We start from the raw sequence: 55907 nt of genomic DNA, 5'->3' as shown, positions 1-55907 counted from the left end.
CCACCCGGGTGACCCGGAAGGTAACGGGTACGCCCCCACCCTGCTACAGCCTCCGACGCGTCCCCGGGCAGGGATGGTAGGGGCTACCGTCCTCGGCTAGCGTGCCGCACATGGGTGCGTACGGGGAGCACAGCGAGGACAGAGAGCACAGCGAGGGACGCGGCTTCGATCTGGAGGGCAGTGGGGCTTCACCACTGGCGCCGGACGATCCGCGGCGGATCGGTCCGTTTCCGCTGCTCGGCCTGCTCGGCGCAGGCGGGATGGGCCGGGTGTATCTCGGGGTCGCGTCGGGCCGCTACACCGCGGTCAAGCGGGTACTTCCGCTGGTGGCCGAAGACCCGGACTTCCTGCGGCACTTCGGGCACGAACTCGACAACCTGGCCAGGCTGCCCGCAGGTGTGAGCGTCCCGCTGCTGGCCACCGACCGCACCGCGAACCCGCCGTGGTTCGCCACCGAGTACATCCCCGGGCTCACCCTGTCCGAGGCGCTGCGGCTGCACGGCGGCCCGCTGCCCCGCGAGACCCTCTGGCCGCTGCTGCGCGATATGGCCGGCCGCCTGGAGGCGCTGCACGCACTGGACATGGTGCACCGGGATCTCAAGCCCTCCAATGTGATGCTGACCCTCGACGGCCTCACCCTGATCGACTTCGGCATCGCGCGGGCCGCTGACCAGAGCCGGCTGACCAAGACCGGCATGATTCTCGGCACGCCCGAGTACATGGCACCCGAACAGACGGAATCCGCCCGACCGTTGACCGGTGCGGCGGATGTGTTCGCCCTCGGGAGTCTGCTGGTCTACGCGGCGACCGGCCACTCGCCCTTCGGCAGCGGATCCGGCCTGGAGGTCCTCTACCGCATCGTGCACAGCACGCCCGACCTCTCCGCGGTGCGCGCCATGGACCCCGGTCTGGCCGATGTCGTCGCTGAGTGCCTCGCCAAGTCACCGGCCGACCGTCCCACTGCCGCTGACCTGCTCGAACGCGCCCAGGCGCATGCCCGCGAACGTGACCTTGCCGCTGCTCCCCCCTGGCCCGCGGCCGTCGCCGAGCAGCTCGAACAGCGGGCCGCCTTCGCGGCGACCGTGCCCGCTCTCGCCGAACTCGACTCGGCCACCGCGGACTTACGGCCGAAGTCGGGCGGAGAGCCCGAAGCCGGCCCGGCGGCGGGGCCCGAGAAGGCAGGGGTGCTGGGGCCGGAAGCGGAGCCGGGGGCAGCGGCACCCGAAGCCCACGTGGTCACCAGTGATCGCCCGAGTGGTCCCCCGGAAGGCGGGCGTGCGCCCGGATCGCGCAAGCGCCGCAACCGCATCCTGATCACGATCCTGCCGGTGGTCCTGACCGTCGGAGGACTCACCGCCGTCCACCTCCTTCCGTACTCGTCGTCGCCGGACGCCGGCGGGAAGCCGTCCACTGTGGTGTCCCCTTCGGTCTCGCCGTCCGCGGGGCGCAGCGGGTCTGCGTCGCCGGTGCGGCCGGCTCATGCGGCACCGTCGAAATCCGCGCACGGCTCGGCTCCGGCCGGGCCGGGAGGCGCCGCTCAGGGGCCGAAGCCGGGGCGGGCCGGCACCGCGGGCGGGACCACAGGCGCGGCGGGCGGGACGTCGTCGAGCGGGTCCAGCGGTGGATCGAAAGGCGGGTCGTCGAGCGGCTCGAAGGGTGGCTCGAAGGGCGGATCCACGGGCGGGACAGGTGGGACCGGCGGAAAGGGCGGGACGAGTGGGGCGGGCAAGATCGGCTCAGCGGGTACGTACCGCATCAAGGACGCCGCCGATGGCCGCTGCCTGCAACACGACACGAGCAGCGGTGCTCCCAGCGGATACGCGGTGAGCGGTTCCTGTGCGTCGGAGTCGAACCCCTACTTCGAATGGACCTTCTCGCCCGGCCCGAGCGGCACCTTCAAGGTGATCAACAAGGGCAGCGGCGACTGCCTCACCGCGTTCATGGCGAACGGTTACGCCAACATGGACTCTTGCGACGGCAGGTCGGGCCAGTACTGGAAGATCGGCGCCAGGACATCGTCAGGCAGCACGCTCGAAAGCACCCAGTACTGGCAGTGCCTGCGGATCAGCAGCAACGCGGTGGTGGCCCCCTGCGACAGCTCCGAAGCGACACAGCTGTGGAACGGCGCCGGGTGAGGCCGGGTGCGTGACCTGTGGGGGCCTGGCGCCCGTAGGCTGGACGGGTGACGGAGGATGCCACCGGGGGCACGACCACCCGGAACGACGACGACCAGAGCGGGCAGCCCATGGGCGAGCAGCGGCCGGAGGCGCGGCTGGAGAAGGCCGTACGCGCCGCCGAGCAGGCACTGATCGAGTTCGAGATCGCGGTGGAGACCTTCCGGGTGGAAGTGGAGAACTTCTCCCGGCTGCACCACCAGAGACTCGGTCCGATGTACGCACGTCTGGACGAGCTGGACGCGCAGCTCGCCGAGGCCAGGGCCGCGCGCAGCGGCGACCCGGAGGACCTGGCGAAGGCCCGGGAGGCGCGGGCGATGGTGATGCCCATGCCCGGCGTCGACGAGCTGTTCCACGACTGGATCGACTCCGAGGGGCTGCCGCCCGAGGCACAGGCGATGCTGAACAAGCAGCCGGTGCAGCCGCCGAAGCGGGTACGGCCCAGCGAGGAGGCCCGCAAGCTCTACCGCGAGCTGGTCAGGCAGGCACACCCCGACCTGGCGCAGGACGACGCGGAACGGGACAGGCGCGACGAGTTCATCACACGCGTCAACGCCGCCTACGCGCGCGGTGACGAGGCGGCGCTCCGGGAGCTGGGCGATGAGTGGGCCGCCGGTCCGGTCCAGGAGACCGCGGAGCCCAGCGAGAGCGACGAGCTCTACGCCAGGCTTGAGTGGCTCTCCCAGCGCAAGGAGCTGCTGTCCCTGGTCGCCCAGGAGCTGGAGGAGAGCGCGATCGGCGCGATGCTCCGGATGGCACCCGACGACCCCGACCGGCTGCTGGAGGAGATCGCGGAGCAGCTGCTCGCCCAGGTCTCCGAGCGTGAGGCCGAGCTGGCCGAGGCGGTGCAGTAGCGTTTCGGGTGACCCCCGGCCCTGTTTGTACGAGCTGTACGAGAGAAGGCATGACCCATGAATTTCGCCTCGCTGCCCCAGGTGGATATCGCGGCGGTACCGGCCGACGGTCTGCTGCTCGACGTCCGGGAGGACAACGAGTGGGCGGCCGGGCACGCCGAGGGGGCGCTGCACATTCCGATGAGCGAGTTCGTGGCGCGCTTCGGTGAAGTGACCGAGGCGGTGGCCGACGGCGGTCGGCAGGCGTTCGTGATCTGCCGGGTCGGTGGCCGTTCCGCCCAGGTCACGCAGTACCTGGTGCAGCAGGGCATCGACGCGGTGAACGTCGACGGCGGCATGCTCGCCTGGGAAGGCGCCGGGCGCCCGATGGTGACGGACGGCGAAGACCCGGCGTACGTACTCTGACTGACGCGGCCCCCGCCCGGCCCGGGCCCACTGTCGCCGGGGCGGTCGGGTGGTTCGGGGCAGCCCAGTGGGCCGGCTCGGCGGGCCGGGTGGCTCGGGGGGTCAGTCCAGTGGGCCGGGCCGGGTGGCGTGGGGTCAGCCGCCCAGTGGGTGGGCGGCCAGCAGGTCACCCAGCGCCTCCTCGTGAGCCGCTGCCGGGCCGAGTGACAGCTCCAACTGCTTGGCCCAGGCGTGGTACCGGTGCAGCGGATAGTCCGTGTCCGCCCCGAAGCCGCCGTGCAGGTGCTGTGCGGTCTGGACGACACGGCGCACGCCCTCGGAGGCCCAGATCTTGGCCACCGCGATGTCCCCGGCTGCGGGAAGCGGGCCGCCCGCGCTGGTGGAGAGGCGCCAGGCCGCTTGCCAGAGCGTCACCTCCATGGCGCGGAGGTCGATGTAGCGGTCCGCGGCCTGGACGGCGACCGACTGGAAGGTGGCGACCGGGAAGCCGAACTGTTCCCGCTTGCTCGTATAGGCGCTGGTCATCGTCAGCACCCCCTCGCCCAGGCCCAGCGCGAGCGCGCAGGTCCCGGTGGTCAGCAGATCCCGCAGCAACTCCCAGGCGCCGTCGTCCTCGACGACATCGCGTCCCGCGACACGGACCGAGTCCAGCCGCACCTCCGCGAAGCGCTCTCCACTGGTGGATATCTGCTCGGCCAGAGCAAGCCCGCTGGCCCCGGCAGTCCCAGCAGCCCCAGCAGCTCCAGCGGTCTCGGTGGCTCCAGCTGCCCCGGTGGCCTCTGTGGCTCCTGCGGCCCCGCGCGGCTCACGGGGGATCAACGCCAGCACGGTGCTTCCCGTGGGCGTGTGGGCCGGCACCGCGATCCGGTCCGCGGTCTGCGCCCAGGGCACCCCGCTCTGCACCCCGTCGAGGACCCAGCCGTCCCCGTCGCGCCGTGCGGTGACGGCGAGTTCGGCGGGATCGTGGCCGGTGCGGCCATTGGCGCCGACGGTGAGGACCAGCTCACCGCGGCCCACGGCGGGCAGGACCGCCTCCCGCAACTCCGCACTGCCGTAACGCTGTACGACCATGGCGACCGCGCTGGTCTCCAGCAGCGGCACCCGGGCCAGCACCCGGGCGGACTCACGCAGAACCAGACAGAGCGCGATCGGTCCGAGCCCGGCCCCACCGTGCTCGGACGCCACGACCAGGCTCAGCAGATCCGCCTCCGCCAGCTTCCCCCACAGGGTTCGGTCGAAGTCCTCGGCCACCGCGCCCGCGGTGAGCGCCGGGCTCGGTACTCCGTCGGGCGCGACGCCCGAGAAGACCGCCTTTGCCGCCTCAACCGCCGCCTGCTGCTCTTCGGTGAAGGTGAAGTCCACAGCCCTGTCCTCCCGCGCCGACCTGTTCAGACTGCTCGGCCCGCTCAGTCCGCTCAGCCTGTCCAAGTTTCTGATGGGGCGTCAGGTTAGGTCAAGGGGCCGCGATACGGAACACCGGCGACGCACCGACCCGGCAACCCAGTGACACGGCCGAACGACTCCCCCGCCAACACACGCCCCAACAGCGCCCCAACCCGCGCCACAACGCAGGTCCCAACACAGTTGCCGGCGAACGCGATTGCTCTCAGCGGTCGAAATCCAGCTCCACTTCCGGCGTCAGCGGATGCGACTGACAGGCCAGCACATAACCCGCCTCGGTCTCCTCCGGCTCCAGCGCGTAGTTGCGGTCCATCCGTACCTCACCCGAGACCAGGAACGCCCTGCATGTCCCGCACACTCCGCCCTTGCAGGCATACGGCGCGTCCGAACGGCTCCGAAGGACCGTTTCGAGAAGCGAATCCCCTTCCCGCACCGGCCATTTGCCCGAGCGTCCGTCAAGGGTGGCGGTCAGCGTGCTGTGGGCCGGAGCAGCAGCCGACGCCGGAGCGGCGGCTGCCGCGACCGCGGAGGTGCCGTCGTCGACATGGAAGATCTCCTGATGGATACGGTTCCTGGCCACCCCCAGCCCGTGCAGTGCCCGTTCCGCCCCCTGCACCAGGCCGAACGGGCCGCACAGGAACCAGCCGTCCACATCCGCGACCGGCAGCAGCGCGGGCAACAGTCCCGTCAGCCGTTCCTGGTCCAGCCGGCCCGAGGGCAGACCTGACTGCTGCTCCTCCCGGGAGAGCACGGTCACCAGCTGGAAGCGGTCCGGCCAGCGGTCCTTCAGGTCGGCGACCTCGTCGAGGAACATGGTGGAGGCCGCGGTCCGGTCGCTGCGTATCAGGCAGAACCGCGCATCCGGTTCGCGGGCCAGCAGCGTCGCCGCGATGGAGAGCACCGGTGTGATGCCGCTGCCCCCGACGATCGCCGCGAACCGGCCGGGGCGCGGCTCGAAGACGAAGCGGCCCATGGGCTCCATGACCTCGACGGTGTCCCCGACCCCCAGCTCCTTCAGCGCGTACGTGGAGAACTCGCCGCCCTCCACCAGCCGCACCCCCACCCGTACGACCGGTTCGCCGGGTGCTTCGACCGCCGGGGTACAGATCGAGTACGTACGCCGGATCTCCGCACCGCCCACGATCCGCCGAAGCGCCACATGCTGGCCTGGGGTGTGCCGGAACGCCTCACGCAGCTCGGCGGGTATGGCGAAGGTGATGGCGACGGCGTCATCCGTGAGCTGTTCGACCGCGCTCACCCGGAGCGGATGGAACATCTACAACTCCTTGAAGTGGTCGAAGGGTTCGTGGCAGGTGGCGCAGCGGCGCAGCGCCTTGCAGGCCGTCGAGGAGAACCGGCTCAGCAGCTCGGTGTCGGTCGATCCGCAGTGGGGGCAGCGGATGGACAGGGCGAGGGCCACCGGGCCGGTCGGACGCGGGGGAGCTATCCCGAACTCGGCCAGCTTGCGCCGGCCCTCGTCGCTGATGTCGTCCGTCGACCAGGCCGGCGACAGCACGGTACGCACGGAGACATCCGGTATTCCGTGGTCGTGGAGGACCCGTTCGATGTCGGACGACATCGACTCGATGGCCGGGCAGCCGGTGTAGGTCGGGGTGAGCTCGACCTCGACCCGGCCGGGGCCCAGGATCTCCATCCGGCGCAGCACGCCCAGCTCCTCCAGTGTCACGACAGGGAGTTCGGGGTCGGGCACGGCTCCGGCGAGTCGGCGCAACTCCGCTTCGAGCGGTGTGGTGGTCACCATGTCGCCCCCGGGTGACTGCGGTGCAGATGCTGCATCTCGGCGAGCATCCGCCCGAATGGTTCGGTGTGCAGGCCCTGCCTGCCCGCCCCCGCCGACCAGGCGCCGGTCTGTGGGCCGGTCGGCACGGACAGTGTGGCCCGGGAGAGCAGCCCCGTTATTGAACGGGACCAGCTGTCCTCCAGGTCGGCCCAGTCCACGTCTTCCGTGGCCACCCCTTCGACGGGCTGGAACATCTCGCCGGTGAAACGCCACAGCGTGTCCAGCCCCCGCTGCATCCGCTCATGGCTCTCGGCCGTCCCGTCGCCAAGCCGCAGCGTCCACTGCTCGGCATGGTCCCGGTGGTAGGCGATTTCCTTGACCGCCTTCGCGGCGAGGGGCGCGAGCGGCCCGTTTCCACCGGCGAGCCGTTCGTACAGCAGGTGCTGGTAGGTGGAGAAGAAGAGCTGGCGGCCGATGGTGTGCGCGAAGTCGCCGTTCTCCTGCTCGACCAGCTGGAGGTTGCGGAAGGCGCGCTCCTCGCGGAGGTACGCCAGCTCGTCCTCGTCGCCCACCAGGGAGAGCAGGACCCGCGCCTGTCCCAGCAGGTCGAGAGCGATGTTGGCGAGGGCCACCTCCTCTTCCAGGACCGGAGCGTGGCCCGCCCACTCCCCCAGCCGGTGGGAGAGGACCAGTGCGTCGTCGCCGAGGGCGAGAGCCGCGGTCATAGGTGCTGCACCCCTTCCGGGATCTCGTAGAACGTGGGGTGCCGGTAGGGCTTGTCGCCGGCCGGTTCGAAGAACGAGTCCTTCTCGTCGGGGGAGGAGGCGGTCACAGCCGTGGAGGGGACCACCCAGATCGAGACGCCTTCGTTCCGGCGGGTGTAGAGATCGCGGGCGTGGTGCAGGGCCATCTCCGCGTCAGGGGCGTGCAGGCTGCCGCAGTGCGTGTGGGCCAGACCGCGCCGGGAGCGTACGAACACTTCCCACAGCGGCCAGTCGCCTGCGGCCGGGCCGTTCTCGGATGTGGCGGTCATGCGCGCGCCTTCCCTTGCTCTGCCGCGGTGGCGCTCTTCGCCGCACCGGCTGCTGTCTTCGCTGCGTACGCGGTCGCCGCCTCCCTGACCCAGGCGCCTTCCTCATGGGCCCGGCGGCGCTGGGTGATCCGCTGTTCGTTGCACGGGCCGTTTCCCTTGAGGATTTCCTTGAACTCGGTCCAGTCGATGCTGCCGAAGTCGTGCTGGCCGCGCTCCTCGTTCCACCGCAGATCCGGGTCGGGGAGGGTGAGCCCCAAGGTCTTGGCCTGGGGGACACAGATATCCACGAAGCGCTGGCGCAGCTCGTCGTTGGAGTGGCGCTTGATTTTCCAGGCCATGGACTGTGCGGAGTGCGCGGACTGGTCGTCCGGCGGGCCGAACATCATCAACGAGGGCCACCACCAGCGGTCCACCGCGTCCTGTGCCATCGCGTGCTGCTCAGGGGTCCCGCGGCTGAGGGTGAGCAGCAGCTCGAAGCCCTGGCGCTGGTGGAAGGACTCCTCCTTGCAGACCCGGACCATGGCCCGGGCGTACGGACCGTACGAGCAGCGGCAGAGCGGCACCTGGTTGGTGATCGCCGCGCCGTCCACAAGCCAGCCGACCGCGCCGATGTCGGCCCAGGTCAGCGTGGGGTAGTTGAAGATCGACGAGTATTTCTGGCGGCCCGAGTGGAGCTTGTCGAGCAGCTCTTCGCGGCCCGTTCCCAGGGTCTCGGCCGCGCTGTACAGATAGAGGCCGTGTCCCGCTTCGTCCTGGACCTTCGCCATCAGGATCGCTTTACGGCGCAGTGAGGGGGCCCGGGTGATCCAGTTGGCCTCGGGCTGCATCCCGATGATTTCGGAGTGGGCGTGCTGGGCCATCTGGCGGACGAGCGAGGCGCGGTACTCGTCCGGCATCCAGTCCCGCGGCTCGATCCGCTCGTCCGCGGCCACGGCGGCGTCGAAGGCGGCCTGGTTCGTCTGCTCGGACCCGGCCGAGGGCATCCCTGACGGGTCCGAGGCTGCTGAGGGCTGTGATGCCCCGTCTGTCCCGTACGCCACTGTCGCCATCGAGTGCCCCCTACCGACCGATCGTTCGGTTCATGGACTTCAATGGTGGGGCGAGGGCCCTTAGGGTGTCAACCCTGTGGATAACTGGCCTGAAGACCGGCGGGCACCAAAGGGGATCGGGGCGGGATGGATTCGTACGACAGTGGGGAGCCCGGGGCGAGCGGGCCAGAAGCGCCACGTCCGCCGCATTCGCCCCATCCGCCAGGCAGGCCCGGGGAGGCTCCCGGGGCCGTTGAGGCTCCTGGCACCCGTGAGACTCCCGGGGTCTGTGAGGCCCCCGGAACCGGTGATGCTCATGGACCGCACGAGGCTCCCGAGTCACCCGCGGTTCCCGCACCCCGTGCAGTTCCCGAGTCCGGTGCGGTCCCGGGGTCTCCTGGAGCGCCTGAGGCCACCGTTGCTCCTGGGGCTCCTGGGGCGCCGGAGCCCCCCGTCGCGCCCGTGTCCCGTGGGGCTGCCGGAGCGCCCCGTGGGATCGTCGCGCTCTCCTTCCCGTACCAGGTGGCCGCCGCCATCGCGCTCGCGCTGATCGGGGTGCTGACCGTCGTCCACCTCTCGATGGTCTTTCTGCACGTCGCGCCGTCGAACACCGTGAGCAAGCAGTACGGCAAGGCGGTGGACGACTGGATCTACCCCGAGTTCGAGCAGAACTGGAAGCTCTTCGCCCCCAACCCGCTTCAGCAGAACATCGACGTTCAGGCCCGTGCCGAAATACGCACGAAGAGCGGCGGGGTCACCACCACCGGCTGGACCGACCTGTCGGCCGAGGACGGGGCGTCCCTCCACCACAACCCCCTCCCCAGCCACGTCGACCAGAACGAGCTTCGCCGCGCCTGGGACTTCTTCACCGGCTCGCACAACAACGACAACCAGCCGATCGGGACGCGGGGCAACCTGTCCGAGCAGTACATCCGCCGCATCGTCACCCTGCGGATGAGCGAAGGGCTGCGGAGCGGCTCCACCGTTGAGCGGATACAGGTCCGCTCGGCGACGTCTTCGGTGAAGGCTCCCCCGTGGAGTCAGGAGAAGATCGACACACGGGTCTCCTACCGGGTTCTGCCCTGGTGGGCGGTTGTCCCCGCGGACCGTACGGAGGCCGGCCGGTGAGCTCAGTCAGCAGCAAGAGGGCCAGGATCGGGAACAGCAACAGCCACAACACCGGCACTCCCGGCACCGACACCCTGAGCAACGTCGGCAACATGGTCGCGCGTGGCATCCAGCGCATCACCGAAGCCTCGCTCGGCCGCTACCAGACCGCCGTCGTCAGGATCGGTTTCTCCGCCACATGGCTCCTCTTCCTCCTGCGAGAGCTGCCGCACCGCCGTGAGCTGTACGGGCCCCACTCCCCGTGGGACTGGGGCATGGCGAAACAGCTCATCGCCGGCAACCACGCGTTCACCGTGCTGATGTGGTCGGACTCCACGGTGTGGTTCGAGGTGGTCTACGCCCTCGCCGTGCTCTCCAGCGTGCTGCTGCTGCTCGGCTGGCACACCCGCTTCGCCTCCGCGCTGTTCATGATCGGCGTGCTGTCACTGCAGAATCGGTCCATCTTCGTGGGCGACGGCGGTGACAACGTCATCCACATCATGGCGATCTACCTGCTGGTCACGCGCTGTTCCCAGGTCTGGTCGCTGGACGCACGCCGGGCGGCCCGCGCCGCGAAGGCTGCCGGCGCCGGCAGCGCTCCCGTCCCCACCCCTTCCCAGGACCGGGGAGGACCCGTGCTCTGGTCCGTGCTCGGCGTCGCGCTCGTCGTCATCACCCTGCTCGGGAAGATGAGCGGTGGCTGGGAACTGATCTTCTGGGCGATGTGGCTGGTCCAGGGCTTGTGGTGGGTGGTGTGCCGGATCGCGCCGGGCGAGCCGCGCACCTTCCTCGACGTGGTCGCCAATCTCGCGCACAACGCCGGCCTCGTCGTGATCATGGCCGAGGTCTGTCTGATCTACTCGACGGCCGGCTGGTACAAGATCCAGGGTTCCCGCTGGGAGGACGGCACCGCCCTCTACTACCCGCTCCATCTGCACTACTTCTCGCCCTGGCCCGAGCTGTCCGCGCTGCTGGCCGGCAGCGGTGTGCTGGTGATGCTCCTGACGTACGGCACGGTCATCGTTCAGGTGGCCTTCCCCTTCACGCTGTTCAACCGGCGCGTCAAGAACGTGCTGCTGGTCGCGATGATCATGGAGCACGCCGGGATCGCGCTGCTGCTGGGGCTGCCGTTCTTCTCCATGGCGATGATCGCTGCGGACGCGGTCTTCCTGCCGACCGGTTTTCTGCTCTGGCTGGGCGGCCGCGCAGCGATGCTGACCGCCCGCACGCGAGCCGGTGTACGGAAGAAGCCGGAGGGCGAGCGGCGTACGGCCGAGGGGGAGCAGGGCGAACAGCCCCGTACGCTCGTGGGGTGACCAGCGAGCCCTCCCCCGAAGCACTCGATGTACCCGGTGCGTCCGACGTACCCGGCGTGCCCGTGCCCGACGTGCCCGATGTACCCGGCGGACGCCACGGAATCCGAGCAGAGGCCGAAGCGCCGGACGCTGCCGGGCAGCCGCCGCTCTCCACTGAGCCGGCTCAGTACGACGATGCCTTCGCACCCGAGGTCGGCGTCGGGCCGCACCCTCTGCCGTGGCCGGAGGGCGCGCAGTACGACCGGGAGCTGCTCGCCGCGGGGGACCGCCGCAATGTGGTCGACGTCTACCGGTACTGGACGCGGGAGGCGATCGTCGCCGACCTGGACACCAGACGCCACGATTTCCATGTCGCCGTCGAGAACTGGGGCCACGACTTCAACATCGGGTCTGTCGTCCGGACCGCGAACGCCTTTCTCGCCAAGGAGATCCACATCGTCGGACGGCGGCGCTGGAACCGGCGAGGGGCGATGGTCACCGACCGCTACCAGCATGTGCGCCACCACCCGGACACCGAATCCCTCACCGCGTGGGCCGAGGCCGAGGGCCTGCCGATCATCGGGATCGACAATCTGCCGGGTGCGGTGCCGCTGGAGCGGACCGAGCTGCCGCGGCGGTGCGTGCTGCTGTTCGGGCAGGAGGGCCCCGGGCTGACGGAAGAGGCCCGGAACCACGCGCAGCGGGTCTGCTCCATCGCGCAGTTCGGGTCGACCCGGTCGATCAACGCCGGTGCGGCCGCGGCGATCGCCATGCACGCCTGGGTGCAGAGGTACGCACAGATCGACTGAGCGGGGCCCCACCGGGACAGCTTGCGCGGCCCGGGTGGCGCCCGCCCCGTGCCTCACGCCTGGCGGCGGACCTCCACCGTGCGGAACCTGTTGGCGACGAACGCCCCGTCGCACAGTGCCGCGTTCGCCGCAGGGTTCCCGCCCGAGCCGTGGAAGTCCGAGAAGGCCGCGGTCTGGTTGACGTAGACGCCGCCCGTCAGATTCAGCGAGAGCTGGGCGCACTCCTCCAGGCAGACCTCCTCCACGGCCTGCTCCACCTCGGGCGATGTGGTGTACGCGCCCACCGTCATCGCGCCCTTGTCGCGCACCGTGCGGCGGAGCAGGTCGAGCGCGGACCTGGTCGATTCGACGGCCACCGCGAAGGAGACAGGTCCGAAGCACTCGGAGAGGTAGGCCGCGTCGGCGTCCGCCGTGTCCCAGTGCTTCCGGGCGCCGTCCAGCTTGACGATCGCCGGCGTACGGACCACGGCGTCCGGGAAGTCGGGATGGGCGATCTCCCTTGATGCCAGGGCCACTTCGCCGAGGCCCGCAGCCGCTTCGAGACGGGCCCGTACATCGGGGTTGACCAGCGCGCCCAGCAACGCGTTCGCCCGGGCGTCGTCGCCGAGGAGACCCGCCACCGCCGACGCGAGGTCGGCGACGACCTCGTCATAGGTCTTGTGTCCCACGTCCGTGGGGATGCCGTCGGCGGGAATCAGCAGGTTCTGCGGGGTGGTGCACATCTGGCCGCTGTACAGCGAGAGCGAGAAGGCCAGGTTGGAGAGCATGCCCTTGTAGTTGTCCGTCGAGTCGACGACGACCGTGTTGACCCCGGCCTTCTCCGTGTACACCTGCGCCTGGCGGGCGTTGGCCTCCAGCCAGTCGCCGAAGGAGGTCGAGCCCGTGTAGTCGATGATCCTGATCTCCGGGCGGACCGCGAGGGACTTGGCGATCCCCTCACCGGGCCGCTCGGCGGCCAGGGCGACCAGATTCGGGTCGAACCCGGCCTCGGACAGGACATCGCGGGCCACCTGGACGGTGAGGGCGAGGGGCAGCACCGCGCGTGGATGCGGTTTCACCAGGACCGGGTTCCCCGTGGCCAGGGAGGCGAACAGGCCCGGATAGCCGTTCCAGGTGGGGAAGGTGTTGCAGCCGATCAGCAGGGAGATGCCGCGGCCCACCGCGGTGAAGGACTTCCGCAGCTCAAGAGGGTCCCGCTTGCCCTGCGGCTTGGACCAGTCGGCCGACGACGGCGTCCTGACCTGCTCGGCGTAGGCGTAGGCCACGGCCTCCAGACCGCGGTCCTGGGCGTGTGGGCCGCCCGCCTGGAAGGCCATCATGAACGCCTGGCCGCTGGTGTGCATGACCGCGTGGGCGAATTCGGGTGTGCGGGCGCTGATCCGCGCCAGGATCTCCAGACAGACCATGGCCCTGGCCTCGGGGCCTGCCGCCCGCCAGGCCGCAGTGCCCGCGCTCATCGCGGGCAGCAGCACGTCCAGGTCGGGGTGTGGGTAGGTGATGCCCAACTCGACTCCGTACGGCGATACTTCGCCGCCCGTCCAGTCGTCGGTTCCCGGCTGGCCCAGATCGACGCGCCCGCCCAGCAGGGCGTCGAAAGCCGCCTTGCCGTCACCGCTGTACGCCTTGGGGTGCTCGGGGTGTGGTGTCCAGTACGCACGCGTACGGATCGCTTCGAGGGCCTGGTCGAGCGTGGGCCGATGGGTTTGGGACAGCTCGGTCAGCTGCATCGCGGGACAACTCCTCGTCGAGCTGCGCAGGACAGGTGGACAGAGTTAGAGTAACCGAACGATCGGTCGGGACAAGGGGGTCCGCTCAGACTGTGGATAACTCCGTACGGGAAGATCGCCCCATGACCGCCACCGCACACCTGCCCGCCCTGGCACCCAGCCGCACCGTCGCAGTCGTCGGGACCGGCACCATGGGCCAGGGCATAGCCCAGGTCGCCCTGGTCGCCGGACACCCGGTGCGGCTCTACGACGCGCTGCCCGGCCGCGCGGAGAAGGCCGCCGAAGCCATCACCGCCCGGCTGGACCGGCTGGTCGAGAAGGGGCGCATGGAAGCGCCGCAGCGGGACGCCGCGCGGGAACGGCTGCTGCCCGCCGCGGATCCGTCCGAACTCGCCGACGCCGCGCTCGTGATCGAGGCGATCCTCGAACAACTCCCGGTCAAACAGGAACTCTTCACCACTCTTGAGGAAATTGTCAGCGAGGACTGTCTGCTCGCGACCAACACCTCGTCCCTCTCGGTGACCGCCATCGCGGGCGTGCTGCGGCACCCGGGCCGTTTCGTCGGGATGCACTTCTTCAACCCGGCGCCGCTGCTCCCCCTCGTCGAGATCGTCAGCGGCTTCGCGACCGACGACGCGAGCGCCGCGCGCGCGTCGGCGACCGCCGGGGCCTGGGGAAAGACCCCGGTCCGCTGCACCGACACCCCCGGCTTCATCGTCAACCGCATCGCCCGCCCCTTCTACGCCGAGGCGTTCGCGGTGCACGAGGAGCGAGGCGCCGACCCCGCCACCATCGACGCGGTGCTCAGGGAGTCGGGCGGCTTCCGGATGGGCCCCTTCGAGCTGACCGACCTGATCGGCCAGGACGTCAACGAGGCGGTCACCCGGTCGGTCTGGGAATCCTTCTTCCAGGACCCCAAGTTCCGTCCCTCACTGGCCCAGCAGCGGCTGGTCGAGTCCGGGCGGCTGGGCAGGAAGAGCGGCCGCGGCTGGTACGCGTACGGCGAGGATGCCGTCCGGCCCGAGCCGCACACCGCCCCGGCCACGGAGGCCCCGTCCGGAATCACGGTGGAGGGCGATCTGGGGCCCGCGGCCGAGCTGGTCGCGATGGCCCGCGAGGCGGGGATCGCGGTGCGCGAGGACGAGGAGGACGCGGGGTGCCGGATCGTGCTGCCCAGCGGGGGCCAGCTGGTGCTCGCCGACGGGCAGACGTCCGCCGAGTTCCGTGATGTCGTCTACTTCGACCTGGCGCTCGACTACCGGTCCGCCACCCGGATCGCGCTGTCGGCGTCCGAGGTCACCGGCTGGGAGACGCTGCGCCAGTCGATCGGCCTCTTCCAGCGGCTCGGCAAGAAGGTCAGCGTCATAGGGGACGTTCCCGGGATGATCGTCGCCCGCACGGTCGCGATGCTGGTGGACCTCGCGGCGGACGCCCTGGCCAGGGGCGTCGCATCCGCGCAGGACATCGACACGGCGATGCGGCTCGGCGTGAACTACCCGCTGGGGCCGGTCGAATGGGGCCGCAGGCTCGGCCGCGCCTGGGCGCACGAACTCCTCGACGAGCTGCACGCGCGCGTGCCCAGCGGCCGCTATGCGCCGTCGCTGGCGCTGTACCGGCAGTCGTACGTCCATCCGGAGAAGGGCGGGACAGTCCGATGACCACCCCCAAGCGGGACACGTACACACCGGAGACGCTGCTGACCGTCGCCGTGCGCGTCTTCAACGAGCGCGGCTACGACGGCACGTCCATGGAGCATCTCTCCAGGGCTGCGGGCATCTCCAAGTCCTCGATATACCACCATGTCGCGGGCAAGGAGGAGCTGTTGCGGCGCGCGGTCAGCCGCGCCATCGACGGGCTCTTCGGCGTCCTGGACGAGCCGGGGGCGGCCCGGGGGCGCGCGATCCAGCAGGTCGAGTACGTCACGCGCCGTACGGTCGACGTGCTGATGGCGGAACTCCCCTATGTGACGCTGCTGCTGCGCGTGCGCGGCAACACGAAGACCGAGCGCTGGGCGATGGAACGGCGGCGGGAATTCGACCAGCGGGTGGCCGATCTGCTGAAGGCGGCGGTGGCCGAGGGCGACCTCCGCTCCGACGTGGACATCCGGCTGGCGACCCGGCTGCTCTTCGGGATGATCAACTCGCTGGTCGAGTGGGTCCGCCCGGCCCAGGGCGCCGGGCCCGACGCGGACCAGCTGGCCGAGACCGTCGTACAGCTGGCGTTCGAGGGGCTGCGCACGGTTCCGTCCCGCTGAGACCGGGTGCACCGGTGTCGGGTGTGTGGGGCCGCCGGGCACCGTCTCACCCCGCCGTGTTACTCCTCCCGGCCTCGGTCCTCCCGGCGTCCGCCCTGGTCGGACGGTTTGGCCGGATCCAGGTCCGTCTCCTCGAAGACCAGCAGGGTCCGGGTCGAGAGCACCTCGGGGATCGCCTGGATTTTCGTCAGGACCAGCTCACGCAGCGCTCTGTTGTCGGCGCTGTGCACGAGCAGCAGCACATCGAAATCGCCGCTGACCAGCGCGATATGGGCGGTGCCCGGCAGTTCGGTGAGCTGCTGGCGGACCGTGCGCCAGGAGTTCTGGACGATCTTGAGGGTGATGTAAGCGGACGACCCCTGGCCGGCCCGCTCGTGGTCGACCCGGGCACTGAACCCGCGGATCACACCGTCCTCGATCAGCCGGTTGATACGGGCGTACGCGTTGGCGCGCGACACATGGACGCGGTCGGACACGGACCGTATCGACGCGCGGCCGTCCTGCTGGAGGATCCGCAGGATGTCGCGGTCGATGGCGTCCAGCGGGCGTGCGGGAGGGCGCCCGCCCTCGTCGGCCATTTGTTCAGCTGCCACCTGCCCCCGCCTCTCCGTCATGGACGACCTGCTTCTATCCCAGGCTGTGGAGAACCGTTTGTCCACAGGCTGAGGGGGTCAGTAGCCAAAATGCGCTTTCGACCGAACAATCGGTAGGTGAGGCGCATCACACGACGGTGCGCCCTCCCGCTCCCCATGAGGAGGTGTCTGGCATGACGGTCCAAGAGCTGCCCGGTGCTACTGCCTACCCGGCATGGAAGCTCCGCACCGACCCCGCGCCGCTGCTCCCGGACCCGGAGCCGTACCGGGTGCTCGGTACGGAAGCCGCAGCCGGGCTCGACAGGGAGCTGCTGCTCCGGCTGTACGACGCCGTGGTGCACGGCCGGCGCTTCAATACGCAGGCGACGGCTCTCACCAAGCAGGGCAGGCTGGCCGTCTACCCGTCATCCACCGGACAGGAGGCGTCCGAGGTGGCCGCCGCGCTGGTCCTGGAGGAGCGGGACTGGCTCTTCCCCAGCTACCGCGACACCCTCGCGGCCGTGGCGCGCGGCCTCGACCCGGTCGAGGCCCTGACGCTGCTGCGCGGCGACTGGCACACGGGATACGACCCGCGCGAGTGCCGCATCGCCCCGCTGTCCACCCCACTCGCCACCCAGCTCCCGCACGCGGTCGGCCTGGCACACGCCGCCCGCCTGTCCGGGGACGACGTGGTCGCGCTGGCGATGGTCGGGGACGGCGGGACCAGCGAGGGCGACTTCCACGAGGCGCTGAACTTCGCGGCTGTGTGGCACGCGCCTGTCGTCTTCCTCGTACAGAACAACGGCTTCGCGATCTCCGTGCCGCTCGCCAAGCAGACCGCCGCCCCCTCGCTCGCCCACAAGGCCGTGGGTTACGGAATGCCAGGCCGGCTCGTCGACGGGAACGACGCTGCGGCGATGCACCAGGTGCTCTCCGAAGCGGTCCGGCGGGCGCGGACCGGCGGCGGCCCGACGCTGATCGAAGCGGTGACCTACCGGATGGACGCGCATACGAACGCCGACGACGCCACCCGCTACCGCGCGGATGCCGAAGTGGAGTCCTGGCGGGCGCACGACCCGGTCCGGCTCCTGGAGCGTGAGCTGACCGGGCGCGGGCTGCTCGACGACGAGCGCAAACGCGCTGCCGCCGAGGCCGCCGACGCGATGGCGGCGGATCTCCGCGGACGGATGAACGCGGATCCGCTGCTCGACCCCATGGACGTCTTCGCTCATGTCTACGACGCACCGACACCACAGCTGCGCGAGCAGTCGGAGCAGCTGCGCGCCGAGCTGGAAGCGGAGGCCGGGCGGTGAGCACAGTCGCGGTGAAGCCGGCCACGATGGCGAAGGCACTGCAGAGGGCGATGCGCGACGCGATGGCCGATGACCCCACCGTGCATGTCATGGGGGAGGACGTCGGGACGCTCGGCGGGGTGTTCCGGGTCACCGACGGTCTCGCGAAGGAGTTCGGCGACGACCGCTGTACGGACACGCCGCTCGCCGAGGCCGGCATTCTCGGGGCGGCGGTCGGTATGGCGATGTACGGGCTGCGGCCTGTGGTGGAGATGCAGTTCGACGCCTTCGCCTATCCGGCGTTCGAGCAGCTCGTCAGCCATGTGTCGCGGATGCGCAACCGCACGCGGGGCGCGTTGCCGATGCCGATCGTGGTGCGGGTGCCGTACGGCGGCGGGATCGGCGGAGTCGAGCACCACAGCGACTCGTCGGAGGCGTACTACATGGCGACTCCGGGGCTCCATGTCGTCACGCCGTCCACGGTCCCCGATGCGTACGGGCTGCTCCGTGCCGCCATCGCCTCCGACGACCCGGTCATTTTCCTGGAGCCGAAGCGGCTCTACTGGTCGAAGGCCGAGTGGTCGCCGGACGCGCCTGCCGCCGTGGAGCCGATAGGCCGGGCCGTGGTCCGGCGCGCGGGCACCAGCGCCACTCTCCTCACGTACGGGCCGTCGGTGCCGGTCTGTCTGGAGGCGGCTGAGGCGGCCCGTGAGGAGGGCTGGGATCTGGAGGTCGTGGATCTGCGCTCGCTGGTGCCGTTCGACGACGCCACGGTGTGCGATTCGGTGCGGCGTACGGGCCGGGCGGTCGTCGTGCATGAGTCGGCCGGGTTCGGAGGGCCCGGCGGGGAGATCGCCGCACGGGTGACGGAGCGCTGCTTCCACCATCTGGAGGCGCCGGTGCTGCGGGTCTCCGGGTTCGACATCCCGTATCCGCCGCCCATGCTGGAGCGGCATCATCTGCCCGGTGTGGACCGGGTGCTGGACGCGGTCGCGCGATTGCAGTGGGAGGCGGAGAGCTGATGTCGACTGCTTCTGGTGCTTCTGGTGCTTCTGGTGCTTCTGGTGCTTCTGGTGCTTCTGGTGCTTCTGGTGCTTCGGACGTGAACTGCCTTGAATTCAAGCTGCCCGATCTCGGGGAAGGGCTGACCGAGGCCGAGATCGTGCGGTGGCTGGTGGAGGTCGGTGACGTGGTCGCCATCGACCAGCCGGTCGTCGAGGTCGAGACGGCGAAGGCCCTGGTGGAAGTGCCGTGTCCGTACGGGGGCATGGTGACGGCGCGGTTCGGCGATGAGGGCGCCGAACTGCCGGTCGGTTCACCGCTGCTGACCGTGACGGTGGGGCCGGAGGTGGGTTCGGGCGCTGCCGGTTCAGCAAGTCCTGCAGGTTCGGTAGGTCTCGCAGATTCTGCCCGGGCTTCGGCTTCGGCAGCTGATGACGACTCGTCGGGGAATGTCCTGGTGGGGTACGGGACGGGCGGTGCGGTGGCCGCGCGGCGGAGGCGTGTGCGGGTCGCCGATGGCAACCGGCCGGCCCGGACGGAGCCTGTGGCGTCCGCCGCGCTCCGGGTGGGTCCTGTTCCGGTGATCTCTCCGCTGGTGCGGCGGCTGGCGCGTGAACACGGTGTGGACCTACGAGGGCTGACGGGCAGTGGCCCGGACGGACTGATTCTGCGCTCCGATGTGGAGCAGGCGATACGCACCCCCACCCCTGCGGCGGGCGGGGCCGACCGGACTGTTGCGGTTGCCCAGGCAGCTGGGACCGGAACTGCTGCTGGGACTGCTGGGTCTGGGGCTGCGACTGTTGCTGGGTCTGGGTCTGGGTCTGGGTCTGGGGCTGGGGCTGGAGGCGAGGCTGGGCCTGCGAGTTCGGGGAGCCGGGTTCCGCTGCGGGGGATGCGTGGTGCCGTCGCGGAGAAGCTGGCGCGCAGCCGTCGCGAGATACCGGATGCGACCTGCTGGGTCGACGCGGACGCCACCGAGCTGATGGCCGCGCGGGCGGCCATGAACGCGGCGAGCGGTCCGGGCGTTCCGAAGATCTCGGTGCTGGCGCTGCTGGCCCGTGTCTGTACGGCGGCCCTGGCGCGCTTTCCCGAGCTGAACTCGACGGTGGACACCGAGGCGAGGGAGATCGTGCGCCTGCCGTCCGTTCACCTGGGCTTCGCCGCGCAGACGGAGCGGGGGCTGGTGGTGCCGGTGGTACGCGAGGCCGACGGGCGTACCACGGAGTCGCTCAACGACGAGTTCATACGGCTGACGGAGGCAGCCAGGAACGGAGCGCTGACCCCGGGGGAGCTGACGGGTGGGACGTTCACGCTGAACAACTACGGGGTGTTCGGGGTCGACGGCTCCACGCCGATCATCAACCACCCCGAGGCCGCGATGCTGGGCGTGGGCAGGATCGTGCCCAAGCCCTGGGTGCACGACGGGGAACTCGCTGTGCGGCAGGTGGTGCAGCTTTCCCTCACGTTCGACCACCGGGTGTGCGACGGCGGCACGGCAGGCGGCTTCCTGCGGTACGTGGCGGACTGCGTGGAGCAGCCCGCGGTGCTGCTGCGGGGGGTCTAGACCGGGCCACCGGGCTCGCCCGATTGTGCTCAGAGCGGGAGAGATCGGCGGGTCAGGGTGTTCCGGAGGCCGGCCAGGCGCGTGGGTAGGGGACCCGCAACGACTGGGCGGTGACCGGGGTGTGTTCGGCGGCGGCGCGAATCCGGCCTTCGCGCAGGACAAGTGCGCCGTTGCCGAGCATCGAGGCGAGCAGATCGTCCACGAGTGTCTGGGGGGTGAGGTTCAGCAGTTGTGCCGCGTCCAGTAGCCAGGACCGTTGCAGCAGATACGCCTCGATCTCCTCGGACGGGAGTCCGTCGCGGATCATCAGCGCGAAGGCGAGGATCCGGCGGGCGCCGTACCAGACGGCGCCTTGCGGGTCGTCGGCGAGACGTTGGGCCCGGCGCAGGGCTGCGGTGAAGGCAGCCCCGGTGTCGGTGGGGATCGGGCCGTGGGAGGGGAGGATGACGCGCGGATCCAGGGCGGCGATCCGCTGGAGGGAGGCGAGCGCGGTTGTGGCCGCGTCGGGGCCGTCGAGGGCGAGGTTGACCCAGCCGACGTCGTAGTCGGACAGCGCGTCCCCCACCACGAGCAGCCGCTCGTCCGGCTGCCACAGGGCGAGATGGCCCGGCGTGTGGCCGGGGGTGCGTACGACCTGCCAGTCGGTGTCACCGAGCCGCAGCGCCTGGCCGTCGGCGAGCGCGATGTCGACGGTGTACGGGGCGACGGGCTGGTCCAGGTACTCGGCCGAGCAGCACCCCGCATCCCGGCGCCGGACGGCCTCGGCCTCCGGAGCTCCGGCCGCGATGGCGGCTCCCTGGGCCTGGAGGGCGGCGTTGCCACCGACGTGGTCGGAATGCCAGTGGGTGTTCACGACCAGGCCGATGGCGGTTCCGGCGTGGGCGCGGGCCCATGTGGCGGTGTCGTCGGCGTGGGCCACGAACCCGGTGTCGACCAGGGCCGGTTGCCGTCCGGGCAGAAGCAGGGTGTTGGCGTCCGGGAACGGCCGCTGCCACCACGTCGCCCAGGGCGGCAGCAGGGGGTGCCTGCTCAATGGGCCGGCCGGTTGGCTCACTGGCCGGGCCGGTTGACGCGGATCAGTGTCTGCTGGCCGTTGGCGACGAGCTTGCGCTCGCCGCCCTGCTGGACGCCGAACACCTCCAGCTGGCAGACGGTCAGGGTGCGTCCGGGCTTCAGGACCGTACCGATGGCCTCGATGTGGTCGCCGGTGGCGGGTGCGAGGAGGTTGATCTTGTATTCGACGGTGAGGACCTCGGTGTCCTCGGGGAACAGCGTGTATGCGGCGTAGCCGCCGGCGCTGTCCGCGATCGCGCTGGTGGCGCCGGCGTGGAAGTAGCCGTGCTGCTGGGTCACTTCGGGGCGGGCCGGGAGCACGATGTGCACGCGGCCCGGCGCGATGCGGGCTATCCGCGCGCCGAGATGAGTCATCAGTCCCTGGCGGTCGAAACTGGCCCGGATCCGCGCCTGCACCTCGGGGTCGGCCTGCTGTGCCTGCGTCGGGTCGTCCACGTGGTCTCCTTCGTCGTCACAGGCCGGTACCTGTCGGGTACAGGTCGGGTGCAGGCGGAACGGGTGCTGCGTCAGCCGGGCTGCGTCAGCCGTCAGGCGTTCCCACGAGGAGGAACCCGCCGACGGCGATCATCATGGCACCGGAGTATCGGGTGGCGTTGACGTCATGGGCCGCGGAGGGCCGGGTCCTCAGGACGGTCCGGGTTCAGGCCACTGATCCCTGCCCCTTGAGCAGGAGCTGTGTCCGGGAGGCGCCCATATTCTTCCCGGCGGTGGTCAGCGCGGTGGGGACGGCCGCCTCACGATCACCGAGCCGGCCGCCCACGTCCCGGGTGAGCGTCTCGCCCTGCCATCGCTGCCTGCGGGACCTGGAGCGTGACGGGGCGATCTGCGGCTTCCGCGCCGTGGTCGGCCCGGCCGCTGTTCGGCGACCCCCGACTACCTGCTGCGCGTCGCCACCACTGATCTGGCGGCCCTCCAGCGGCTCTATGACGACACGCTCGCCCGGCTGCCCGGCTGCCCGGCTGCCCGGGTCCAGTGCCTGACCTCCACCCTCGTCATGACACACGTCGTCGACGACCGCCCGCTTCCCGCGTAGCCGGCCGCTCCCGCGCAGCCGACCGGTCCTCGTTCCGGTCGGTGCCATTCCGTGGAGCGTCGGCGCGGCCCATACTCGCGGGATGACCTTGTATGACGCCGTGGTGCTCGCCGGAGGGGCCGCCAAGCGGCTCGGTGGTGCCGACAAACCCGGCCTGACCGTGGGCGGGCTGACGCTGCTCGACCGGGTGCTCGGGGCCTGTCGTGGGGCCGGGACCACCGTTGTCGTCGGGGGGCGGCGTGAGACCGTACGTCCCGTCGTCTGGGCCAGGGAAGAGCCGCCTGGCGGTGGTCCCCTCGCGGCGCTCGGTGCCGGGGTGCGTGGGGTGTCGGCCCGCACCGTGCTCGTACTCTCCGCCGACCTGCCCTTTCTGGGGGAGGGCACGGTGTCGGCGCTGCTCGGCGCTCTTGAATCGGAGTCCCGCCAGGGGGTGTTGATCACCGATCCGGGTGGCCGGGACCAGCCCCTGGTCGCCGCCTACCGGACCGACGCGTTGCGCCGAGGACTCGCGTCGCTCGCCGCCGAGCACGGTTCGCTCGCCGGGCTGCCCTTGCGGCGGCTCACCGCCGGGCTGGACGTTGCCCGGATCGCCGCGGACCCGCTGGCCTCGTTCGACTGCGACACCTGGCAGGACGTGGCATCGGCACGTGCCCGCATCAGGGAGCATGGGTACGTGCTTGATGAATGGATCACCGCAGTAAAGGCCGAGCTGGGCATCGAGCTGGATGTCGACACCGGCGTCCTCCTCGACCTGGCCCGCGATGCCGCACACGGCGTGGCCAGGCCGGCCGCGCCGCTGACCACCTTCCTCGTCGGCTATGCCGCGGCGAAGGCGGAGAAGGACGGGCCGGAGGCCGTTGCCGCGGCCGCACGCCAGGCCGCCGCGCTCGCCAACCGGTGGGCGGACGAGACCGGCGAGACGGCTGAAGAACCATCCGGGGCAGCAGCCGGTGAGACGCCCGGCCAGGCGCTCAGGGAGACGCCCGGGGAGGCGGCCGGACAGGCCAAGGGGACCGACGCCGGATGACCGGGCAGCAGGACCGCGACCTGGACGAGGCGCTCGCGCTCGTCGGCAGGGAGCCCCCCGCCGCACCGCGGCACTCCGTACCGGGAACCAACCGCGCCACGCCCTCGGAGCAGCCGACCGAAGCGGAGAAGCCGGAGAAGCCGGAGAAGCACCGTGCCGCGTCCTGGGCCGCCGCCCGCGCCCGTGCGGCGGGGGCGGGGCGCGCGGTGCCCGTGTCCGGGCGGCGCGCGCCGCTCGACCAGGCGCTCGGCCTGATCCTCGCCGGACCGCTGACCGCGCTCACCGATCTGCCGTCCTTCGACACCTCGGCCATGGACGGCTGGGCGGTCTCCGGTCCCGGGCCCTGGCGGATCAACGAGGGCGCCGGCATCCTCGCAGGTCACGCCGAGCCCGAGCGGCTCGCGGACGGTGCCGCCGTACGGATCGCCACCGGCGCCCGGATCCCGCGTGACGCGACCGCCGTGGTCCGCACCGAACACTCCCGGACCGACGACCGCGCCGAGCAGCTGTACGCGCAGCGCAACGTCGTCACCGGGCAGGACATCAGGCCCCGGGGCCAGGAGTGCCGCACCGGTGACCAGCTGCTGCCGACCGGCGGGCTGGTGACCCCTGCGGTGCTCGGACTGGCGGCCGCGGCCGGTTACGACGAGCTGCCGGTCCTCCCCCGGCCCCGGGTGGAAGTCCTGGTCCTCGGCGATGAGTTGCTGGCCTCCGGGCTTCCGCACGACGGACTGATCCGGGACGCTCTCGGGCCGATGATCGGGCCCTGGCTGCGGACGCTCGGCGCCGAAGTGCTGACCACGCGGCATCTCGGTGACGACGCCGACGCGCTGCGCCAAGCTGTCGCCGGCTCCGGGGCCGATCTGGTCATCACCACCGGCGGCACCGCCGCCGGGCCCGTCGACCATGTCCATCCGATCCTGCACAAGCTCGGCGCCGAGCTGCTGGTCGACAGCGTCGCCGTGCGCCCCGGTCACCCCATGCTGCTCGCCAGGCTGGCCGACGGACGCCATCTCGTCGGACTTCCCGGCAACCCTCTGGCCGCCGTGTCGGGGCTGCTGACTCTCGCCGATCCACTGCTTCGGGGGCTCGCGGGCCGCGCCGTCAGGGAGGCTTATGCCATGCCCGTCAGTGAAGAGGTGCACGGCCATCCGTACGACACCCGACTCGTGCCAGTAGTGCACCGGACAGATGAGGTGGTTCCGCTGCATTTCCATGGGCCGGCGATGCTCCGCGGTATCGCTGCCGCAGACGGGCTCGCCGTCGTACCGTCCGGAGGCGCGCGGGCCGGACAGCCGCTGGAAATCCTCGATCTGCCGTGGGCTGAGGAGTGTTTCACGTGAAACTGCCCGGTCATGATGCCCTCGACCGGCAGGTGGGGGAGAAGCTCGTCACCCGCCGGGTGAAACTGCCCCGCAGGGTGGTCGAGCGGCCGCTCCGGCAAGTCGGCAGGCGGGTCCTGATCGCGCTGCTGGTGCTGGTGGTGACGGCCCTCATCGTCTGGGTCGACCGCAGCGGCTACCACGACAACGCCGACAGCACGGTCGACCTGCTCGACTCCTTCTACTACGCCACGGTCACCCTCTCCACCACGGGTTACGGCGACATCGTCCCGTACAGCGACGGTGCCAGGCTCACCAACATCCTTGTCGTCACGCCGCTGCGCGTGCTCTTCCTGATCATCCTGGTCGGCACCACTCTCGAAGTGCTCACCGAGCGCACCCGGGAGGAGTGGCGGCTGAACCGCTGGAGGCTTCGCTTGCGTGACCACACCGTCGTCGTCGGATTCGGTACGAAGGGCCGCTCCGCGATGCAGACGCTGTGTGCGACCGGTCTGAAGCGGGAGCAGATCGTCGTCGTCGACCCCAACAGCAAGGTCATCGAGGCCGCCAACGCGGAAGGCTTCGCCGGTGTCATCGGGGATGCGACCCGCAGCGACGTACTGATCCGCGCCGAGCTGCAGCGTGCCAAGCAGATCGTCATCGCCACCCAGCGCGACGACACCGCCGTACTGGTCACGCTGACCGCCCGGCAGCTCAACCGTGGGGCGAAGATCGTCGCCGCGGTGCGGGAGGAGGAGAACGCTCCCCTGCTGCGCCAGTCGGGCGCCGACGCGGTGATCACCAGCGCCAGTGCGGCGGGACGGCTGCTCGGTCTCTCGGTGCTCAGCCCGAGCGCGGGAACCGTGATGGAGGATCTGATCCAGCAGGGCAGCGGGCTCGACCTGGTCGAGCGGCCGGTCATAAAGGCCGAGGTGGGGCGGAGCGTCCGGGAGGCGAACGATCTGGTCGTCACCGTGAAGCGCGGCCACCGGCTGCTCGGGTACGACGACCCCGAAGCCAGTCCGCTTCAGCTCACCGACCGGGTGATCGCGATCGCCCGGGTTTCCCCCAAGGCGGCGGGGGCCGGCGCGGAGTAGCCTCGCGATCATGCATGCGATCACGATCCCCGAATCCGGCGGTCCCGAGGCGCTTGTCTGGGCCGAAGTACCCGACCCCGTACCCGGCGAGGGCGAAGTCCTCGTCGAGGTCGTGGCGTCGGCCGTCAACCGCGCCGACGTACTGCAACGGCAGGGCTTCTACAACCCGCCCCCCGGTGCGTCGCCGTACCCCGGCCTGGAATGCTCCGGGCGGATCACGGCTCTCGGCCCCGGGGTGTCCGGGTGGGCGGTCGGTGATGAGGTGTGTGCGCTGCTGGGCGGCGGCGGGTACGCGGAGAAGGTCGCCGTACCGGTGGGGCAGCTGCTGCCGGTGCCTGAGGGGATCGATCTCGTCACGGCCGCCGGGCTGCCGGAAGTCGTCTGCACCGTCTGGTCGAACGTCTTCATGGTCGCCCATCTGCGGCCCGGCGAGATGCTGTTGGTGCACGGCGGGGCCAGCGGGATCGGCACGATGGCGATCCAGCTGGGCAAGGCGGTCGGTGCGCGCGTCGCCGTGACCGCGGGAAGCCACGAGAAGCTGGCCCGCTGTGCGGAGCTGGGCGCCGATGTACTGATCAACTACCGCGAGCAGGACTTCGTCGAGGAGATCCGCAAGGCCACCGGCGGGGCCGGTGCCGATGTCATCCTCGACATCGTCGGCGCGAAATACCTGGACCGGAACGTGGCGGCGCTGGCGATCAGCGGGCGGCTTGCGGTGATCGGCATGCAGGGCGGTGCGAAGGGCGAGCTGAACCTCGCGGCTCTGCTGGGGAAGCGGGGCGCCATCACGGCCACGTCGCTGCGGGCGCGGCCGCTGGGGGAGAAGGCGGCGATCGTCGCCGCGGTCCGTGAGCATGTGTGGCCGCTGATTTCCGGCGGCCGGGTGCGGCCCGTGGTGGACCAGGAACTCCCGATGGCGCTCGCGGCCGAGGGACACCGGGTGCTGGATTCCGGGGTGCACGTGGGGAAGGTCCTCCTGCGCGCGTAGGGCTTCGCCGGAGTCGCGGGCACCCGTGGCGCGCTTCGTGCACGGCCACGACTCGCCCAGCCACGGCCACGCCCCGCTGGCCCCCGTGCGCTCATGCCCCCATGCACCCATGCACCCGTACAAGACCCGTACAGGGCGCGCCGATCACCACAGAGGCCCGGCCTCCCCGCAGCGAGCGGGGAGGCCGGGCCTCAGTGGTCGGTCGGCGAGAGTCGGTGGAAGCCGGTGGAAGTCGGCGGAAGCGGCGCGGGCCGGACCCGTGGACTCAGAGATACGGGCCGGAGCGGATCGCGCCGTGGCCGCCGTCCCCGTTCCCGTCCTCTTCCTCCTGGCCGCCCGCGCCCGGCGGCAGCGCCCGGCGCATCTGCTCCAATTGGGCCCGCGCCGCCATCTGCTGCGCGAACAGCGCCGTCTGGATGCCGTGGAAAAGGCCCTCGAGCCAGCCCACCAGCTGTGCCTGCGCGATGCGCAGCTCCGCCTCCGACGGGATGGCCTCATTGGTGAAGGGCAGTGAAAGGCGTTCCAGCTCCTCCACCAGCTCGGGGGCCAGGCCGTCCTCCAGCTCCTTCACGGACGAGGCGTGGATGTCCTTGAGACGGACCCGGCTCGCCTCGTCGAGAGGTGCCGCCCTGACCTCCTCCAGAAGCTGCTTGATCATGCTGCCGATGCGCATGACCTTGGCGGGCTGTTCCACCATTTCCGTCACTGGGACCTCGCGCGACTCGTCGTCACCGCCGGCCCCGCCGCCGAGCGCCATCCCGTCCTGTCCCACGATGAGGACCTTGGGGTGCTCCTCCGGCTGTTCCGACCGTTCACTCCTCGGCATCTCCATGCCGCCATTGTCTCGCACACGTACTCCACGACGGGTTGTACCCCCGACACGGGCTGATCCACCGCGCGCGCCGCCGTCAGCCGGCCCGCCGGGCCAGCACCAGCCGGGACCGGGTGAAGCCCGCGGCCAGCAGACCGGCCAGGACCGGTACGGCCACGGCGAGGATGCCGATGGTCTCCCACGGCAGTGCGATCGGGGTGTACGCGGAGTCCATCGGGTGTTTCTGCATCTGGTCCAGCGCCCGCTTCAGGTCGGTGAGCCGCACGGCGACAGCGGGCACCACACCCGCCGCGGTACCGAGCAGCACGCCCGTCCCCGCGACCACCGCGCACTGGAACCCGCTGAGCGTGCGCCGTACGCCGGGCGGGGCGCCGATCGCGCTCAGGGTCGTCAGGTCGGCCTCCGCGTCGGCCTTCGCCAGACCGGTGGCGATGGCGGCCGCGCCCAGTGTCACCACGCCCGAGAACAGCGCGAGGATCAGCAAGGTGGTGTCGCTGTCGTCCGGCTTCTGGTTCTGCGAGAGATAGGCGCCGTTGCCCGCCTGCGAGATCCCGTCGTTGAAGCGCTGTGTCTCCGCGTCGGTCGGCGGGTGTGCGACCCGGTAGACGGCGGCGACCGGGCCCGTGTGCAGCCCGATGCGGTCGGCGGTCGCCTGCGGCATGATCATGCGGATTCCGGGGGTGGCCGCGTACCGGTCGGTCGCCCGGTAGACCGCGAGGTGGCTGACGGTCGTCCTGGCCTTGCCTGGGTGCCGTTCGCGGTTCGCCTTGTCCGCGGTGACGTACCGGTGGACGGCCTTGAGGGTCACCTTGCCGTCCGGGCCGGCGTACGCGTTGTTGAGGAGTACGGGGGTGCCCGCGGCCAGCGCCCTGGCGGCGGCCGGGTCCTTCAGCCCGGCATAGACGCGCAGGACCGCGCTGTCTCCGACGACGATCTCGGCCGCATTGCCGAAGGTGTCGTCGGCGTACTCCGCGTCCTTGCACTTCGGTGAGTTCACCAGCCGCTTGTGCTCGGCCGCGGAGAGCCCGGCCGCCAGATCCTTGCCGCCGGCCTCCTGCAGCGGGCAGCTGTTGGCCTTCGGCTTGGGCATGGTGAGGGAGCCGCAGGTCTCCGGGTCCGCGTCGCTGAACTTGTCGCAGTCGCTGCCCGCCCACACCCGGCTGATGGTGGCGGGGGAGCCCTGCACCGGCAGGTCGTGCCGGGCGAGTCCGCGGGCCAGTTCGAGCGACTTCGCCGGGTCGGCATCCTCCGTATAGGTGTCGGCCTTGATCGAGACAACGCCCGGCGGCAGCGAGAGACGGGTGTTGTACGCCTCCTCCGCCTGGGTGCTCGCGGTGTACGTGGCGATGGCGACCGTGCCCGCGACCGCTGCCATCACCGCGGCGACGGCCGGTGCAGTGCGGCCCCGGTTGCGGGCCGCGTCGCGCAGGGCGAGCCGGGGTGACAGCGGGAAGAAGCGTCCCAGCCGTCCGAGCGAGCCCACGATCACCGGGATGCAGGCGAGTACGCCCAGCTCGGCGACCACCGAGCCGACGGCGACCAGCACCGCCCGGCCCTTGAGCCCGCCCACGGCGGCGACGGCGCCCCCGAGCACGATGGCGATGACCCCGAGCACCGGCATCACCCGTGAGGAGTGGCGCACCCCGCGCCGGCCCGTGAGCGATTCGACGACCGGCTGCCGGCCCGCGACGACGGCCGGTGCCAGCGCCGCGAGTACGCCCGTGACCAGGCCGATCGCCGCGATACCCAGCAGCTCCCCGGGGTGGATGGCGATGCTGCCGAAGCGCCGGCCCGCCCACCCCTCGATCAGGGGGCGCAGCGCGACCGTCAGGATGAGCCCGGCGGCGGTACCGGCCACCGCGCCCGCACCGCCCAGCACCGCTCCCCCGGCGAGCACCACCGCGCGGATGTGCCGGCGGTCGCCGCCGCAGGTGCCGACCAGGCCGAGCTGGCGGCGTGAGCGGCGTGCACCGACCGCGAAGGCCGGGCCCGCCAGCAGCACGATCTCCAGCATCGCCATGGCGACGACGGTCGCCAGCGACGCGGTCAGCTCGAATCCGCCCCCTGAACCGGAGCCGCCGAAATCGGCGGCCCCTGGGACCTCGGAGTCCGGCGGCGGGTCGAGAACGACGCTCCGGGACTCGACCAGTACGCCGCGCTTGTTGGCCGCGAGAACGTCCCGCCAGCTCACCCCCGAGGCTCCGGCGGCCTTCACGAACAGGGAGCCGTCCTCGGGGACGGGCGGCGTGAGGGTGTGGTCGGCGGCGGCCGCCCGCTGCCAGGGCTTGATGAGGGCGCCCGGCCGTACGTACAGGAAGCTGTCCTTCAGGCTCGTGGGCACCTCGACGGCGCCGGTGATCGTGAAGGTCTTGTCGACGCCGCGGACCGTGGTGTGCGAACCGACGTGCAGTCCGGCCGACTTCAGGAAGGCATCGCTGGCGACCATCTCGCTGCCGGTCTTCGGGTAGGCGCCGCGCACCAGGTTGATCATTCCGCCGACCATCGGGTCCGCGGTGTCCAGTTCGGTGACCTCGGTGGTCTTGATGCCGTACGTGGTGGTGACGGTCGACAGCACGTTCTGCTGGGTGAGGGCGCGTGCGCCGGCGGGGAGCGCGGCCTTCAGGTCCGCCGGGCCGCTGGGCGATCCGGCCGTCCCGCCGGAGCCGCCGCTGTCGTCCGTGCCGGCCGGCCCGTACGAATCGGCCGCCGGCATCTGGTGGATGGGGCCGCCGCCGAGTCCCGGATCGCTGAACACGGCGTCGGCCGTGCCCATCGCGGCGGTCAGCTGCTCCGCCTTCGTCGGCTCCGCGCTGCGGTACGTGATGTCCGCCGCCGTGACGCCCAGTACGGGCAGCGCGATCATGGCGACGACGAGGGCGCTGCGGCCCTTGGCCCGCAGGGCGTCCCTGCGGGCGATACGGAGGGCTGCGCGCCAGCCCCGGAAGACGCTCACTCGGCGCCCTCGGCGGTGAGCAGCGACTGGGCGTCGGTGCTGAGCGTCTGGTCGACGACCGAGCCGTCCCGGAGGAACACCACCCGGTCCGCCCAGGCCGCGTACCGGGGCTCGTGGGTGACCATGACACCCGCCGCGCCCGCGTCGCAGCGGGTGCGCAGCAGGGCCAGCACCGCCTCGCCGGTCTCGGAGTCCAGGGCGCCGGTGGGCTCGTCGGCGAGTACGAGCCGCCGGTCGCCGACGAGGGCGCGGGCGATGGCCACGCGCTGCTGCTGGCCGCCGGACATCTCGTCGGGGAAGCGGTCGGCGACCTCGGCCAGATTCATGCCGTCGAGTGCTTCCCTGGCTTCCCTGCGGGCCTTGCGTACGGACGCGCCGTCCAGCTCGCGGGGCAGGGCGATGTTCTCGGCCGCGGTGAGTGCCGGGATGAGGTTGTAGTCCTGGAAGACGTATCCGACGCTGCGGCGGCGCAGGGCGGCGAGCTGTTTGCGGCTGAGCGTCGCGATGTCCTGGCCCTCGATGATCACCTGGCCGGTGCTCGCGGTGTCCAGGCCGCCGGCCAGCGTGAGCAGGGTGGACTTGCCGGAGCCCGACGGGCCCATGACGGCGACGAGTTCACCTGCCTGGACGGCGAGATCCACACCGCGCAGGGCGTGCACCTCGGCTATGCCGGTGCCGTGGGTGCGGGTGAGGTTTCTGAGTTCCAGTACGGGTGGTGCGGTGGTGGGCCTGGGGCGGTCGGGCATGGGGGTCCCCCTGAGTGTGGTGTGGGTGTGGGTGGGGATGCGGTGTGCGGGTGCGGGTGGGGTGGCGCGGGGTGGCCCCGTATGCCTTGTCCTCAAGCGCCGGACGGGCTGGTGGGCGCCCGGATGGTCTCCGTGGGCCGGGGTTTCCGTACTCAAGCGCCGGACGGGCTTGTCGGGGTGGGCGGGGAGGGCAGGTGGGTGGGTCCAGGTGGACACGGTGTGTGCCCGGGCGGGCGTGTTCGGTGCCCGCTTGGGGTCGGGTCGGTGCCCGAACGGGCCTGATGCGTGCCCGAACAGGCCGTCGGTGGCGGCTCGTTGGCCGCTCATCGGGCTGATCGTCGGCCGATCGTCGGCCGTTCATCGGTGGCCCGGTGACGGCTCGTCGGTCGCTCGGTGGCCGCTCGTCGGCGGCCCGATGACGGTGTGGCTGTTCAGCGGTTCCGTCAGCGGCGGGTCTTCGTGCGGGGCTTTCCCGTCGTGGTCGGGGCGGGGTCCGTCTGTGCGGCGGCCGCCAGGCGGACCAGGCGGGACTCGCAGTGGTCGAGCCAGCGGGCCTCCGCCTCCGCCTGGAAGATCAGCTGCTCCAGGACGAGCAGCCAGGCCACCTCGTCACGGTTGGCCGGCGCGGTGTCCAGGGCCCGCGCCTTCAGCCGGGTGTAGTCCTGCATCGCCTTCACCGTGTGTGCGCGCTGGGACTGAATGACCGCCCGGATGTCCACGCCGGGTGCCCCGACGGCCATCGCGAGCTTGATGGCGAGTTCGTCGCGTGCCGGGCTGGCGCGGTCCACCGGGGCCGCGTACCAGCCGCGGAGTTCCTCCCGGCCCTCGTCGGTGATGGCGTACAGCGTGTGGCCCGCGTCGTCCTCGGCGTCCTGCCCCACCAGGCCGTCGCGCTCCAGGCGGGCGAGCGTCGTGTAGACCTGCCCGACGTTGAGCGGCCAGGTGGCGCCGGTCCGTGACTCGAACTCGGTGCGGAGCTGGGAGCCGTAGCGGGGGCCACGCTCCAGGAGGGCCAGTAGCCCGTGACGGATCGACATACTCAGTATGTATACCGAGTATGCTCCCGAATGCAAGCTCCTACGGGCGGCGCAGTCGCAGTCCCAGGAAGCCCAGACCGAGACCGACCAGGGCAAGTCCGGCGCCCAGCGCCCCCACATGCAGCGCGAGCGCCGAGTCGCGTGGCACGGCCTGCTGTGTGGAGCGCCTGGCCGCCGCCTCCATGTCCTTGGCGCCGGACGCGGTGCTGCTCGGAGTCGCGTCCGGTGCCTGTCCGGCGTCCTCGTCGTTGCCCGGCGTCCAGGAGTGCCCGTGCCGGACGGCCGGAGGGCGGTGGGCGCGCGCGGACTTGGCCGGGTGGGCCGCGTGTGCGGGGGCGCTCGGGTGGGCGGCGAGGCTCGGTACGTCCGAGGGGGAGTGCGAGGCGCCCGAGCTTCTGCCCGGCCGGGGGCGGCCCTGTCCGGCGGGTCCGCCCGCCATCGAGGTGCGCGGCGACGGGCCGGCGGTGAGGGAGGAGGCGGAGCCGGACGGTGTCGGTCCGCCTGCGCCGATGTCCGTTCCCGGGATGCCGACCTGCCCGCCGCCCGCACCGGCACTCACCGCCGCACTCATGCCCGCACCACCCCCGGCGCCCCCGATGCCCGCACCGCCGCTCCCGACGCTCCCGCCGCCGAGGCTTCCGTCCGTACTCGATCCGCCCGGTCCGCCGACCTGTCCGCCGCCCGGTCCGCTGTCGGGCCCGTCGGTCTCCGCGGCCGCGTCGCCCTGCGGGCCCGCGGTCCTGCCCGTGTCCCCGTCGGCGGCTTCCGCCCCCGGTCCCGGTGGGGCCGTGACCGCTCCCGGTGCTCCGCCCGGGGCGGCCCCCGGGGACGCGCTCCGGGCGACCGTGACGCCGGCTGCCGGTGGTGGCGCCTCCGTGTCCACCGACACCGGGGACAGCACCACCGCAAGCGCCACCAGAACGATCACCGGATGCCCCCTCTTTCCCGTCGGGCCCACCGACAGCAGAAAGCAGATAAATGACGGGATAAGCCTTACATCCCATCACAATTCCGGCATCTCAGGCGCGACGAAAAGGCCCAGCACACGCCGTACGTGTACTGGGCCTGCTCCGAACGCGAGGACCCGAGGGGGACCTGGAGAAGAAGCGCGAAGCCTCAGCTCGGGTCGCCCGTCGAGATCCCCAGCGTGATGGTGAGGTTCTTCGGGCTGACGTTGGTGTTCGCCAGCGGGTACTGGTCGAGGACGACGTCCTGGCCCCACTGCCCGCTGGGCTCCTTCTTCGTCGTGATGTGCCAGCCGGCCGCCTGGGCGCACGCCTTCACCGACAGGATGTCCTTGTAGGTGAAGTCGGGAAGCTGGATCTTGTTCGGGTCAGTGACGCCCGGCTGCGGGTCCGAGCACTCCGTGGTCTCCATCGTGCGGTCCCGCTCGGGCCCCTTGTGCCCGGCCTTCGCAGGCCCGGTGGTCGTCTTGTCGTCGCCCTTGGCGTTGTCGTCCGAGCCGTTCATGTTCATGGCCACGATCACCCCGCCGATCGCCAGCAGCACCACCACGGCCGCCCCCACGATCAGCGGCATGTTCCGCCGGCCGCCGCCCGGACCGCCCTGCGGGGAGAGCGCGGACGGTGCCGCGGGCTGGACGCCGTACGGCGGCGGGGTCGCCATCCCGTACTGCTGCGAGGCGTACGGCTGGGCCGCGGGCGTCTGGTAGCCGCCCTGCTGCGGGTAGCCGTACGACGGGGCCGGTGCGGGCGTCGGTGTGCCGTACGGGCCCGGCTGGTAGGGCGTCTGGACCTGGCCGCTCTGCGGCAGCGAGGAGTCCACCGGCGGGAAGACCGCCGAGCCGACGCCCGAGCCGCTGTTCGGCGCGGGGGCGCCGCCGACCACCATCGGGGCGGCGCCGGTGTGGCCCGATGTCATGACCCGCAGGCATTCGTCGCGCATGGACTCCGCCGAAGGGAACCGCTCGTTCGGGTTCTTCTTCAGCGCGCGGGCGACCAGCGCGTCGACGGCCGGGGTGACCGAGCGGTTGATCGAGGAGGGCGCGACCGGCTCCTCCTGTACGTGTGCGTACGCGATCGCCAGCGGCGAGTCCGCGTCGAACGGCAGCCGGCCGGTCAGCAGCTGGAACAGCATGATGCCGACCGAGTAGAGGTCGGAGCGCGCGTCCACCCCGCGGCCCAGCGCCTGCTCGGGCGAGAGGTACTGCGGAGTGCCCACGACCATGCCGGTCTGCGTCATCGACGTGACGCCCGACTGCATGGCGCGGGCGATGCCGAAGTCCATGACCTTCACGATGTTGCGCTTGGTCATCATCACGTTGCCGGGCTTGATGTCCCGGTGGACCAGGCCCATTTCATGGCTGGTGTCCAGCGCGGCCAGCACATCGGCGGTGATCTTCAGCGCCTTGTCGGCCGGCATCGCGCCGTGCTGCGCGATGTCCGCCTGGAGTACGGAGCCGAGCGGCTGCCCCTCCACGTACTCCATGACGATGTACGGCATCAGCGCGTCGCCGAGGGTGTCCTCGCCGGTGTCGAAGACCGAGACGATGTTGGTGTGCGACAGCTTCGCGACCGCCTGCGCCTCGCGCCTGAACCGCTCGCGGAACGACTGCTCGCGGCCCAGTTCCGTATGGAGCGTCTTGATGGCGACCTGCCGGTCCAGCGCCTGGTCGTAGGCCAGGTACACCGACGCCATACCGCCTTCGCCGAGCAGGTCACGGAGCTGGTAGCGCCCTCCGGCGACCGAATCTCCCGCATAGCGGCCCTGCGCGCCGTCCTGGCTCATGGCGTGGCTCCCCCTATGGCGCACTGCTGTGGCGCGCCCCGTACTGAATGGTGCGCTCGCGGTCCGTGCGGACCTGAGCCCCCTCGACCTTTTACCTGCTCACCTGCGGACTGCTGAGGGCCCCGGTACACCCGGTCCCGTCCACGGGCAAAGTCTGCCCGAGGCCACTGACACGTCAAGCCAGGGGGCCCGTTCCGTGACCGTACGCGTATCAAGCGTCTCGCAAGCGTTACAGGAAGGACGCAGGATTTGCATGGGTGACGGCATTCCGGGTTTGATAGCCGGTCATTGCCGGACCGGGCCCTCTCCTGGAGCCTGTAGCGTGGCGGAGCACTGGGCCGCGAGGACCCGGAACACCCGCGTACACCACCGCTGACGCGGACCGACACGACGGCGAGGACTGATGGCACCCGAATCCGAGGCAGGCGGCGGCGGGGTGTCGGACGTGCCGGAGTCGTGGGGCATCGGCGGGCTGGTCGGCGACGGCCGTTACCGGCTGACCCACCGTCTCGGCCGTGGCGGCATGGCCGAGGTGTTCGCGGCGGAGGACGTACGGCTCGGCCGCACCGTCGCCGTGAAGCTGCTCAGGTCCGACCTCGCCGAGGACCCGGTCTCCAAGGCCCGGTTCACCCGCGAGGCACAGTCGGTCGCGGGCCTCAACCACCACGCCGTGGTCGCCGTCTACGACTCGGGCGAGGACTACTGGGGCGGCAACACCGTCCCCTACATCGTGATGGAGCTGGTCGAGGGCCGCACCATCCGCGATCTGCTGATCAACGCCGAGGCCCCGCCGCCCGAGCAGGCGCTGATCATCGTCTCCGGGGTGCTGGAGGCGCTCGCCTACTCGCACCAGCACGGCATCGTGCACCGGGACATCAAGCCCGCCAACGTGATCATCACGGACGGCGGCGCGGTCAAGGTGATGGACTTCGGCATCGCCCGCGCCCTGCACGGCGCGCAGTCGACGATGACCCAGACCGGCATGGTCATGGGGACGCCCCAGTACCTCTCCCCCGAGCAGGCGCTCGGCAAGGCCGTCGACCACCGCTCCGACCTGTACGCGACCGGCTGTCTGCTGTACGAACTGCTCGCGATGCGGCCCCCGTTCACCGGGGAGACCCCGCTCTCGGTCGTCTACCAGCACGTCCAGGACGCGCCCGTTCCGCCGTCGCAGGTGTCGGGCGCGGTGCCGCCCGAGCTCGACGGGCTCGTGATGCGTTCCCTCGCGAAGGACCCGGACGACCGGTTCCAGAGCGCCGAGGAGATGCGCGCGCTGGTCGCGTACTCGCTGCAGATGCTCCAGCAGCAGGGCGGCCACACGGGCACCTGGAACACCGGCCCGGTCGTGATGCACGAGGGCGGTTCCACCCCGGCGATGGGCACGGCGGCCACCACGGCGCTCGGCCACCCGCAGCACGGTGACACCTCGCAGGGCCCGATCCTGCCGCCCATGAACCCGGACGACGGTTCGTACGACGGGGACGGCAGGGGCCGGGGCGGCCGCGGCTGGATCTGGGTGGTCGCCGTACTCGCGGTGGTCGCCATCGGCGCGGGCATCGTCTTCGCACTGGGCGGCCTCGACAACAAGGGCTCCGGGGGCACGACGAGCGACAAGTCGCCGTCGCCGACCCACTCCAAGGCCGAGAAGCCGAGTGACAGCCCGACGGACGACTCGTCCCCGGACACCAGCACCGACCCCGGTACGTCCAGCGGCGGTGACTACAGCGACCAGCCGCCGTACACCCCGTCGAACACCCCGAGCAATGACACGCCCTCGTCGCCTCCGCCGAGCCCGTCCACTTCGGGCGGCGGTACGTCGTCGGACGGCGGATCCTCCTCCACGGGCGGCAAGACGAACGGCGGCAGCTCCAACGGCGGTACGTCGTCGGACGGCGGGACCTCGTCCACCGGAGGCAAGACGACCGGCGGGAACCAGGACGACGGCGGTACGTCGGACGGCGGCTCGACGACGTCGGGCGGCGGCGGTCCGGCCGGCGGCACCACCACGGACGGCGGGTCGGGCACGGCCGGCACCGCGGCGGGGACCACCGCGGGCGACGCGTCGACGGGCGCTACGGGCGGCTGAGGCGGCGGGACGGCTGACACCCCCCGGGGCCGCGCACACAGCGGGCCCGGCGGCGCCCGCGCCCTCACCCCGGGAACGCCTCACGCCGCGACCTCACCCTGAGAAGCCTCACCCCGAGAACGCCTCGCACACCGCCTCGTACTCGCGGGTCCACCACACGACCAGGGCCGACGCCGCGGGGAACAGCGGATCGGCCCTGCGGTCGTGCAGCTGGTAGCGCCAGCGCAGCGTCCAGAAGTCGTTGAGCCGCTCCCACCACACCCGGTGGACCGCGGCGGCGAGTTCGGCGGGCCCGGCCGACGCGGCCCGCCGGTACGCGCGCGCGTAGGCCCGTACCTTCGGCAGCTCCAGCTCGCCCGTGGGCTGGACGAAGAAGATCACCGCCGCTCTGACGGCCTCCTCGGCGCGCGGCTTCACACCCAGCCGGTCCCAGTCGATGATCGCGGCCGGTTCGGCGCCCCGGTAGAGCAGGTTCAGCGGATGGAAGTCGCCGTGCACCCAGCCGCCCGCGTCGCCCGCCGGCGGGCGACGGTGGGCATGGCGCTCCAGCAGGCGGCGGCGCTCGCGCAGCCGGTGCTCGGCCAGCTCGTCGAAGGTGTCGCGGCCGGACCGCCGGCAGGCCAGCCTGGTGAGCAGCTCCTCGATGACCGCGAAGGTGTCGGCGGGGTCGGCGCTCTCGTGCTCGGGGGGCGCGGACTCGGCCTCCATCACCCGCTCCAGACCGGTGTGGACCAGCCCGAGGAGCGCCCCGAGCCGCCGGGAGCAGGCCGTACTGAGCTGGGCGCCCTCCCGGTGCCGTCCGTCGATCCAGGGGTGCAGCGCGTAGCAGCGGCCGCCGATCACCGTGACGGTGTCGCCGTCCGTGTCGGCCAGCGGCGGCGCGACCGGGACGCCGAGCGTCTGGAGGCGCTGGGTGGCGCGGTGCTGGCGGCTGATGGCGGCCGGGTCGCCGTCGAGGTGGTGTTTGAGGAAGTAGTCGCCGTGGGTGGTGGCGAGCCGGTAGCCGCGGTTGAGCAGCCCCTGGGCGACGGGCTCGCAGGAGAGCGCGTCACCGGCGGACCGGTAGCGGCGCAGCAGCTCTCCGACAGGCGGTGTTGCATATGAGCGCGGCACTCGCCAGATGTTAGATCACTGCGGGGCGGTGGCTGTTTCCGGAGCGTTGTACTCCATCCGGTCCAGCGTGGCGAACTGCGGCTTGATGCGCAGATAGACCGCTTCGTACGGTTCGCCGTTCACCCGGTCAGGGGCCGTCTCGAACTGAGCGACCACGTCGGGGGCCGGGACGGTCAGCTCGGCCGTGCCGGTGAACTGGACCGACCACAGGTGGCTGTCCCCGGAGGCCAGATTGTCGGCGGCGTAGGCGACGACGCTGCCCATGCACGCCTCGTGGTGCCCGTGGCCCGCGTGCATCCGCAGGATGACGCAGCCGTCCGAGACGATGTGGCGGGCTATGGCCAGGAAGGGGAGCGCGCGCATGCTGGCGGCGACACGGCCGTACGACACTCGGCTGAGCAGGGCGATGGCGCGCTGTTCCTCGATGGGCATGGCTTCCACTGTCCAGCCCGGGCGCCGTGCCGGTAAGGGGACAGCTGCCCCAGGATTGAGGACGTAGGTCCCGAATAAGACCGAACGAACTCATTCAGCTTGATTTCAAACCATTTCAGCCGGCCGGTTCACCCGGTCACCCGGTCACCCGGTCACCCGGTCACGGGTCGCGCAGTCAGTCAGTCGGTCCTGTCCTGGCCCGCCTGGATCCTGGCCACGTACGCGGCCGCCTGCGAGCGCCGCTCCATGCCCAGTTTGGCGAGCAGGCTCGACACGTAATTCTTGATCGTCTTCTCGGCGAGATGCAGTCGTTCACCGATGACACGGTTGGTCAGACCCTCGCCGATCAGGTCGAGAATCTTGCGTTCCTGATCGGTGAGATTCGCCAGCCTGGCATCGCGTTTGCTGGAGCCACCGTCGCGGAGCCGCTCCAGGACCCGGGCCGTGGCCACCGGGTCGAGCAGTGATTTACCGGCCGCCACATCCCGTACGGCCGACAGCAGCTCATTGCCGCGGATCGCCTTCAGTACGTAGCCGGACGCTCCTGCCATGATCGCGTCGAAGAGCGCCTCGTCGTCGGAGAACGAGGTGAGCATGAGGCATTTGATGTCCTCGTCGGCCGAGCGGATCTCCCGGCAGACCTCGACCCCGCTGCCGTCCGGCAGCCGGACGTCCAGGACCGCGACATCGGGCCGGGTGGCCGGGATCCTGGCGAGGGCGTCGGCGGCGGTCCCCGCCTCACCGACGACTTCGATGTCGTCCTCCATCGCCAGAAGCTCATGAACTCCGCGTCGTACCACTTCATGGTCGTCAAGGAGAAAAACGCTGATTTTTCCATCTTCGGGCACGGAATCAGTTTCACACATGAACCCTTCCCGTGCCCGGGGTGCCCGGTATAACGTGCCCCTGTTCCGGCGGCCTGCAAGGCTGTGACCAGTGATTGTTCGCCCATTTTTCGATTTACTTGGAAATCCAAGCAAAATCGCAGGTCAAATGGGGTTTCGCAGTTCTGCGACACACTGGGTAACGTGCCTTTGAGAGGGTGCTTCGCCGGGGCACCTGTCACGCCTGTTCCCGGTTCGCATCGCACCCACCCCGTGCGGGGGATCCGGATTCGGGCGAGCCGCACTGGCCTTACCGGCAACCCCGGGGGCCGGACCGACGGAGGAGCACGCACGTGACCGTGGAGAGCACTGCTGCGACGCGCAAGCCGCGACGCAGCAGCAAGCGAGCCGGCGCCGCAAAGACGCCGCAGGCGTCCGAGCCCCAGCTCGTACAACTGCTGACGCCCGATGGCGAGCGCATCGAGCACCCCGAGTACGAAGTGGATCTCACGCCCGAAGAGCTGCGCGGTCTGTACCGGGACATGGTCCTGACGCGCCGGTTCGACGCGGAGGCCACCGCACTCCAGCGCCAGGGCGAGCTGGGCCTGTGGGCCTCGCTGCTCGGCCAGGAGGCCGCCCAGATCGGCTCGGGCCGGGCCCTGCGGGACGACGACTACGTCTTCCCGACCTACCGGGAACACGGTGTGGCCTGGTGCCGCGGCGTCGACCCGACCAATCTGCTGGGCATGTTCCGCGGTGTGAACCACGGCGGCTGGGACCCCAACAGCAACAACTTCCACCTGTACACCATCGTCATCGGCTCGCAGACGCTGCACGCGACCGGTTACGCGATGGGGATCGTCAAGGACGGCGCGGACTCCGCGGTCGTCGCCTACTTCGGCGACGGCGCGTCCAGCCAGGGCGATGTGGCCGAGGCGTTCACCTTCTCGGCGGTCTACAACGCCCCGGTGGTCTTCTTCTGCCAGAACAACCAGTGGGCGATCTCGGAGCCCACCGAGAAGCAGATGCGGGTGCCGCTCTACCAGCGCGCCCAGGGCTTCGGCTTCCCCGGTGTCCGGGTCGACGGCAATGACGTGCTGGCCTGTCTGGCCGTCACCAAGTCGGCGCTGGAGCGCGCCCGCCGCGGTGAGGGCCCCACCCTCGTCGAGGCGTACACCTACCGGATGGGCGCCCACACCACGTCCGACGACCCCACCAAGTACCGCACGGACGACGAGCGGCAGGCGTGGGAGGCCAAGGACCCGATCCAGCGGCTGAAGACGTATCTGGAGAAGCAGAAGATCGCCGACGAGGCGTTCTTCACCGGCCTGGAGACCGAGAGCGAGACGCTCGGCAAGCGGGTGCGGGAAGCCGTACGCGCGATGCCGGATCCGGACGCGATGGCCATGTTCGAGAACACCCACGCCGACGGCCACGCGCTCGTCGACGAGGAGCGTGCGCAGTTCGCCGCCTACCAGGCGTCCTTCGCGGACTCCGCCGAGGAGGGCAACTGATCATGGCCGCGAAAAACATGAGCATCGCGAAAGCGCTCAACGAGTCGCTCCGCAAGGCGCTCGACACCGATCCCAAGGTCCTCATCATGGGTGAGGACGTCGGCAAGCTCGGCGGCGTCTTCCGTATCACCGACGGGCTGCACAAGGACTTCGGCGAGGGCCGGGTCATCGACACCCCGCTCGCCGAGTCCGGCATCGTCGGCACCGCGATCGGCCTGGCCCTGCGCGGCTACCGGCCGGTCGTGGAGATCCAGTTCGACGGCTTCGTCTTCCCCGCGTACGACCAGATCGTCACCCAGCTCGCGAAGATGTACGCGCGCGCTCTCGGCAAGATCAAGCTGCCCGTCGTGGTCCGTATCCCGTACGGCGGCGGCATCGGCGCGGTCGAGCACCACAGTGAGTCGCCCGAGGCGCTCTTCGCGCATGTGGCGGGGCTGAAGGTCGTCTCGCCGTCCAACGCGTCGGACGCGTACTGGATGATGCAGCAGGCCATCCAGAGCGACGATCCCGTCATTTTCTTCGAGCCGAAGCGGCGATACTGGGACAAGGGCGAGGTCGACACCGACGCCATCCCGCACCCGCTGCACAAGGCGAAGGTGGCCCGCGAGGGCTCCGACCTGACACTCGCCGCGTACGGCCCGATGGTGAAGGTCTGTCTGGAGGCGGCGGCAGCGGCGGCCGACGAGGGCAAGTCCCTCGAAGTCGTGGACCTGCGGTCGATGTCCCCGATCGACTTCGACACCGTGCAGACATCGGTGGAGAAGACGCGCAGGCTGGTCGTGGTGCACGAGGCCCCGGTCTTCCTCGGCACGGGCGCGGAGATCGCCGCCCGGATCACCGAGCGGAGCTTCTACCACCTGGAGGCCCCGGTGCTGCGGGTCGGCGGATACCACGTGCCGTACCCGCCGGCGCGCCTGGAGGACGAGTACCTGCCGGGCCTGGACCGGGTGCTCGACGCCGTCGACCGCTCGCTTGCGTACTGAGGAGCGCCGTGACCATGACTGATATCGCGACCCCGGTCCGAGAGTTCAAGATGCCCGATGTGGGCGAGGGGCTCACCGAGGCGGAGATCCTCAAGTGGTACGTCGCCCCTGGTGACACCGTCACCGACGGCCAGGTGGTGTGCGAGGTCGAGACGGCCAAGGCCGCGGTCGAGCTGCCCATCCCGTTCGACGGTGTGGTGCGTGAGCTGCGCTTCCCCGAGGGCACCACGGTCGACGTCGGCCAGGTGATCATCACGATCGGCGGGGCGGGCGACGAGCCCGCGCCGGCCGCCGTCCCGCAGCAGACCGAGCAGCCCGCCGAGCGGGAGGCAGCGCAGGAATCCGCGCGGGAGTCCGGTCAGGAATCCGGTCAGGAGTCCGGTCAGGAGGCGAAGCCCGCCGCCCGGCAGCCGGTGCTGGTCGGTTACGGGGTCTCCGAGGCGTCGACCAAGCGGCGGGCGCGCAAGAGCGCGGCGCCGGAGCCGGAGGCCGCGCCGGAGGGCACGTACTACGCGCCGCCCGCCGCCGCGCCTTCCGCTCCCTCCGCCGTCGCGCCGCCGCCCGCCGCGCCGGTCAACGGCCACACGGTCTCCCGGCCGCTGGCCAAGCCGCCGGTCCGCAAGCTGGCCAAAGACCTCGGCATCGACCTGACCACGGTCGCGCCGACGGGCGCGGACGGGGTCATCACCCGCGAGGACGTCCACGCGGCCGCCGCTCCTGCCGCGCAGGAACCGGCGCCGCAGGCTGTGGCTGAACCGTCCGCGGCCGCCGCTGCCGTGGCAGCCCCGGCGGTCTCGTCCGACGCCGCCCGGGAGACCCGTATCCCCGTCAAGGGCGTACGGAAGGCCACCGCGCAGGCGATGGTCGGCAGTGCCTTCACCGCGCCGCACGTCACCGAGTTCGTCACGGTGGACGTCACCCGCACGATGAAGCTCGTGGCCGAGCTGAAGACCGACAAGGCGTTCGAGGGGCTGCGGGCCAACCCGCTGCTGCTGATCGCCAAGGCGCTGCTGGTCGCGATCAAGCGGAACCCGGAGGTCAACTCCGCCTGGGACGAGGCCAACCAGGAGATCGTCCAGAAGCACTACGTCAACCTGGGCATCGCCGCGGCCACCCCGCGCGGTCTGCTCGTCCCGAACATCAAGGACGCGCACGCCAAGACCCTGCCCGAACTGGCCCGCTCGCTCGGCGAGTTGGTCTCGACGGCCCGTGAGGGCAAGACCTCCCCGGCGGCGATGCAGGGCGGGACGGTGACCATCACCAACGTCGGTGTCTTCGGCGTCGACACCGGTACGCCGATCCTCAACCCGGGCGAGTCCGCGATCCTCGCGGTCGGCGCGATCAAGCTCCAGCCGTGGGTCCACAAGGGCAAGGTCAAGCCCCGCCAGGTCACCACGCTGGCGCTCTCCTTCGACCACCGCCTGGTCGACGGCGAACTCGGCTCGAAGGTGCTCGCGGACGTCGCGGCGATCCTGGAACAGCCCAAGCGCCTGATCACCTGGGCGTAGCGGCACGGACAGCCGAACGGCCCCCGGACGCGGTGAGCGTGTCCGGGGGCCGTTCGCTGTCGCGGGCCGTGGGTCGCGGCGGCTAGGTCGTGGGCTGCTGCGCCGCCGTGATGCCGGTGAGGACGAGGTCGATCCCGGCAAGGAACTGTTCGCGGTCGTCATGTCCGCGCATCTGGTGTGCGACGGCCCGGGTGAACGGGTAGTCGTCGGGGTCGAGCTGCTCCCATGCCGTCGACACGGTGTCGAGGATCTCGTCGCGGTCCACGCCGGCGCCGAGGACGCGGCCGCTCGCCGCGTTCGCCGCGTTCTGCCCGGCTGCCCCCAGGATGTAGTGCATCAGCGCCGATGCCGATGTGAACCAGCTGCTCTCCGGCACCCCCAGGGCGCGGACCTGGCGGCCGAGGCTTTCGAAGATCCGCGGTGCCACCGACCGCCAGGGGCTGCGGGCGAGCTGTACGGCGAGCTGGGCGGCGAGCCATGGGTGCCGGTCGACCGCGTCGAACAGGCCGAGTGCGAGGGCGTGGATCTCCGCCTGCGGTGAGTCCTGAGCCTCGGCGGGCCCGATGGTCAGCGCGTCCGCCACGACGGCGTCGGTCGTGGCGTCGAGCAGCTCGCTCTTGTTCGCCACATGCCAGTAGATCGCTCCGGGCCCGGTGGCAAGATGCCTGCTCAGCGCCCGGAACGTCAGCCCGTTCTCGCCCTCCGCGTCGAGCAGCTCGACGGCGGCTTCGACGATGCGTTCCCGCGAGAGGGGCTGTCCCCGTCGCTCGGGGCGGTGCTTCCTGGTGGCCATGCACACATCCTGACACATCACTGGAACCCCGTTCCAGGTTGACATCCGTGGAACGGTGTTCCAGTCTGGATGGTGGAACGCCGTTCCAGAGCGTTCGGCCTTCCCCGAGATCAAAGGAGTCACCATGACCACACACGTCACGATCATCGGCGCCGGGCTGGGCGGACTGACCCTCGCCCGTGTCCTGCACGTCCACGGCATCCCCGCGACCGTCTACGAGGCGGAGAGCTCGCCGACGGCCCGCGCGCAGGGCGGGATGCTCGACATCCACGAGGAAGACGGCCAGCTCGCGCTCCGGGCCGCGGGCCTCATGGATGAGTTCCGCGCCCTGATCCTGGAGGGCCGCGAGGCGACGCGGATCCTCGCCCCGGACGGGACCGTTGTGTTCGACGACGACAGCGAGCGCGGACGCCCCGAGGTGCTCCGCGGCGAGCTGCGGCAGATCCTCCTCGACTCGCTCCCGGCCGGGACCGTCCGATGGGGCCAGAAGGTCAGCGGCGTACGTGCCCTGGGTACGGGCCGTCACGAGGTCACCTTCACCGACGGCACCACTGTCACCACCGGCCTGCTGGTCGGCGCGGACGGCGCGTGGTCGCGGGTCCGGCCGCTGCTCTCCGATGTGGTGCCCGCGTACACCGGTATGTCGTTCGTCGAGACCTATCTTTTCGACGCCGACACCCGGCACCCGGCCACCGCGAAGGCGGTCGGCGGCGGGTCGCTGGCCGCACTCGCGCCGGGGAAGGGGATCCAGGCCCACCGGGAGAACGGCGCGACCCTCCACACCTATGTGGCGCTCGCCCGGCCACAGGACTGGTTCGCCGCCATCGACTTCACCGATTCCGCCGAGGCCGCCGCACGGATCGCCGCCGAGTTCGCCGGCTGGGCGCCCGAACTCACCGCGCTGATCACCGATGGCGAGACCGCACCGGTCCTCCGTATCCTCAACGCCCTTCCGGCCGACCACCGTTGGGACCGGGTGCCGGGCGTGACCCTGCTCGGTGACGCCGCCCACCTGGCGGCCCCGAACGGCGAGGGCGCCAACCTCGCCATGCACGACGGCGCGGAGCTGGGCAAGGCCATCGCCGCGCACCCGGACGACATCGAGACCGCGCTGCGTGAGTACGAGCAGTGCATGTTCCCGCGCAGCGCCGAGGCTGCCAGGGGTGGCGACGACCTCTTCGAGCTGCTCTACGGGGACAACACGCCCCAGGGCCTGATCGAGATGTTCACCCGGCACGAGTAGGCCCGGCCCGTCCTGGGCCCGGCGTTACCCGGTTTCCAGGTCCAGCTCGGCCCAGACGGCCTTGCCGACGGTCAGGGTCTGTACGTCCCAACGCGCCGCGACCGCACCGACGATGAGCAGCCCGCGCCCGAACTGATCGCCCGGCTCGGCGACCCGCGGCACCGGCAGCCGTTCCCCGCGCGGATCCGTCACCGCGATCCGGAGGGCCTTGCCGTCGAGCGTGACGTCGACCCGGAACAGCCGGTCCCGCAGACAGCCGTGCAGTACGGCGTTGCCGCAGAGTTCACCTGCCACGAGTGCGGCGTCACCGGCGAGTCCGGGATGACCCCAGTCGGCGACGAGCGAGGCGACACGTCTGCGCGCCAGGGGCACGCTGCGCGGGTACGGGGGGTAGCTGACCTTGTCGTGCCGGACGGTCATGACACGTGCCTCCTCATACGGATACGAGTGCGGCGGTGGCATCGCCGCGCCGGCCGGGCAGGCCGGAGCGGTGCACTTCCGCCAACTGGCCGCGCTGTGCGAGCGGTTGAGTACTGACCGTAGTGATGTGCTGCCGTAGTGTGCAAGCAGTCACGGGGAAAGATATCCCCACGGAGTTTGTTCGACTGCGTGTGTTGACGGCACACTGGCGCAGAGACGGGGAGAGAGGTCGGCTGTGGCAGCAGAGCAGGCAAGCCGGGGTAGTCGCGTGTCCACCGTGCTCGGGCGCAAGCTGGGTGGTGAGCTGCTTCGCCTGCGTGATGCGGCAGGCTTCACGCAGCCGCAATCCGCAGAGGCGCTGACGGCGACCGCTGCCAAGGTGGCGAAGATGGAAAGGGGCTGGGTTCCGTTCCGGGACCCGGACATCCGCGCCCTGTGCGATCTCTATGGCGTCGATGACTCGGCAACGCTCGCACGCCTGTTGAACCTGGCGAAGGCGGACCGGGAACGCCGCAAGGCGAAGGGCTGGTGGAACCAGTACCCGGAGCTTCGCTCGCTGGTGGAGTACGTCGCCCTGGAGGACATCGCGACTGGAGTGCGCACGTGGCAGGGGTCCTTCGTGCCCGGCCTCCTTCAAACGCCGGATTACGCATCCGCATTGGCGGTGGGCAACGCCGACTGGGAGGACCCTGACGAGATCGAACGGTTCGTCGAGGCGAAGATCGCCCGTCAGGCCCGTCTGACGGAGAGCAAGCCGCTTCAGCTGTGGACGGTGATCGGGGAGGGCGCCCTGCGTCAACTGGTGGGTGGACGGAACGTCATGCGGGCCCAGCTTGCCCGTATCGCGGAGGCCGCCACCCTTCCGAACGTGAAGGTTCAGGTCGTGCCGTTCCTGGCAGGCTCACACCCTGGAATGACGAGTGCATTCAGCATCGTCTCCTTCGCAGAACCAGGCGCTATGGACGTGGTCTACATGGACACCACGTCGTCTACGCTGTGGCTTGAGAGTGAGGCGGACGCCGCACGTCACAACGTCACGTTTGACCGGATCGTTCGCAACGGGCTCGCTTCTCAGGACTCGGTGACCCTGATTGAGCGCATCCGTAAGGAGCTGTAGGCCGTGTCGCATTTCGATTTCGTCAAGTCCAGCTACAGCAGCGGAAATGGCGAGTGCGTCGAGGTCGCTCTGAACGTCCCCAACACGGTCGCCGTACGGGACTCGAAGGACACAGCGGGGCCCGTCATTCGTCTCGCGCCGGCCGCATGGGATGCCTTCCGTTCGGGCCTTACGGGCTAGCCACCTGCGACGTACTCCTTGCGCGGGCCGCCGAGGGGGCATCCGCGATTCCTCGTCGCGGATGCCCCCTCGGGCGTGAGCTGTCGCCGCCTCTACGGGCGGTTCAAGATATAGACAGGTGCCCCGTCCGCCGACGCTCCCGTGGGCTGGATGCATGCGTGCTTACGCATGAACCGCAGACACTCGTTGACGCGGTTCTCCGAGAGGCCGGTTTTCGCTGCGATGGATTCCAGGGGCATGCGCAGTTCACCGTCGGCGGCGAACAGCGGGGCGATGGTGAGCGCTACCGCCCACACGTCCTCGGTCACCGACATGCGAGCCTTCCAGTCGGCCAGTACGGCCTCTGCGGTCGGGCGGGAGGGGCGTCCGTCCGGGATTTCTGGATTGGCGGGCAAGGTGCCGAACCGGTCCGCGATCCGTTCGGCGGATCGGGCAGTGGTCTGTTGTGCCGCGAGCATCTCCCGCTGCATCGAAAGAGATTCGCGTTGGAGTGCGAGGTGTTCCCTCTCCATCGCGAGCCGTTCACGCTGTACGGACGCGAACTCCTCGTCCAGCCGTATGTTGCGCTCCTCAAGGCGGACGATCGCTTCCACCATCTGTTCCGGCATGGCGTGCGCCACTGGGGCCGTCGGCTCGGATGGCTGAATCTCTGCTGTCGGGAGACTGTAAGACCCGGTGTGCTGGATGGTCTGGACAACCTCCGAGACCCACTCCTTGAAGGGCTGACACGACTGCTTCGTGCAGCCGTTGACGAGCAGGATGAGCCCCTGCAGGTCGATGAGTTTCAGGTCTCGGCGCCACTCTCTACCTGCGGGAATGCTGAGACCGTAAGCTCCAGTGACGGTCCCGAGGAAGTCTCGATGCCGTTCTGGGACGTGATTCAGAAGCATCATCCGGGAGTTGGTGTACCCGAGTTCCCGGCAGACATCCACCGCCGGGAACCAATGGGATCCGTCCGGCATGGTCAGCCTTCGTAGGCGCGTTCCCGTCGCTCCGTAGACGAAGTCGCTGATGTCCATTGCCTCGGCCCGCGTGCACATGTCGGGCTGTGCGTTCTGTTGGTCCATATGAACCACCTCCACGCGGAACGTAAAGCGGCGTAAATGGAATATGCCAGCGGAGGATGAGATGTTCATGATTGCGAGTGAATGTCCTCGAAAACGCTGCGGATCGGATGCGCTTGAGCGTTTCGGCGCCGGCCTTGCCGCGTGCGACGCGTTTCGTGTCCACGTAGCGAACGTTCAACTCACCGACTGGGTAGCCGTGATGCCCTGACTGTCTCGATTCGGTGTCACTCCGAGAGGGGCTGGGCGGATGGCTTCCCGTCAGCGTCTTACGGGTCAGGCCATCCGTCCTGAGATGGCCGGCGCGAGGCCCGCGCCGCAGAAGCGGCGGGTCCCGCCCGAGGAAGGGAGTCGCATCGGATGTCGCACCGGATTCGTGTTCTTCTGCTGGCCGTCTCGCTGCTGGTCACGGGCGGACTGATGTCAGCCGCACCGGCTTCCGCCGTCATCGGCGGGTCGGTGAGCACGTACGCCCCATGGGCGGTCCGCATGGTGGTCGACGGCAAGCAGGAGTGCACCGGGACCGCGATCTCGTCGCAGTGGATCATCAGTGCCTCGCACTGCTTCTTCGAGCAGGCGCAGCCGGTCGCCGACTCCCGGATCTCGTTCCGGGTCGGCAGTCTCGACGAGCGCAAGGGCACCACGGTGCACCCCGTACGGGGCAGCCGGGTGGGCAGCGCGAAGGCCGACATGATGCTGATCAAGGTCTCGCCGATGAAGGTCCGGACGGCCGAGCTCGCCACGTCCGGGGCTCACCCGGGCCAGCTCGTACGGCAGTACGGCTGGGGGGCCACCTGCACGGGGGACGAGAACACCTGCCAGTCCCCCGTGGTCAAGCAGTCGAAGCTGCGGGTGCTGCGGTCGGACGACCCCCGGTGTGACGGTCTCGCCGCGCCGGGCGGCACGGACTTCTGCGCCGAGAAGGTGTCCGGGATTCCGGCCGGCGGTGACTCCGGGGGCCCGGTGATGACGATCGGCCCGCGCGGCAGCGAGAGGCTCATCGGCGTCTTCTTCGGCTCCGACCGGGCGAAGTTGGCCGGGGCCGGTGAGGTCTCCCAGCAGCTCAAGTGGATCCGGTCGGTCATCGACCGGCACTGATCCACCTCGCCCCGAACTGCATTGCGCTTCGGAGGGGCTGCGGCGAGTCGTACGCACGAGAAAGCCCTGGTCGCACGTGGCCGGGGCTCGATGCTCAGTCCTGCATGGTGTCCGGGACGGGCGGGGCGATGAATGCCCGCACAGGCTGGGGCTCCGGGTCTTGCGACTCCGGTGTCTGTGTGGCTTCCCACGCTGCCACCAGCTCCGCGTACCGGGGGTCGGTCCACTCCATGTGGCCTCCCTTCTCCCAGCAGGCTATCGATCAGCCCTCGGGTTGGGCTGCCAATGATCGTGCAGCCCCGGGAATGCTGGCACTTCGCCGCGACGGCCGTGTACGGAGCGGCCGCGCGGGCTCTGGTCGTGAAGGCCATCGAGGCACTGCGCTGACTCCGTGGACCGTGGAGATCTCTGCGAATCACGGAACACGGCAAGGCGTGGAGCGGGACTCCACGGGCCGGGAAAGAGCGCGAAGGAGCGGGCGGGCCGCCGGCCGTCCGGGGCCCGGCGGCGAAGCCCCCGGGCCCCGCGGCGTGATGTGCGGGGCCCGGGGGTGCGGCCCTGGCTGTGACCAGGCGTGCGGCCTCAGTCCAGGTAGGTGTCGTACTGCTCGACGTCACCGGGCTTGAGCTGCATCTTCGGGTCGGTCTTGATGCTGGAGAGCTCCGTGCCCAGGATGCGTCCGGTGTGCTCGTCGAGGATGATCGTCCGCCGCACCGTCCCCTTGAAGTCCACGCCGTATGCCTGGCCCTGGCGCCCCGCACGGTCCTTGACCGGACCGAGGGTACGCAGGCCGGACTTCTCGGCGAGCAAGCCGTCGATCGCGGCCGTCTGGGCGGGCCCGGGCGTCCAATCACGCAGCAGCGTTTCCACGGAGTCCATCGTCCAGTACGCGCTGCCGCGGGAGTCCGGGTTGTCCTTCGCCAGGTAGTCGGCGAAGCCGCGGACGGTCTTCGGGGGGGTGTTCCGGAAGGTGGCGAACTTCTCCCACGAACCCGCCGGCAGGTGCGTGCGGCGGACGACCCGGCCGTCCTTGATGTCCTGTGCCTCACCGCTGCCGTCGGCGTTGTAGCGCGCGCGGGACTCGTCCACCGGCATCTGCTCCGGCTTGTGCTTGCCGTCGTCCCACATTCCCAGTGCCCACTCCCGGCGGTGGGTCCCGCGGTGCGCGGCGCCGTGGGAGCCGGCGAGGGCGGCGGCCCGCTTCGCGACGGTGGCGAGCGGCACGGTGGCCCGGGAGTTCTCCACCTTGAGCGGGGCGGGCGCGGCGACGGCCGTCTGACCGGTGCTGCCGGTGATGGCGAACCCCGCCACGGTCGCCGCGACGACGGCGGCAGCCGCTCCGAGGGACATCGACCGGCCGGGCGTCAGCCGGCCGAAGGCCCAGGGGCGGGCGGCTGCGGAGCGGGACTTGGCGGAGTTCGCGGCGTCGGACGTGGTGGCCGTGGCGTTGATCTCGTTCATCAGGTGTGCTCCGAGCTCCGCGTGACGGGTGGGCGAAAGCCGGGGGCCGGCGGGCGGCGGGACCATCTCGCGCAGCGCGGCGAGCTCGGTGCGGTCCCGGGCCTCCTGCCACTCCCGGCTCCCCTCCTCATGGGCTGGGCCCGCCGGGCGGGAGGACGGGGTGGCGGCGCCGGAACGGTTCCGGAACAGGGCGTTCATGCGAGGTTCTCCTGGGTGGTTCGAGCCGGAATGCTGTCTACGCGCTGTATCTGTCCGCTGCCTCCGGGGAGTTCCCGGCCGGGTGCGCTCCGTGTGCCGTCGTGCCGGGTGGCCGGGTGCCCTACGGAGTCGCGCAGCTTGGCGCGGGCGCGGGACAGCCGGGAGCGCACGGTGCCGACGGGTATGCCCAGGGCCTCGGCGGCGGACGCGTAGTCAAGACCGCCCCAGACGCACAGGGTGAACACCTCGCGCTCGGTGCGCCGCAGTCCCTTGAGCGCCGCCTTGGCCGCGGCCAGCTGTTCGGCGTCCGCCAGCCGCCCGGTCACTTCGTCGGCGAAGTCCGGGACGGTGTCCGTGCGTGGCATCCGGGCCAGGGCTCTCTGGTGCCGCCGCGCCGAACGGGCTGTGTTGCGCAGGACGTTGGTGGCGATTCCGAGCAGCCAAGGGCGCAGACTGCCGGTCTCCTCCGGGCACAGCCGCTCGCGCGAGCGCCACGCCTCCAGGTAGGTGAGGGAGACGACATCCTCGGCCGTGGCCCAGTTTCCGGTGGACCACAGGGCATGGCGGTGCACGGCGTCCGCGTGCTCCCGGAACGCCTCGGCGAGCGCGGCCGGGTCACCTTCGCGGAGACGGGCGCGGGTTGAGTGAGTCACGTGGAGTACTGTCCGACCGGTCCGGCGGGTTCCTGTGACGTGTGTCACGGGTCCTGGGTGGAGGCGCGCTGAAGCTGGACTCGAACCGAACTGGAGGGAAGGAGGCGCGCCTGACAGCACCTGACGGTATACGGGCCGCGAGGGCATATCCCTGGGCGGCAGGGCCGGGCAGGGCCGGGCCGGGCAGGGCAGGGCAGGGCAGGGCAGGGCAGGGCCCCGGGGGCACCGGCGGTGTCCGGTGTGCGGAGAGCCGCCGGGTTGCCGCCCCCGGGCCGGGTGCCGTTGCCTGCAAGGGTTATCCGAGCTGGCCGGGCTGGTAGCTGCCGCCGGGCTGCCGGTTGATGACGTTGCCACGGTTGAAGGCGTTGATGATGGCGATCTGGCCCACCAGGGCGGCGAGTTGGTCCTCGTCGTAGTGCTTGGCGGCGTTGGCCCAGACCTCGTCCGTGACGCCGCCGGCCGCGTCGGCGAGGCGGGTGCCCTGCTCGGTCAGCTCCAGCGCCGCGCGCTCGGCCTCGGTGAAGACGGTGGTCTCCCGCCAGGCGGCGACCAGATTGAGACGAAGGGCGGTCTCACCGGCCGCGGCGGCGTCCTTGGTGTGCATGTCGAGGCAGCCGCCGCACCCGTTGATCTGGCTCGCACGGATCTTCACCAGCTCCTGCGTCGCGGGAGGCAGCGACGAGTCGGTGATCGCCTTGTTCGCCGCGATGATGTGCTTCCAGACCTTGGCTGCGACCGGGTTGTCGAACATGTTCATACGGGCACTCATGGCGTGCTCCTCTGTCGTTGTCATGGTCGATGTCGGTACATCGATGCCTGCACTGGTAACGACGGAGCGGGCCGCCCCGATGTGACATCCGCGCACACCGCGGCAGCGGGCGTAGGCCGAAAGTCCGCTGCGGGCGGGGCCGGGGGCCGAGGCGGGGTGGTGGCCGCGGGGGCTGGAATGGGCGGATGAGCGTCCCGCCGGTCCCGCCGGCCCCGCCGACTCTGTCGATCCCGCCGAACTTGTCGAGCCCGCCGGTCCCGCCGAACTTGTCGAGCCCGCCCTCCTGGAACGTCTGGCCACCGAACGCCACGTCTGGCTGTGCGGTGTCCGTCCCGACGGGTCACCCCATGTGACGCCGGTGTGGTTCGTCTTTCTCCGCGACAGCTGGTGGATCGGCGTGGACAGCGGCTCGGTGAAGGTGCGCAATCTCCGGGAGAACCCCCGGGTGTCGCTGGCGCTGGAGGACGGCCGGTCCCCTCTCGTCGCCGAGGGCGATGTGCGCCTCCGGGAGGACGTGTTCCCCGCGGAAGTGACGGCCGCGTTCGCCGCGAAGTACGCCTGGGACGTCACGGTGCCGTACCGCCAGGACAGCGGGCGCGTACTGCTGCAGGTCCAGGTCAGGCGCTGGCTGCTGCGCGGGGTTGCGCAGTGAACCCCGCTGGGTCCGTACTGCCCGCGGAGTGAAGGCCGACCCGACCCGACCCGGCCTGATGCGGTGCCCGGGCCCGAGCCCGGGCACCCCGTCCCGGCATGCGGACGGCTCTCCCGACGCATCCCTGTTGTATCTATGCTGTGCGCATGCCAGTCGCCCCGCTGAAACAGCCCCCCGCAGCCGACCGTGTCTACGCCCACGTCAAACAGGCCGTACTCGACCGTCGCTACGAGGGCGGGACGCTGCTCACCGAGGGGGAGCTGGCCGAGGCCGTGGGGGTTTCGCGGACGCCCGTGCGGGAGGCGCTGCTCAAGCTGGAGGTGGAGGGGCTCATCAAGCTCTACCCGAAGAAGGGCGCCCTGGTCCTCGCCGTCTCCGCGCAGGAGATCCACGACGTGGTGGAGACCCGGCTGCTGGTCGAGGAGTTCGCCGCGCGCAAGGCCGTGCCCGCCGCGCCCCAGCTCATCGAGCGGCTGACCGAGCTGCTGGCCGAGCAGACCGCGCAGGTGGAGTCCGGTGATCTGGCCGCGGCCGCCGTCAGTGACCGCTGCTTCCACGCGGAGATCGTCCGCAGCGCGGGGAACGAGATCCTCTCCCGCCTCTACGACCAGCTGCGCGACCGGCAGCTGCGGATGGGGGTCGCCGTGCTCCAGGCGCACCCCGACCGCACCAACACCACCCTCGCCGAGCACGGCGAGATCCTGGAGGCGCTGCGCGGCGGGAACGCCGACGACGCCGTCGCGGTCGTCCGCCGCCATGTCACCCGCATCCGGAACCTGGCCCGGGGAGAAGACCGATGAGCGCTGTCCTGCCCGGCGATCCACCGGGAGGGCGGCGTGCGGTCACGGTGTGGTCGATCGGCGTCGCCGTCTACTTCGTGGCGATCGTCTTCCGTACCAGCCTGGGCGTGGCCGGTCTGGACGCCGCCGACCGCTTCCACGTCAACGCCTCCGCCCTGTCCACGTTCTCCATACTCCAGCTGCTCGTCTACGCCGGGATGCAGATACCCGTCGGCCTGCTCGTGGACCGGCTCGGCACCAAGAAGGTGCTGACGCTCGGGGTGGTGCTGTTCACGCTGGGGCAGCTCGGCTTCGCGTTCTCCCCCACGTACGGAACGGCCCTCGCCTCCCGCGCGCTGCTCGGCTGCGGTGACGCCATGACCTTCATCAGCGTGCTGCGGCTCGGCACCCGCTGGTTCCCGGCCCGGCGCGGCCCGATGGTCGCCCAGCTCGCCGGACTCGTCGGGATGGCCGGGAACCTCGTCTCGACCATCGTCATCTCCCGTACGCTGCACGGCCTCGGCTGGACCACCACCTTCGCGGGCAGCTCGCTCGCCGGGGTGCTGGTGCTCGTCGTGATGCTGCTGTTCCTGAAGGACCACCCCGAAGGGTTCGAGCCACCGCCCGCGCCGCACCCGGGCGCCGCGTCGGTGCGCCGGCAGATCGCGGCGGCCTGGCGGGAGCCCGGCACCCGGCTCGGGATGTGGGTGCACTTCACCACGCAGTTCCCCGCGATGTTCTTCCTGCTGCTGTGGGGCATGCCGTTCCTCGTCGAGGCGCAGGGCCTGTCCCGGGCCACGGCGGGCGAACTGCTGACGCTGATCGTGCTCTCGAACATGGCCGTCGGCCTGATCTACGGGCAGATCATCGCCCGGCACCAGGGCGCCCGCGCCCCGATCGCACTGTCCACCGTCGGCGCCACCGCGCTGCTCTGGGCCACCACGCTCGCCTACCCGGGCGACCACGCGCCGATGTGGCTGCTGGTGACGCTGTGCACGGTGCTCGGCGCCTGCGGCCCGGCCTCGATGATCGGCTTCGACTTCGCGCGCCCCGCCAACCCGCCGGAGCGCCAGGGCACCGCGTCCGGGATCGTCAACATGGGGGGCTTCGTCGCGTCGATGACGACGCTGCTCGCGGTCGGGGTCCTGCTGGACGCGACGGACGACAACTACCGGATCGCCTTCTGCTCCGTGTTCGTCCTGGAGGCGCTGGGCGTCACGCAGATCCTGCGGCTGCGGCGGCGCAGCGCACGCCGGGAGAGGGAGCGGCTGGTGACCAGCCGGGTGGAGGCGGTGCACGTACCGGCGTAAACCCGGGAGGGGACGGGGGGTTACGGCGTCGGCGTCACGTCACCAAGGCGCCGGCGTCAGGGCGTCGGCACCGTGGCGTCACCGGGCCGCGTCACGGCGTCACGGCTCCGTGTCACGGCGTCACGGCGAACGACTGGAGGATCGCGGCGGCCAGTTCCTGGTCGCCCTCGGCCTTGATCTCGTCCGACACCGCGGACAGCCTGACCCGCCCGCAGGCCAGCCTGAAGTACGTCTCCCAGTCCATCGCGATCGTCACGGCGGGACCCAGCGACGGCGAGCCGTCGACCGTACCGCGCCCCTCGGCGTTCACCCGGACCGTCCGCATGAACTCGACGGCGCCGGTGATGTCGAAGACGACCGCGGTGTTCGGCGGCGCGCCCGCCTCCTTGGCGACGACCTTCGGCAGCGCCTGCACCAGGGTGTCGCGGGCCACATAGGCACCCGGCGAGTCCAGATTGCCCGGCTTGCCCAGGGTGGTGCGCAGATCCTGCTCATGCACCCAGACGTCGAACGCGCGCATCTGCAGCGCCAGTTCCAGCGTCTGCTCCGTACCGAGCGGCGCGCGCACCAGGGTGTCCGGCTGCCGGGTCTCGTT

53 protein-coding genes and 1 pseudogene (1 of these 54 only partly in view) are annotated in these 55907 nt (G+C 70.8%); 27 read left to right on the top strand and 27 right to left on the bottom strand.

The features are described 5' to 3' along the window. Positions 1-110: 110 nt before the first annotated feature. From OG510_RS18180 to OG510_RS18170, 3 genes are all read left to right on the top strand, one after another. The gene (locus OG510_RS18180; RefSeq protein ID WP_406138063.1) at positions 111-2135 is read left to right on the top strand and encodes a protein kinase domain-containing protein; all 2025 of its coding nucleotides are present in this window, start codon (positions 111-113) and stop codon (positions 2133-2135) included. A gap of 110 nt (positions 2136-2245) precedes the next feature. Next, on the top strand, positions 2246-3028 hold the full coding sequence (locus OG510_RS18175) for a hypothetical protein (RefSeq protein ID WP_406142444.1): 783 nt from the start codon (positions 2246-2248) through the stop codon (positions 3026-3028). A gap of 57 nt (positions 3029-3085) precedes the next feature. Continuing rightward, positions 3086-3433 (top strand): rhodanese-like domain-containing protein, encoded by a 348-nt coding sequence (locus tag OG510_RS18170; protein ID WP_406138061.1) that lies wholly within the window; start codon positions 3086-3088, stop codon positions 3431-3433. A gap of 135 nt (positions 3434-3568) precedes the next feature. Here OG510_RS18170 and OG510_RS18165 read toward each other — a convergent pair whose 3' ends face one another. From OG510_RS18165 to paaA, 6 genes are all read right to left on the bottom strand, one after another. Beyond that, a complete protein-coding gene (locus OG510_RS18165) occupies positions 3569-4795 on the bottom strand; it encodes an acyl-CoA dehydrogenase family protein (protein ID WP_406138060.1) in 1227 nt (408 codons plus the stop codon). Positions 4796-5039: 244 nt separating this feature from the next. Further along, a complete protein-coding gene (locus tag OG510_RS18160) occupies positions 5040-6110 on the bottom strand; it encodes a 2Fe-2S iron-sulfur cluster-binding protein (RefSeq protein WP_406138058.1) in 1071 nt (356 codons plus the stop codon). Then, complete coding sequence (gene paaD / locus OG510_RS18155) at positions 6111-6596, bottom strand: 1,2-phenylacetyl-CoA epoxidase subunit PaaD (protein ID WP_406138056.1); 486 nt, start codon at positions 6594-6596, stop codon at positions 6111-6113. Continuing rightward, positions 6590-7300: a 1,2-phenylacetyl-CoA epoxidase subunit PaaC gene (paaC, locus tag OG510_RS18150; RefSeq protein WP_406138054.1), complete on the bottom strand. Its 711-nt coding sequence runs from the start codon at positions 7298-7300 to the stop codon at positions 6590-6592. Before paaC ends, paaD begins: the two co-directional genes overlap by 7 nt. After that, positions 7297-7608: a 1,2-phenylacetyl-CoA epoxidase subunit PaaB gene (gene paaB / locus OG510_RS18145; RefSeq protein WP_164263491.1), complete on the bottom strand. Its 312-nt coding sequence runs from the start codon at positions 7606-7608 to the stop codon at positions 7297-7299. Before paaB ends, paaC begins: the two co-directional genes overlap by 4 nt. Further along, the gene (gene paaA / locus OG510_RS18140) at positions 7605-8591 is read right to left on the bottom strand and encodes a 1,2-phenylacetyl-CoA epoxidase subunit PaaA (RefSeq protein ID WP_406138052.1); all 987 of its coding nucleotides are present in this window, start codon (positions 8589-8591) and stop codon (positions 7605-7607) included. The genes paaB and paaA overlap by 4 nt, the downstream gene beginning before the upstream one ends. A gap of 507 nt (positions 8592-9098) precedes the next feature. On the opposite strand from paaA, the gene OG510_RS18135 reads away from it, so the two are divergent. From OG510_RS18135 to OG510_RS18125, 3 genes are all read left to right on the top strand, one after another. Continuing rightward, positions 9099-9764 (top strand): DUF5819 family protein, encoded by a 666-nt coding sequence (locus OG510_RS18135; protein ID WP_406138051.1) that lies wholly within the window; start codon positions 9099-9101, stop codon positions 9762-9764. A 92-nt stretch (positions 9765-9856) separates the two neighbouring features. Continuing rightward, a complete protein-coding gene (locus OG510_RS18130) occupies positions 9857-11059 on the top strand; it encodes an HTTM domain-containing protein (RefSeq protein WP_406142443.1) in 1203 nt (400 codons plus the stop codon). A 101-nt stretch (positions 11060-11160) separates the two neighbouring features. Further along, positions 11161-11847, top strand: a complete 687-nt coding sequence (locus OG510_RS18125; protein WP_406142442.1) for a TrmH family RNA methyltransferase — start codon at positions 11161-11163, stop codon at positions 11845-11847. Between the two features lie 53 nt (positions 11848-11900). Here OG510_RS18125 and paaN read toward each other — a convergent pair whose 3' ends face one another. After that, on the bottom strand, positions 11901-13574 hold the full coding sequence (paaN, locus tag OG510_RS18120; RefSeq protein WP_406138050.1) for a phenylacetic acid degradation protein PaaN: 1674 nt from the start codon (positions 13572-13574) through the stop codon (positions 11901-11903). A 122-nt stretch (positions 13575-13696) separates the two neighbouring features. Here paaN and OG510_RS18115 point away from each other — a divergent pair, with 122 nt between their 5' ends. Together OG510_RS18115 and OG510_RS18110 are read left to right on the top strand one after the other, a co-directional pair. After that, entirely contained in the window at positions 13697-15232 is a 1536-nt protein-coding gene (locus OG510_RS18115) for a 3-hydroxyacyl-CoA dehydrogenase (protein WP_406138048.1), read from the top strand. Continuing rightward, positions 15229-15828, top strand: a complete 600-nt coding sequence (locus OG510_RS18110; protein ID WP_406138046.1) for a TetR/AcrR family transcriptional regulator — start codon at positions 15229-15231, stop codon at positions 15826-15828. Before OG510_RS18115 ends, OG510_RS18110 begins: the two co-directional genes overlap by 4 nt. A gap of 59 nt (positions 15829-15887) precedes the next feature. Here the strand turns inward: OG510_RS18110 and OG510_RS18105 are convergent, their stop codons facing one another. Then, complete coding sequence (locus OG510_RS18105; protein ID WP_203599514.1) at positions 15888-16442, bottom strand: Lrp/AsnC family transcriptional regulator; 555 nt, start codon at positions 16440-16442, stop codon at positions 15888-15890. Positions 16443-16594: 152 nt separating this feature from the next. Here OG510_RS18105 and pdhA (OG510_RS18100) point away from each other — a divergent pair, with 152 nt between their 5' ends. The 3 genes from pdhA (OG510_RS18100) to OG510_RS18090 all read left to right on the top strand — a co-directional run bounded on the left by pdhA (OG510_RS18100) (position 16595) and on the right by OG510_RS18090 (position 20258). Continuing rightward, the gene (gene pdhA / locus OG510_RS18100) at positions 16595-17713 is read left to right on the top strand and encodes a pyruvate dehydrogenase (acetyl-transferring) E1 component subunit alpha (RefSeq protein ID WP_406138044.1); all 1119 of its coding nucleotides are present in this window, start codon (positions 16595-16597) and stop codon (positions 17711-17713) included. Next, positions 17710-18714, top strand: a complete 1005-nt coding sequence (locus OG510_RS18095) for an alpha-ketoacid dehydrogenase subunit beta (protein ID WP_406138043.1) — start codon at positions 17710-17712, stop codon at positions 18712-18714. The genes pdhA (OG510_RS18100) and OG510_RS18095 overlap by 4 nt, the downstream gene beginning before the upstream one ends. 80 nt (positions 18715-18794) lie before the next feature. Next, a complete protein-coding gene (locus OG510_RS18090) occupies positions 18795-20258 on the top strand; it encodes a dihydrolipoamide acetyltransferase family protein (protein ID WP_406138042.1) in 1464 nt (487 codons plus the stop codon). A 52-nt stretch (positions 20259-20310) separates the two neighbouring features. Here OG510_RS18090 and OG510_RS18085 read toward each other — a convergent pair whose 3' ends face one another. Together OG510_RS18085 and OG510_RS18080 are read right to left on the bottom strand one after the other, a co-directional pair. Continuing rightward, on the bottom strand, positions 20311-21291 hold the full coding sequence (locus OG510_RS18085) for an MBL fold metallo-hydrolase (protein ID WP_406138041.1): 981 nt from the start codon (positions 21289-21291) through the stop codon (positions 20311-20313). A 17-nt stretch (positions 21292-21308) separates the two neighbouring features. After that, a complete protein-coding gene (locus OG510_RS18080) occupies positions 21309-21686 on the bottom strand; it encodes a PaaI family thioesterase (protein ID WP_406142441.1) in 378 nt (125 codons plus the stop codon). 340 nt (positions 21687-22026) lie between these two features. Here OG510_RS18080 and OG510_RS18075 point away from each other — a divergent pair. From OG510_RS18075 to OG510_RS18055, 5 genes and pseudogenes are all read left to right on the top strand, one after another. Then, a pseudogene (locus OG510_RS18075) lies at positions 22027-22365 on the top strand (Lrp/AsnC ligand binding domain-containing protein). An 82-nt stretch (positions 22366-22447) separates the two neighbouring features. After that, positions 22448-23392 (top strand): NTP transferase domain-containing protein, encoded by a 945-nt coding sequence (locus OG510_RS18070; protein ID WP_406138040.1) that lies wholly within the window; start codon positions 22448-22450, stop codon positions 23390-23392. After that, positions 23389-24735 carry a molybdopterin molybdotransferase MoeA gene (locus tag OG510_RS18065; RefSeq protein ID WP_406138039.1) on the top strand — a complete coding sequence of 449 codons (1347 nt, stop codon included), beginning with the start codon at positions 23389-23391 and terminating at the stop codon, positions 24733-24735. Before OG510_RS18070 ends, OG510_RS18065 begins: the two co-directional genes overlap by 4 nt. Then, positions 24732-25811, top strand: a complete 1080-nt coding sequence (locus OG510_RS18060) for a potassium channel family protein (RefSeq protein WP_164263524.1) — start codon at positions 24732-24734, stop codon at positions 25809-25811. The genes OG510_RS18065 and OG510_RS18060 overlap by 4 nt, the downstream gene beginning before the upstream one ends. Positions 25812-25821: 10 nt before the next feature. Then, entirely contained in the window at positions 25822-26799 is a 978-nt protein-coding gene (locus OG510_RS18055; protein WP_406138037.1) for an NAD(P)H-quinone oxidoreductase, read from the top strand. Between the two features lie 265 nt (positions 26800-27064). Here the strand turns inward: OG510_RS18055 and OG510_RS18050 are convergent, their stop codons facing one another. The 6 genes from OG510_RS18050 to OG510_RS18025 form a co-directional block, all read right to left on the bottom strand. Next, positions 27065-27631 carry a bacterial proteasome activator family protein gene (locus OG510_RS18050; RefSeq protein ID WP_406138035.1) on the bottom strand — a complete coding sequence of 189 codons (567 nt, stop codon included), beginning with the start codon at positions 27629-27631 and terminating at the stop codon, positions 27065-27067. A 76-nt stretch (positions 27632-27707) separates the two neighbouring features. Further along, positions 27708-30584, bottom strand: a complete 2877-nt coding sequence (locus tag OG510_RS18045; RefSeq protein WP_406138033.1) for an ABC transporter permease — start codon at positions 30582-30584, stop codon at positions 27708-27710. Then, complete coding sequence (locus OG510_RS18040; RefSeq protein WP_406138031.1) at positions 30581-31330, bottom strand: ABC transporter ATP-binding protein; 750 nt, start codon at positions 31328-31330, stop codon at positions 30581-30583. The genes OG510_RS18045 and OG510_RS18040 overlap by 4 nt, the downstream gene beginning before the upstream one ends. A gap of 443 nt (positions 31331-31773) precedes the next feature. Further along, the gene (locus OG510_RS18035; RefSeq protein WP_406138030.1) at positions 31774-32367 is read right to left on the bottom strand and encodes a PadR family transcriptional regulator; all 594 of its coding nucleotides are present in this window, start codon (positions 32365-32367) and stop codon (positions 31774-31776) included. 40 nt (positions 32368-32407) lie between these two features. Further along, a complete protein-coding gene (locus tag OG510_RS18030) occupies positions 32408-33295 on the bottom strand; it encodes a hypothetical protein (RefSeq protein ID WP_406138029.1) in 888 nt (295 codons plus the stop codon). 188 nt (positions 33296-33483) lie between these two features. Next, positions 33484-35115 carry a protein kinase domain-containing protein gene (locus tag OG510_RS18025; protein ID WP_406138028.1) on the bottom strand — a complete coding sequence of 544 codons (1632 nt, stop codon included), beginning with the start codon at positions 35113-35115 and terminating at the stop codon, positions 33484-33486. A 403-nt stretch (positions 35116-35518) separates the two neighbouring features. On the opposite strand from OG510_RS18025, the gene OG510_RS18020 reads away from it, so the two are divergent. Further along, on the top strand, positions 35519-37201 hold the full coding sequence (locus OG510_RS18020) for a protein kinase domain-containing protein (protein WP_406138027.1): 1683 nt from the start codon (positions 35519-35521) through the stop codon (positions 37199-37201). A gap of 108 nt (positions 37202-37309) precedes the next feature. Here OG510_RS18020 and OG510_RS18015 read toward each other — a convergent pair whose 3' ends face one another. From OG510_RS18015 to OG510_RS18005, 3 genes are all read right to left on the bottom strand, one after another. Continuing rightward, positions 37310-38314: a phosphotransferase gene (locus OG510_RS18015; RefSeq protein WP_406138026.1), complete on the bottom strand. Its 1005-nt coding sequence runs from the start codon at positions 38312-38314 to the stop codon at positions 37310-37312. Between the two features lie 15 nt (positions 38315-38329). Next, positions 38330-38746 carry a pyridoxamine 5'-phosphate oxidase family protein gene (locus tag OG510_RS18010; RefSeq protein WP_406138025.1) on the bottom strand — a complete coding sequence of 139 codons (417 nt, stop codon included), beginning with the start codon at positions 38744-38746 and terminating at the stop codon, positions 38330-38332. 179 nt (positions 38747-38925) lie between these two features. Next, on the bottom strand, positions 38926-39612 hold the full coding sequence (locus OG510_RS18005) for a response regulator (RefSeq protein ID WP_406138024.1): 687 nt from the start codon (positions 39610-39612) through the stop codon (positions 38926-38928). Positions 39613-39923: 311 nt separating this feature from the next. Here OG510_RS18005 and pdhA (OG510_RS18000) point away from each other — a divergent pair, with 311 nt between their 5' ends. Genes pdhA (OG510_RS18000) through OG510_RS17990 form a run of 3 tightly spaced genes read left to right on the top strand, consistent with a single transcriptional unit; the run spans position 39924 to position 43575 of the window. Next, a complete protein-coding gene (gene pdhA / locus OG510_RS18000; protein WP_406138022.1) occupies positions 39924-41084 on the top strand; it encodes a pyruvate dehydrogenase (acetyl-transferring) E1 component subunit alpha in 1161 nt (386 codons plus the stop codon). Between the two features lie 2 nt (positions 41085-41086). After that, complete coding sequence (locus OG510_RS17995) at positions 41087-42067, top strand: alpha-ketoacid dehydrogenase subunit beta (RefSeq protein ID WP_164267571.1); 981 nt, start codon at positions 41087-41089, stop codon at positions 42065-42067. A 14-nt stretch (positions 42068-42081) separates the two neighbouring features. Next, complete coding sequence (locus tag OG510_RS17990; RefSeq protein ID WP_406138020.1) at positions 42082-43575, top strand: dihydrolipoamide acetyltransferase family protein; 1494 nt, start codon at positions 42082-42084, stop codon at positions 43573-43575. Between the two features lie 82 nt (positions 43576-43657). On the opposite strand, the gene OG510_RS17985 is transcribed toward OG510_RS17990, so the two are convergent. After that, the gene (locus tag OG510_RS17985; RefSeq protein ID WP_406138019.1) at positions 43658-44368 is read right to left on the bottom strand and encodes a TetR/AcrR family transcriptional regulator; all 711 of its coding nucleotides are present in this window, start codon (positions 44366-44368) and stop codon (positions 43658-43660) included. Positions 44369-44492: 124 nt separating this feature from the next. Here OG510_RS17985 and OG510_RS17980 point away from each other — a divergent pair, with 124 nt between their 5' ends. After that, the gene (locus OG510_RS17980) at positions 44493-45611 is read left to right on the top strand and encodes an FAD-dependent oxidoreductase (RefSeq protein WP_406138017.1); all 1119 of its coding nucleotides are present in this window, start codon (positions 44493-44495) and stop codon (positions 45609-45611) included. 24 nt (positions 45612-45635) lie between these two features. On the opposite strand, the gene OG510_RS17975 is transcribed toward OG510_RS17980, so the two are convergent. Then, the gene (locus tag OG510_RS17975; RefSeq protein ID WP_406138016.1) at positions 45636-46031 is read right to left on the bottom strand and encodes an ATP-binding protein; all 396 of its coding nucleotides are present in this window, start codon (positions 46029-46031) and stop codon (positions 45636-45638) included. Positions 46032-46308: 277 nt separating this feature from the next. On the opposite strand from OG510_RS17975, the gene OG510_RS17970 reads away from it, so the two are divergent. After that, positions 46309-47148 carry a helix-turn-helix domain-containing protein gene (locus OG510_RS17970; RefSeq protein ID WP_406142440.1) on the top strand — a complete coding sequence of 280 codons (840 nt, stop codon included), beginning with the start codon at positions 46309-46311 and terminating at the stop codon, positions 47146-47148. A gap of 3 nt (positions 47149-47151) precedes the next feature. Next, positions 47152-47328: a DUF397 domain-containing protein gene (locus OG510_RS17965; RefSeq protein WP_406138014.1), complete on the top strand. Its 177-nt coding sequence runs from the start codon at positions 47152-47154 to the stop codon at positions 47326-47328. Positions 47329-47420: 92 nt separating this feature from the next. On the opposite strand, the gene OG510_RS17960 is transcribed toward OG510_RS17965, so the two are convergent. Then, a complete protein-coding gene (locus OG510_RS17960; RefSeq protein ID WP_406142439.1) occupies positions 47421-48395 on the bottom strand; it encodes a Bro-N domain-containing protein in 975 nt (324 codons plus the stop codon). A 357-nt stretch (positions 48396-48752) separates the two neighbouring features. On the opposite strand from OG510_RS17960, the gene OG510_RS17955 reads away from it, so the two are divergent. Next, positions 48753-49490, top strand: a complete 738-nt coding sequence (locus tag OG510_RS17955) for a S1 family peptidase (protein WP_406138012.1) — start codon at positions 48753-48755, stop codon at positions 49488-49490. 94 nt (positions 49491-49584) lie between these two features. Here the strand turns inward: OG510_RS17955 and OG510_RS17950 are convergent, their stop codons facing one another. The 4 genes from OG510_RS17950 to OG510_RS17935 all read right to left on the bottom strand — a co-directional run bounded on the left by OG510_RS17950 (position 49585) and on the right by OG510_RS17935 (position 52571). Continuing rightward, positions 49585-49722, bottom strand: coding sequence for a hypothetical protein (locus OG510_RS17950; RefSeq protein WP_406138010.1), 138 nt, complete (start codon positions 49720-49722; stop codon positions 49585-49587). A gap of 350 nt (positions 49723-50072) precedes the next feature. Further along, entirely contained in the window at positions 50073-51149 is a 1077-nt protein-coding gene (locus OG510_RS17945; protein WP_406138008.1) for a CU044_5270 family protein, read from the bottom strand. After that, entirely contained in the window at positions 51146-51802 is a 657-nt protein-coding gene (locus OG510_RS17940; RefSeq protein WP_406138007.1) for an RNA polymerase sigma factor, read from the bottom strand. Before OG510_RS17940 ends, OG510_RS17945 begins: the two co-directional genes overlap by 4 nt. A gap of 295 nt (positions 51803-52097) precedes the next feature. Continuing rightward, entirely contained in the window at positions 52098-52571 is a 474-nt protein-coding gene (locus tag OG510_RS17935; protein ID WP_406138005.1) for a carboxymuconolactone decarboxylase family protein, read from the bottom strand. A gap of 127 nt (positions 52572-52698) precedes the next feature. Between OG510_RS17935 and OG510_RS17930 the strand changes: the two genes are divergently transcribed. The 3 genes from OG510_RS17930 (at position 52699) to OG510_RS17920 (ending at position 55312) form a co-directional block, all read left to right on the top strand. Continuing rightward, positions 52699-53223, top strand: a complete 525-nt coding sequence (locus OG510_RS17930; protein ID WP_406142438.1) for a pyridoxamine 5'-phosphate oxidase family protein — start codon at positions 52699-52701, stop codon at positions 53221-53223. Between the two features lie 146 nt (positions 53224-53369). Next, positions 53370-54023 carry a GntR family transcriptional regulator gene (locus tag OG510_RS17925; RefSeq protein ID WP_406138003.1) on the top strand — a complete coding sequence of 218 codons (654 nt, stop codon included), beginning with the start codon at positions 53370-53372 and terminating at the stop codon, positions 54021-54023. Beyond that, entirely contained in the window at positions 54020-55312 is a 1293-nt protein-coding gene (locus OG510_RS17920; RefSeq protein WP_406138001.1) for a nitrate/nitrite transporter, read from the top strand. The genes OG510_RS17925 and OG510_RS17920 overlap by 4 nt, the downstream gene beginning before the upstream one ends. A 112-nt stretch (positions 55313-55424) precedes the next feature. On the opposite strand, the gene OG510_RS17915 is transcribed toward OG510_RS17920, so the two are convergent. Further along, positions 55425-55907 carry the 3' portion of a maleylpyruvate isomerase family mycothiol-dependent enzyme gene (locus OG510_RS17915; protein WP_164264711.1) on the bottom strand. It continues 342 nt past the right edge of the window, so the window shows 483 of its 825 coding nt (coding positions 343-825); the start codon falls outside the window, past its right edge; it ends in the stop codon at positions 55425-55427.

It is taken from the genome of Streptomyces sp. NBC_01089, assembly GCF_045162975.1.
Lineage (GTDB): Bacteria > Actinomycetota > Actinomycetes > Streptomycetales > Streptomycetaceae > Streptomyces.
The sequence above is the reverse complement of the archived record's forward strand: the minus strand, read 5'-3'. Positions and strand labels throughout refer to the sequence as shown.

Excerpts from the sequence above, each read along its gene's own strand:
- OG510_RS18180 (WP_406138063.1), top strand. The coding sequence starts at position 111 with ATGGGTGCGTACGGGGAGCACAGCGAGGACAGAGAGCACAGCGAGGGA.
- OG510_RS18175 (WP_406142444.1), top strand. The coding sequence starts at position 2,246 with ATGGGCGAGCAGCGGCCGGAGGCGCGGCTGGAGAAGGCCGTACGCGCC.
- OG510_RS18170 (WP_406138061.1), top strand. The coding sequence starts at position 3,086 with ATGAATTTCGCCTCGCTGCCCCAGGTGGATATCGCGGCGGTACCGGCC.
- OG510_RS18160 (WP_406138058.1), bottom strand. The coding sequence starts at position 6,110 with ATGTTCCATCCGCTCCGGGTGAGCGCGGTCGAACAGCTCACGGATGAC.
- paaD (WP_406138056.1), bottom strand. The coding sequence starts at position 6,596 with ATGGTGACCACCACACCGCTCGAAGCGGAGTTGCGCCGACTCGCCGGA.
- paaC (WP_406138054.1), bottom strand. The coding sequence starts at position 7,300 with ATGACCGCGGCTCTCGCCCTCGGCGACGACGCACTGGTCCTCTCCCAC.
- paaB (WP_164263491.1), bottom strand. The coding sequence starts at position 7,608 with ATGACCGCCACATCCGAGAACGGCCCGGCCGCAGGCGACTGGCCGCTG.
- paaA (WP_406138052.1), bottom strand. The coding sequence starts at position 8,591 with ATGCCCTCGGCCGGGTCCGAGCAGACGAACCAGGCCGCCTTCGACGCC.
- OG510_RS18130 (WP_406142443.1), top strand. The coding sequence starts at position 9,857 with ATGGTCGCGCGTGGCATCCAGCGCATCACCGAAGCCTCGCTCGGCCGC.
- paaN (WP_406138050.1), bottom strand. The coding sequence starts at position 13,574 with ATGCAGCTGACCGAGCTGTCCCAAACCCATCGGCCCACGCTCGACCAG.
- OG510_RS18115 (WP_406138048.1), top strand. The coding sequence starts at position 13,697 with ATGACCGCCACCGCACACCTGCCCGCCCTGGCACCCAGCCGCACCGTC.
- OG510_RS18110 (WP_406138046.1), top strand. The coding sequence starts at position 15,229 with ATGACCACCCCCAAGCGGGACACGTACACACCGGAGACGCTGCTGACC.
- OG510_RS18105 (WP_203599514.1), bottom strand. The coding sequence starts at position 16,442 with ATGACGGAGAGGCGGGGGCAGGTGGCAGCTGAACAAATGGCCGACGAG.
- pdhA (WP_406138044.1), top strand. The coding sequence starts at position 16,595 with ATGACGGTCCAAGAGCTGCCCGGTGCTACTGCCTACCCGGCATGGAAG.
- OG510_RS18080 (WP_406142441.1), bottom strand. The coding sequence starts at position 21,686 with ATGACTCATCTCGGCGCGCGGATAGCCCGCATCGCGCCGGGCCGCGTG.
- OG510_RS18070 (WP_406138040.1), top strand. The coding sequence starts at position 22,448 with ATGACCTTGTATGACGCCGTGGTGCTCGCCGGAGGGGCCGCCAAGCGG.
- OG510_RS18065 (WP_406138039.1), top strand. The coding sequence starts at position 23,389 with ATGACCGGGCAGCAGGACCGCGACCTGGACGAGGCGCTCGCGCTCGTC.
- OG510_RS18055 (WP_406138037.1), top strand. The coding sequence starts at position 25,822 with ATGCATGCGATCACGATCCCCGAATCCGGCGGTCCCGAGGCGCTTGTC.
- OG510_RS18050 (WP_406138035.1), bottom strand. The coding sequence starts at position 27,631 with ATGGAGATGCCGAGGAGTGAACGGTCGGAACAGCCGGAGGAGCACCCC.
- OG510_RS18040 (WP_406138031.1), bottom strand. The coding sequence starts at position 31,330 with ATGCCCGACCGCCCCAGGCCCACCACCGCACCACCCGTACTGGAACTC.
- OG510_RS18035 (WP_406138030.1), bottom strand. The coding sequence starts at position 32,367 with ATGTCGATCCGTCACGGGCTACTGGCCCTCCTGGAGCGTGGCCCCCGC.
- OG510_RS18025 (WP_406138028.1), bottom strand. The coding sequence starts at position 35,115 with ATGAGCCAGGACGGCGCGCAGGGCCGCTATGCGGGAGATTCGGTCGCC.
- OG510_RS18020 (WP_406138027.1), top strand. The coding sequence starts at position 35,519 with ATGGCACCCGAATCCGAGGCAGGCGGCGGCGGGGTGTCGGACGTGCCG.
- OG510_RS18010 (WP_406138025.1), bottom strand. The coding sequence starts at position 38,746 with ATGCCCATCGAGGAACAGCGCGCCATCGCCCTGCTCAGCCGAGTGTCG.
- OG510_RS18005 (WP_406138024.1), bottom strand. The coding sequence starts at position 39,612 with ATGTGTGAAACTGATTCCGTGCCCGAAGATGGAAAAATCAGCGTTTTT.
- OG510_RS17995 (WP_164267571.1), top strand. The coding sequence starts at position 41,087 with ATGGCCGCGAAAAACATGAGCATCGCGAAAGCGCTCAACGAGTCGCTC.
- OG510_RS17990 (WP_406138020.1), top strand. The coding sequence starts at position 42,082 with ATGACTGATATCGCGACCCCGGTCCGAGAGTTCAAGATGCCCGATGTG.
- OG510_RS17985 (WP_406138019.1), bottom strand. The coding sequence starts at position 44,368 with ATGGCCACCAGGAAGCACCGCCCCGAGCGACGGGGACAGCCCCTCTCG.
- OG510_RS17980 (WP_406138017.1), top strand. The coding sequence starts at position 44,493 with ATGACCACACACGTCACGATCATCGGCGCCGGGCTGGGCGGACTGACC.
- OG510_RS17975 (WP_406138016.1), bottom strand. The coding sequence starts at position 46,031 with ATGACCGTCCGGCACGACAAGGTCAGCTACCCCCCGTACCCGCGCAGC.
- OG510_RS17960 (WP_406142439.1), bottom strand. The coding sequence starts at position 48,395 with ATGGACCAACAGAACGCACAGCCCGACATGTGCACGCGGGCCGAGGCA.
- OG510_RS17955 (WP_406138012.1), top strand. The coding sequence starts at position 48,753 with ATGTCGCACCGGATTCGTGTTCTTCTGCTGGCCGTCTCGCTGCTGGTC.
- OG510_RS17950 (WP_406138010.1), bottom strand. The coding sequence starts at position 49,722 with ATGGAGTGGACCGACCCCCGGTACGCGGAGCTGGTGGCAGCGTGGGAA.
- OG510_RS17945 (WP_406138008.1), bottom strand. The coding sequence starts at position 51,149 with ATGAACGCCCTGTTCCGGAACCGTTCCGGCGCCGCCACCCCGTCCTCC.
- OG510_RS17935 (WP_406138005.1), bottom strand. The coding sequence starts at position 52,571 with ATGAGTGCCCGTATGAACATGTTCGACAACCCGGTCGCAGCCAAGGTC.
- OG510_RS17925 (WP_406138003.1), top strand. The coding sequence starts at position 53,370 with ATGCCAGTCGCCCCGCTGAAACAGCCCCCCGCAGCCGACCGTGTCTAC.
- OG510_RS17920 (WP_406138001.1), top strand. The coding sequence starts at position 54,020 with ATGAGCGCTGTCCTGCCCGGCGATCCACCGGGAGGGCGGCGTGCGGTC.